Annotated in this window: 50 protein-coding genes (2 of these 50 running past the window's edge); 8 read left to right on the top strand and 42 right to left on the bottom strand. The window is 53.1% G+C overall.

The window, feature by feature from the left end; all coding sequences use genetic code 11:
• On the bottom strand, window positions 1-687 hold the beginning of the coding sequence (locus AAFN83_RS18035; protein WP_347771901.1) for an aminotransferase-like domain-containing protein. Its footprint begins 753 nt before the window's first position; only the first 687 of its 1440 coding nucleotides appear in the window; the start codon lies at window positions 685-687; the stop codon falls past the left edge of the window.
• Between the two features lie 216 nt (window positions 688-903).
• Here AAFN83_RS18035 and AAFN83_RS18030 point away from each other — a divergent pair, with 216 nt between their 5' ends.
• From AAFN83_RS18030 to AAFN83_RS18020, 3 genes are all read left to right on the top strand, one after another.
• On the top strand, window positions 904-1815 hold the full coding sequence (locus AAFN83_RS18030; protein ID WP_347771899.1) for a DMT family transporter: 912 nt from the start codon (window positions 904-906) through the stop codon (window positions 1813-1815).
• Window positions 1816-1915: 100 nt separating this feature from the next.
• Window positions 1916-2248 (top strand): hypothetical protein, encoded by a 333-nt coding sequence (locus AAFN83_RS18025; protein ID WP_347771897.1) that lies wholly within the window; start codon window positions 1916-1918, stop codon window positions 2246-2248.
• Window positions 2249-2512: 264 nt separating this feature from the next.
• Window positions 2513-4138: a nitrite/sulfite reductase gene (locus AAFN83_RS18020; protein WP_347771895.1), complete on the top strand. Its 1626-nt coding sequence runs from the start codon at window positions 2513-2515 to the stop codon at window positions 4136-4138.
• 293 nt (window positions 4139-4431) lie between these two features.
• Here AAFN83_RS18020 and uvrA read toward each other — a convergent pair whose 3' ends face one another.
• Window positions 4432-7389, bottom strand: coding sequence for an excinuclease ABC subunit UvrA (gene uvrA / locus AAFN83_RS18015; RefSeq protein WP_481810521.1), 2958 nt, complete (start codon window positions 7387-7389; stop codon window positions 4432-4434).
• 140 nt (window positions 7390-7529) lie between these two features.
• A complete protein-coding gene (gene uvrB, locus AAFN83_RS18010; protein WP_347771942.1) occupies window positions 7530-9530 on the bottom strand; it encodes an excinuclease ABC subunit UvrB in 2001 nt (666 codons plus the stop codon).
• A 196-nt stretch (window positions 9531-9726) separates the two neighbouring features.
• Here uvrB and AAFN83_RS18005 point away from each other — a divergent pair, with 196 nt between their 5' ends.
• Entirely contained in the window at window positions 9727-10524 is a 798-nt protein-coding gene (locus AAFN83_RS18005; RefSeq protein ID WP_347771893.1) for a flagellar motor protein, read from the top strand.
• A complete protein-coding gene (locus tag AAFN83_RS18000; RefSeq protein ID WP_347771891.1) occupies window positions 10508-11326 on the top strand; it encodes a flagellar motor protein MotB in 819 nt (272 codons plus the stop codon). The genes AAFN83_RS18005 and AAFN83_RS18000 overlap by 17 nt, the downstream gene beginning before the upstream one ends.
• A gap of 27 nt (window positions 11327-11353) precedes the next feature.
• Here the strand turns inward: AAFN83_RS18000 and AAFN83_RS17995 are convergent, their stop codons facing one another.
• Both AAFN83_RS17995 and AAFN83_RS17990 read right to left on the bottom strand, forming a co-directional pair.
• Entirely contained in the window at window positions 11354-11917 is a 564-nt protein-coding gene (locus AAFN83_RS17995; RefSeq protein ID WP_347771889.1) for a hypothetical protein, read from the bottom strand.
• Between the two features lie 265 nt (window positions 11918-12182).
• Window positions 12183-13466, bottom strand: a complete 1284-nt coding sequence (locus tag AAFN83_RS17990; RefSeq protein ID WP_347771887.1) for a PDZ domain-containing protein — start codon at window positions 13464-13466, stop codon at window positions 12183-12185.
• A gap of 232 nt (window positions 13467-13698) precedes the next feature.
• Here AAFN83_RS17990 and AAFN83_RS17985 point away from each other — a divergent pair, with 232 nt between their 5' ends.
• Together AAFN83_RS17985 and AAFN83_RS17980 are read left to right on the top strand one after the other, a co-directional pair.
• Window positions 13699-14055 (top strand): PadR family transcriptional regulator, encoded by a 357-nt coding sequence (locus AAFN83_RS17985; protein ID WP_347771885.1) that lies wholly within the window; start codon window positions 13699-13701, stop codon window positions 14053-14055.
• Entirely contained in the window at window positions 14039-15067 is a 1029-nt protein-coding gene (locus tag AAFN83_RS17980; protein ID WP_347771883.1) for an HAAS signaling domain-containing protein, read from the top strand. The genes AAFN83_RS17985 and AAFN83_RS17980 overlap by 17 nt, the downstream gene beginning before the upstream one ends.
• Before the next feature lie 78 nt (window positions 15068-15145).
• Here AAFN83_RS17980 and AAFN83_RS17975 read toward each other — a convergent pair whose 3' ends face one another.
• The 12 genes from AAFN83_RS17975 to AAFN83_RS17920 all read right to left on the bottom strand — a co-directional run bounded on the left by AAFN83_RS17975 (window position 15146) and on the right by AAFN83_RS17920 (window position 29438).
• On the bottom strand, window positions 15146-16645 hold the full coding sequence (locus AAFN83_RS17975; RefSeq protein ID WP_347771881.1) for a S41 family peptidase: 1500 nt from the start codon (window positions 16643-16645) through the stop codon (window positions 15146-15148).
• A 71-nt stretch (window positions 16646-16716) separates the two neighbouring features.
• Complete coding sequence (locus AAFN83_RS17970) at window positions 16717-17979, bottom strand: murein hydrolase activator EnvC family protein (protein WP_347771879.1); 1263 nt, start codon at window positions 17977-17979, stop codon at window positions 16717-16719.
• A gap of 9 nt (window positions 17980-17988) precedes the next feature.
• Window positions 17989-18894, bottom strand: coding sequence for a permease-like cell division protein FtsX (ftsX, locus tag AAFN83_RS17965; protein ID WP_347771877.1), 906 nt, complete (start codon window positions 18892-18894; stop codon window positions 17989-17991).
• Window positions 18884-19570 carry a cell division ATP-binding protein FtsE gene (gene ftsE / locus AAFN83_RS17960; RefSeq protein WP_347771875.1) on the bottom strand — a complete coding sequence of 229 codons (687 nt, stop codon included), beginning with the start codon at window positions 19568-19570 and terminating at the stop codon, window positions 18884-18886. Before ftsE ends, ftsX begins: the two co-directional genes overlap by 11 nt.
• Before the next feature lie 533 nt (window positions 19571-20103).
• Window positions 20104-21510 (bottom strand): argininosuccinate lyase, encoded by a 1407-nt coding sequence (gene argH, locus AAFN83_RS17955; RefSeq protein ID WP_347771873.1) that lies wholly within the window; start codon window positions 21508-21510, stop codon window positions 20104-20106.
• Window positions 21511-21578: 68 nt separating this feature from the next.
• A complete protein-coding gene (locus tag AAFN83_RS17950) occupies window positions 21579-22814 on the bottom strand; it encodes an argininosuccinate synthase (RefSeq protein WP_347771871.1) in 1236 nt (411 codons plus the stop codon).
• A gap of 41 nt (window positions 22815-22855) precedes the next feature.
• Entirely contained in the window at window positions 22856-23806 is a 951-nt protein-coding gene (gene argF / locus AAFN83_RS17945) for an ornithine carbamoyltransferase (RefSeq protein ID WP_347771869.1), read from the bottom strand.
• Window positions 23807-23906: 100 nt separating this feature from the next.
• The gene (locus AAFN83_RS17940; protein WP_347771867.1) at window positions 23907-25100 is read right to left on the bottom strand and encodes an acetylornithine transaminase; all 1194 of its coding nucleotides are present in this window, start codon (window positions 25098-25100) and stop codon (window positions 23907-23909) included.
• A gap of 53 nt (window positions 25101-25153) precedes the next feature.
• Window positions 25154-25963 carry an acetylglutamate kinase gene (argB, locus tag AAFN83_RS17935; protein WP_347771865.1) on the bottom strand — a complete coding sequence of 270 codons (810 nt, stop codon included), beginning with the start codon at window positions 25961-25963 and terminating at the stop codon, window positions 25154-25156.
• 44 nt (window positions 25964-26007) lie between these two features.
• Window positions 26008-27225 (bottom strand): bifunctional glutamate N-acetyltransferase/amino-acid acetyltransferase ArgJ, encoded by a 1218-nt coding sequence (gene argJ, locus AAFN83_RS17930; RefSeq protein WP_347771863.1) that lies wholly within the window; start codon window positions 27223-27225, stop codon window positions 26008-26010.
• 44 nt (window positions 27226-27269) lie between these two features.
• On the bottom strand, window positions 27270-28319 hold the full coding sequence (gene argC, locus AAFN83_RS17925) for an N-acetyl-gamma-glutamyl-phosphate reductase (protein WP_347771861.1): 1050 nt from the start codon (window positions 28317-28319) through the stop codon (window positions 27270-27272).
• Between the two features lie 264 nt (window positions 28320-28583).
• Window positions 28584-29438 carry a divergent polysaccharide deacetylase family protein gene (locus AAFN83_RS17920; protein ID WP_347771859.1) on the bottom strand — a complete coding sequence of 285 codons (855 nt, stop codon included), beginning with the start codon at window positions 29436-29438 and terminating at the stop codon, window positions 28584-28586.
• Window positions 29439-29615: 177 nt separating this feature from the next.
• Between AAFN83_RS17920 and AAFN83_RS17915 the strand changes: the two genes are divergently transcribed.
• Entirely contained in the window at window positions 29616-30395 is a 780-nt protein-coding gene (locus AAFN83_RS17915; RefSeq protein ID WP_347771857.1) for a polysaccharide deacetylase family protein, read from the top strand.
• 29 nt (window positions 30396-30424) lie between these two features.
• On the opposite strand, the gene AAFN83_RS17910 is transcribed toward AAFN83_RS17915, so the two are convergent.
• From AAFN83_RS17910 to AAFN83_RS17790, 25 genes are all read right to left on the bottom strand, one after another.
• On the bottom strand, window positions 30425-31126 hold the full coding sequence (locus AAFN83_RS17910; RefSeq protein ID WP_347771855.1) for a M48 family metalloprotease: 702 nt from the start codon (window positions 31124-31126) through the stop codon (window positions 30425-30427).
• 219 nt (window positions 31127-31345) lie between these two features.
• Window positions 31346-32474, bottom strand: a protein-coding gene (gene prfB, locus AAFN83_RS17905; RefSeq protein ID WP_347771853.1) for a peptide chain release factor 2 whose coding sequence is annotated in 2 segments (ribosomal slippage) — window positions 31346-32398 and window positions 32400-32474 — 1128 coding nt in all. Because the reading frame shifts where the segments join, the coding sequence is not laid out codon by codon here.
• A 197-nt stretch (window positions 32475-32671) separates the two neighbouring features.
• Window positions 32672-35182 (bottom strand): preprotein translocase subunit SecA, encoded by a 2511-nt coding sequence (secA, locus tag AAFN83_RS17900; protein WP_347771851.1) that lies wholly within the window; start codon window positions 35180-35182, stop codon window positions 32672-32674.
• Between the two features lie 321 nt (window positions 35183-35503).
• Entirely contained in the window at window positions 35504-36052 is a 549-nt protein-coding gene (gene hpf, locus AAFN83_RS17895; protein ID WP_347771849.1) for a ribosome hibernation-promoting factor, HPF/YfiA family, read from the bottom strand.
• Between the two features lie 270 nt (window positions 36053-36322).
• Window positions 36323-36520, bottom strand: a complete 198-nt coding sequence (locus AAFN83_RS17890; protein WP_058300377.1) for a cold shock domain-containing protein — start codon at window positions 36518-36520, stop codon at window positions 36323-36325.
• A 396-nt stretch (window positions 36521-36916) separates the two neighbouring features.
• Complete coding sequence (fliT, locus tag AAFN83_RS17885) at window positions 36917-37252, bottom strand: flagellar protein FliT (protein WP_347771847.1); 336 nt, start codon at window positions 37250-37252, stop codon at window positions 36917-36919.
• Window positions 37245-37637, bottom strand: a complete 393-nt coding sequence (gene fliS / locus AAFN83_RS17880; RefSeq protein ID WP_347771845.1) for a flagellar export chaperone FliS — start codon at window positions 37635-37637, stop codon at window positions 37245-37247. Before fliS (AAFN83_RS17880) ends, fliT begins: the two co-directional genes overlap by 8 nt.
• A gap of 34 nt (window positions 37638-37671) precedes the next feature.
• Complete coding sequence (gene fliD, locus AAFN83_RS17875) at window positions 37672-39252, bottom strand: flagellar filament capping protein FliD (protein WP_347771843.1); 1581 nt, start codon at window positions 39250-39252, stop codon at window positions 37672-37674.
• Between the two features lie 33 nt (window positions 39253-39285).
• Complete coding sequence (locus tag AAFN83_RS17870; protein ID WP_347771841.1) at window positions 39286-39687, bottom strand: flagellar protein FlaG; 402 nt, start codon at window positions 39685-39687, stop codon at window positions 39286-39288.
• Between the two features lie 129 nt (window positions 39688-39816).
• Window positions 39817-40320, bottom strand: coding sequence for a YaaR family protein (locus AAFN83_RS17865; protein WP_347771839.1), 504 nt, complete (start codon window positions 40318-40320; stop codon window positions 39817-39819).
• A 37-nt stretch (window positions 40321-40357) separates the two neighbouring features.
• Window positions 40358-42040, bottom strand: coding sequence for a flagellin N-terminal helical domain-containing protein (locus tag AAFN83_RS17860; RefSeq protein WP_347771837.1), 1683 nt, complete (start codon window positions 42038-42040; stop codon window positions 40358-40360).
• Window positions 42041-42055: 15 nt separating this feature from the next.
• Window positions 42056-42505 (bottom strand): flagellar export chaperone FliS, encoded by a 450-nt coding sequence (gene fliS / locus AAFN83_RS17855; protein WP_347771835.1) that lies wholly within the window; start codon window positions 42503-42505, stop codon window positions 42056-42058.
• Window positions 42506-42563: 58 nt separating this feature from the next.
• The gene (locus tag AAFN83_RS17850) at window positions 42564-42860 is read right to left on the bottom strand and encodes an EscU/YscU/HrcU family type III secretion system export apparatus switch protein (RefSeq protein WP_347771833.1); all 297 of its coding nucleotides are present in this window, start codon (window positions 42858-42860) and stop codon (window positions 42564-42566) included.
• On the bottom strand, window positions 42857-45256 hold the full coding sequence (locus tag AAFN83_RS17845; RefSeq protein WP_347771831.1) for a hypothetical protein: 2400 nt from the start codon (window positions 45254-45256) through the stop codon (window positions 42857-42859). Before AAFN83_RS17845 ends, AAFN83_RS17850 begins: the two co-directional genes overlap by 4 nt.
• Window positions 45257-45333: 77 nt before the next feature.
• Entirely contained in the window at window positions 45334-45849 is a 516-nt protein-coding gene (locus tag AAFN83_RS17840) for a KdsC family phosphatase (RefSeq protein WP_347771829.1), read from the bottom strand.
• A gap of 2 nt (window positions 45850-45851) precedes the next feature.
• Window positions 45852-47438 carry an aldolase catalytic domain-containing protein gene (locus tag AAFN83_RS17835; protein ID WP_347771827.1) on the bottom strand — a complete coding sequence of 529 codons (1587 nt, stop codon included), beginning with the start codon at window positions 47436-47438 and terminating at the stop codon, window positions 45852-45854.
• Window positions 47428-48189 carry a 3-deoxy-manno-octulosonate cytidylyltransferase gene (gene kdsB / locus AAFN83_RS17830; RefSeq protein WP_347771825.1) on the bottom strand — a complete coding sequence of 254 codons (762 nt, stop codon included), beginning with the start codon at window positions 48187-48189 and terminating at the stop codon, window positions 47428-47430. Before kdsB ends, AAFN83_RS17835 begins: the two co-directional genes overlap by 11 nt.
• Window positions 48190-48239: 50 nt before the next feature.
• Window positions 48240-49508 (bottom strand): glycosyltransferase family 8 protein, encoded by a 1269-nt coding sequence (locus tag AAFN83_RS17825; RefSeq protein ID WP_347771823.1) that lies wholly within the window; start codon window positions 49506-49508, stop codon window positions 48240-48242.
• A gap of 43 nt (window positions 49509-49551) precedes the next feature.
• Window positions 49552-51102 (bottom strand): glycosyltransferase family 2 protein, encoded by a 1551-nt coding sequence (locus AAFN83_RS17820; RefSeq protein ID WP_347771821.1) that lies wholly within the window; start codon window positions 51100-51102, stop codon window positions 49552-49554.
• A gap of 21 nt (window positions 51103-51123) precedes the next feature.
• Window positions 51124-52395, bottom strand: a complete 1272-nt coding sequence (locus tag AAFN83_RS17815; RefSeq protein ID WP_347771819.1) for a 6-hydroxymethylpterin diphosphokinase MptE-like protein — start codon at window positions 52393-52395, stop codon at window positions 51124-51126.
• Between the two features lie 54 nt (window positions 52396-52449).
• Entirely contained in the window at window positions 52450-53676 is a 1227-nt protein-coding gene (locus tag AAFN83_RS17810) for a glycosyltransferase family 8 protein (protein WP_347771817.1), read from the bottom strand.
• Window positions 53677-53720: 44 nt separating this feature from the next.
• The gene (locus AAFN83_RS17805) at window positions 53721-55064 is read right to left on the bottom strand and encodes a glycosyltransferase family 2 protein (protein ID WP_347771815.1); all 1344 of its coding nucleotides are present in this window, start codon (window positions 55062-55064) and stop codon (window positions 53721-53723) included.
• Window position 55065: 1 nt separating this feature from the next.
• Window positions 55066-56235, bottom strand: a complete 1170-nt coding sequence (glf, locus tag AAFN83_RS17800) for a UDP-galactopyranose mutase (RefSeq protein WP_347771813.1) — start codon at window positions 56233-56235, stop codon at window positions 55066-55068.
• Window positions 56232-57161 carry an NAD-dependent epimerase/dehydratase family protein gene (locus AAFN83_RS17795; RefSeq protein WP_347771811.1) on the bottom strand — a complete coding sequence of 310 codons (930 nt, stop codon included), beginning with the start codon at window positions 57159-57161 and terminating at the stop codon, window positions 56232-56234. The genes glf and AAFN83_RS17795 overlap by 4 nt, the downstream gene beginning before the upstream one ends.
• Before the next feature lie 12 nt (window positions 57162-57173).
• A protein-coding gene (locus AAFN83_RS17790; RefSeq protein WP_347771809.1) for a UDP-glucose dehydrogenase family protein crosses the window boundary here: on the bottom strand, window positions 57174-57671 show its 3' end. The gene runs 747 nt beyond the window's last position; the window shows 498 of its 1245 coding nt (coding positions 748-1245); the start codon falls outside the window, past its right edge; the stop codon is at window positions 57174-57176.

The following is a 57671-nucleotide window of genomic DNA, read 5'->3' as shown; positions in this document are numbered from 1 at the left end:
TGTGATTTCGATTGGGATGACCCGCACCCCCGCCCGACGAAAAAGGTCCAGTGCCACGCTATAGGTAGGGCGCTCCACCAGCACTGCATCCATGGGGCCGAGGAACGTTCCGATGATCAGGTTGATCGCTTGCTGGGAGCCGGAGGTGATGACAAGCTCCTCCGGGGCTAGCTGCAGCCGAAGCTTCTCCCGGAAGTGGCGGCTCAGCATCAGCCGCAGCTCCTCGTCTCCCTGGGCGGAAGAGTACGTGCCCATCACCTTCGGGTAGAGGTCGAACACCTTTTTCACATAATCAGACAAGTAGAGGTTTGGCAGCAGGTTGGGATCAATGAGTGCCTGCGAAAACTGATAGCGCGCCGGCAGCCGATGAATGTCCGACAGAGCATTCATATGCGAGTAGTCCGCAGCGATCTTTTTCTTACCGGAGTCAGCCTTCGCTTCTTGCGGATGATCGGGGGAAACATAGTAGCCGGATTTGTCTCGGACGTACACCTTGCCGCTGTCCGCCAGCTCGCGGCAGGCTTTGAATACGGTTAGGCGATGAACCTGCAGCTCGTCGGCTAGGGCGCGAATGGATGGCAGCTTGTCATGGGCCTTCCACTCCCCGCGCTCGATCCGATTCAACAGATACTCGCACACCTGGCGATACAAGGGAGCGCCCTCTTTCGCCTGACCTCGCTTGTTCATCTCCGTTCACCCCCATTGATCTTCCAGATTAGTCGCGCGCGGTTTCCTCTCTTCAGCATCACCGCTCGCTGGTCTGTTTCTTCTTTTGCCTTCTAGTGTACCGCAAGTTCGGTTTCTTCTGTTCTATTCTTTCGCATCTGTTCTGCGGGCATCCCGCTATGATGGACAAAAGCTTCTAGAGCTTACCGATCCATTATGCAAAGGGGTTGCTTGACCATGATCATGCTCGCGTATTCGCTCGTCTGCCTCATCTTCGGTACGACCTTCCTCGCCATCAAAGTCGGCGTAGACGCCGGTGCTCCGCCCTTCTTCTCGGCCGGCTTGCGGTTTTTTCTGGCGGGGCTGATTCTGTTTCTGTGGATGGTCGGCAAAGGGAAAGCCCGCTTTTCCCTGCTTCTCTGTAAGGAGATGCTCTTCACGGGGGCGATGCTGACCTTCGGCACCTTTTCCACCCTGTACTGGGCCGAGCAGCACATCTCCTCTGGGCTCGCTTCGGTGCTGTCCGCAACAGGACCCATCATGATTTTGCTCCTGCAGACCGCCCTGCTGCGGCTACGGGCTCCGCGCCGCGCCCTATGGGGCTGCCTGATCGGATTTGCCGGTGTGCTGCTGCTCGTCCTGCCCAGCCTCGCCTTTCGCCCCTCTCCGTTATGGTTCATCGGCTGTGCCGCCGTGCTGGTCGGAGAGTTCAGCTATGCAGCGGGCGCACTCTATTCCAAAAAGGTCATTACCGCTTTTTCCGAGACTTCGCCGATCGCCCTGAATGCCGTTCAAATGATGTACGGAGGCATTCTGCTATTCCTCTTATCTCTGGCTACCGAGTCCGTTCACCCGCAAGTCTTCTTGTCCTTCCAAACAGCGGGCTCGCTGCTATACCTGACGGTCGTCGGTTCCATGGTGGGGCATACCTTGTTCTACTGGCTGGTCGCCAAGACCAATCCCGTCTTCCCCTCCACTTGGCTCTACGTCTCGCCTCCCATCGCCGTTGGGGTTGGCTTTTTGCTCTACGGAGAGGTTGTGAGCGGGCTGACCTTGCTTGGCGTCTTCACAATTATCGCGGGGACGGTGCTCGTCAATGCAGATGCCCTGAAGCAGCTCCTTAGGAGGCCGCAATCCCGAAGAATTTAAATAACGTACACATGGCGTTAACGCGGGGCTGATCTTTCTTCGGTATGATGGGTATGCTGATCGTGTGACCCATGAGACTGCATCCCGAAGGGAGCCTGCCATGAAAAAGACCGCCAATCGCATCCTCCTCCTTGCCATGATCGGAGGAAGCCTGATTTTGTCGGCCTGGTCCGACCGTCAAGAAGCGGATCCCCGCGACAGCGCCGTCGTCTCTTTTTCTCCCGCGATTCACGTCGAGTCGGGGAAGGAGGCCGCTGATTCGCCGGAAGCTCTGCGTCAGCTGGCTTATACCCAAGCAGCGGCTGCGGCCGGCCGATCCCTGGACGGCTTGGAAGCACAGGAAGTTGATCCTAACTTCCCTATCGAAGCCCCAACCTTCCCGGCCCCTTCTGTCACCTCCCCACCCGAAGAAAGCCCTACTCCCACCCCGTAACAGAGTTGGGTTTGGTCTATCCGATTGATCGATTCTCCACTATCCCATCCTGCGTTCTCCGGCTTGCCGGGGGCGCTTTTTTTGATGGTTCTTTTTTATGCCTGGGGGATTATGCTCGACTTGCTTCACCCGTATAAGCGGCCGCTTTCCACCCCATCAGGAAGTGTTATGCCCGCCGCCGTTTACGCCATCCCCCCGCTGTGATACGATGCACTTAATCTTAGTCTGTCAGTCGGAATTTCACGATCAGAAGGGGAGTTGGACATGGCCTACGAGGCGATATGGGCGGCAGACCCGTCCAAGCTGAACAAGGTGGAGCTACTTAAGCTGGAAAAGGATGGGCTCGATGTCATCCGCACCATCATCGAAACCTACGCCAAGAGCGGCTATGACTCGATTCCCGAAGAGGATCGCAACCGGTTCAAGTGGGCCGGGGTCTACGAGCAAAAACCCAAGGACGGCCACTTCATGATGCGCGTGCGCATCAACGGGGGGCGCATGACGAGTCCTCAAGCGAAGGCGCTCGCTTCCATTGCGCAGGATTACGGGCGCGGGCTCGTTGATGTCACCACCCGGCAAGCGATTCAGTTCCATTGGCTGACCGTGGAACAGCTGCCCGACATCTTTAAACGGCTGGAGAGCGTCGGGCTGTATTCATTCGAAGCGTGCGGCGACTGCCCGCGCACCATTGTCGGGAACCCGCTGGCGGGCATCGACCAGGATGAGCTGCTCGACACCACCCCGCTGGTGGAGGAGGTCAATGACTTCTTCCTGCTGAATCGGGATTTCTCCAACCTGCCGCGCAAATACAAAATGTCCATCTCCGGCAGCATCTACAATACCGCGCATGCGGAGATCAACGACCTTGCCTTCACCCCCGCCGTGAAGGAGATCGACGGCCGGGAGGTCATCGGCTTCCACGTTCACGTGGGCGGCGGCTTGTCCGCCAAGCCTTATCTGGCGAAGAAGCTGGACCTGTTTGTGCGGCCCGAGGAGGTGCTGAAGATCGCGGTCGGCGTGGCTACGCTGTTCCGGGATCACGGCTATCGCGAAAAGCGCCACCATGCCCGCCTGAAGTTCCTCATTGCCGACTGGGGACCGGAGCGGTTTCAGGAGGAACTGCTCCACCTGACTGGCCCGCTCCCCGAGCAGGGAGTCGACAAGGTCGTCGGTTGGAACGGTGCCTACTTTGACGGCGTTCACCCGCAGAAGCAGACCGGCCTCCACTACGTCGGGTTAAACATTCCTGTCGGCCGTCTCGATGCCGATGAGCTTCATGAACTCGCTCGATTGGCAGAAGAGTACGGAGACGGCGAGCTGCGCACCACGATGTCGCAGAACATTCTGCTCACCGGCGTCCCTGCGGATCGGGTGGAAGCCCTGCTGGGAGAACGTGTTCTGGAGCGTCTCACTCCGTTCCCGAAGCGCTTTATGAGCCGCACCGTCTCCTGCACCGGCAACGAGTTCTGCAACCTCGCCATCGTCGAAACGAAGGAGCGCGCCCGCCGCGTCGCCTCTTATCTGGATGAAAAGGTGTCGCTGAATGAGGACATTCGCGTCCACTTCGTCGGCTGCCCGAATAACTGCGGGCAGAAGTATATTGCCGACATCGGCCTGCAGGGTTCACTCGTAAAAACCGCGGCCGGCATGGTAGACGCCTTCGACATCTCCATAGGCGGAATCCTCGGCCCGAATGCCCAGCTCGTGACACCCTTGAAGGGGCGCGTTAAGGGAGACGATGTCGGCCCCGTGCTGGAGCAGCTGATCGGCTTCTACCAAGCGGAGCGCGAGGCTGACGAGAGCTTCCACCGCTTCGTCCATCGGGTAGGGGCTCCCGCGTTCCAGGAGCGGTTGACCGCCGCCCTCTCTCCAGTCCCCGCTCGGGAGTAAGGAAGAGCAGCGTTTTCCGAGGGAAGGATAGCGCGAAAAGGCCGAGGTTAACAGGATAGTGACGAGGTCAATACGATAATGCTGAGGTTGGCACGAGCGTGCCGTTCCTTATGGGCGCTCGGCCGCCTGTCCTCGTCCGCGCACCCACCTGCCTTTTCCGGGCACTCGCTTACCTTCCTCCTCGTACCCAACTGCCTTCTTCCGCGCACCCACCTACCAGCAAAACAAAAGCGGTTCCCCCAGAGAGAGGGGAACCGCTTTTTCTATGCCCGCCGGGGGCGAGTCTTCACCTGTTAAGCAAGGGCGTCATTGCGTTCCTCTTCCAGCTCAGCGGTATCATCCGAGGCGGCTTTCTTCCCTTTGCCCGCCTTCTTTCCTTTGCCGGAGGCTTCCGGCTTCACGCCGTAGAGCTCCTCCGTACGCTTCCGGTCCCGCTCCAAAATCGGCTTCAAATACCGACCGGTATAAGAGTCCGGTACCGCGCAAATCTGCTCGGGAGTACCGGTGGCGACGATGGTGCCGCCCCGGTGTCCCCCCTCGGGGCCGAGATCGATGAGGTAATCAGCGGTCTTGATGACATCGAGGTTATGCTCGATGACCAGCACCGTCTCCCCGCTGTCGACAAGGCGCTGCAGTACCACGAGCAGCCGGTCGATGTCATCGACATGCAGGCCGGTCGTCGGCTCGTCCAGGATGTAGAAGGACTTGCCGGTATTGCGGCGGTACAGCTCAGCCGCGAGTTTCACCCGCTGAGCTTCGCCGCCCGACATCGTCGTCGCCGGTTGGCCCAGCTTCATGTAACCGAGGCCGACATCGAGAAGCGTCTTCACCTTGCGGTGAATGCGCGGGATGTTCTCGAAGAAGTGGGTCGCGTCCTCGATGGTCATGTCGAGGATCTCTGCGATGCTCTTGCCCTTGTAATGAATCTCCAGTGTCTCGCGGTTATAGCGCTTGCCCTTGCAGACTTCGCAAGGCACATAGACGTCCGGCAGGAAGTGCATCTCGATCTTGATGATGCCGTCCCCCTTACACGCTTCGCAGCGGCCGCCCTTGACGTTGAAGCTGAACCGGCCCTTCTTGTACCCGCGGATTTTGGCCTCCGTGGTGGTTGAGAACAGATCGCGAATGTCATCAAACACGCCCGTATACGTCGCCGGGTTGGAGCGCGGCGTGCGCCCGATCGGCGATTGGTCGATGTCGATGACCTTCTCGATGTGCTCCAGGCCGAGCATCTCCTTGTACTGGCCAGGGCGCACCTTCGCCCGATTGAGGTCACGAGCGAGCGTCTTGTACAGAATTTCGTTGACCAGCGTACTCTTGCCGGAGCCGGACACCCCGGTCACGCAGGCAAAGACGCCGAGCGGAATCTTCACGTTGAGGTTCTTCAGGTTGTTTTCCTTGGCCCCTCGGATCTCCAGCCATTCCTCTCGCGGCTTCCGCCTTGCGGTCGGAACGGGAATCAGCTTCTTCCCGCTCAAGTATTGGCCGGTGATTGAGTCCGGGTTCTCCATGATCTCCTGCGGCGTTCCTTGCGCGATCACATTCCCGCCATGAATCCCCGCTCCCGGGCCGATGTCGATGATGTAATCGGCGGCAAGCATCGTGTCCTCGTCATGCTCGACGACGATGAGCGTGTTGCCCAGGTCGCGCATGCGTTTGAGCGTGCCGATCAGGCGATCGTTATCCCGTTGATGCAGCCCGATGCTCGGTTCGTCCAGGATATAGAGCACGCCCATGAGGCTGGAGCCTACTTGAGTGGCAAGGCGAATACGCTGGGCTTCCCCGCCGGAGAGTGTACCTGCGGCGCGGCTCATCGTCAGGTAATCGAGCCCGACGTTCACAAGGAACCCGAGCCTTTCCTTGATTTCTTTCAGGATGAGATTGGCAATCGCCTTTTCCTTGTCGGTCAAGGTGAGGGCATCGAAGAACTGGTGAGCATCCCCTACTGCAAGATCCGTGACATGGGCGATGTTGTGCTCGCCTACGGTGACGGCGAGAATTTCCGGCTTCAGCCGCTTGCCCTTGCACTTCTCACAGGGCTTGCCGGACATGTAAGCTTCGATATACTCTCGAATCCCGTCAGAGCCGGTATCCCGATACCTCCGCTCCAGGTTGTTTACGATGCCTTCAAAAGAAACCCATGCTTCCCGAGACTGCCCAAAGTCATTCTCATAGCGGAAATGAATCTTCTCTTCCCCCGTGCCGTAGAGCAGCTTGTTCATCTGCTCCGGGCTGAACTCGGAGACCGGGAGATCCAGGGGAATCCCGAAGTGCTTGCACACGGCAGCCAGAAACTGCGGGTAGTAGGTCGAAACGCCGCCGGCCCAGGCTTCGAAGGCTCCTTGCTCGATGGACTTGCCGCTGTCGGGAATGAGCAGGTCCGGATCTACGATCATTTTACTGCCAAGTCCGTCGCAATCCGGGCAAGCCCCAAAGGGGCTGTTGAACGAAAACATCCGGGGAGAAAGCTCGTCCATGCTGAACCCGCAGATCGGGCAGGCCAGGTTTTGGCTGAACAGCAGCTCCTCGTGATCCATCACATCGACCAGCACCCGGCCCTCGGCCAGCTTGAGGGCGGTCTCCAGCGAGTCGGCCAGACGCGTGGCCACATCCTCTTTGACGACGATCCGGTCGACGACAACCTCGATGGTATGTTTTTTGTTCTTTTCCAGCTCAATCGTTTCGGACAGCTCACGCAGCTCGCCGTTGATCCGCACGCGCACGTACCCCTGCTTACGAATGTCCTCCAACAGCTTCACATGCTCGCCCTTGCGGCCGGAAACAAGCGGAGCCATGATCTGCAGCCGTGTCCGTTCCGGGTACTCCAAGATGCGGTCCACCATCTGCTCCACGGTCTGAGAGGTAATCTCGATGCCGTGAGTCGGGCAGTGGGGGTGGCCGATCCGCGCAAACAAAAGCCGCAGGTAGTCATAAATCTCGGTCACGGTCCCGACGGTGGAGCGGGGGTTGCGGCTCGTCGTCTTCTGGTCGATCGAGATCGCCGGGGAGAGCCCTTCGATGGAATCCACGTCCGGTTTGTCCATCTGCCCGAGGAATTGACGGGCATAGGCGGAGAGCGACTCCACGTAACGGCGCTGCCCTTCCGCATAGATCGTATCGAAAGCTAGCGACGATTTGCCGGAGCCGCTGAGTCCGGTCAGCACGACGAACTTGTCCCGGGGGATGGTGACGTCAATGTTCTTCAGGTTGTGGGCCCGGGCCCCTTTGATCACAATATTGTCGATGGCCACTCTCTCACGTCCTCTTTATCTGAATAAGCCCTGTTCGCGGCAGTGTTGCCCCTATCCGGCACACATCCGCGCTTGGCGTTAAGCACGATGCAAGGACAGGGATCGCTCCCTGCCCTCTTTCTTCTCCGTTCCATATGGCGCTAGTCCGCCGCCTTCAGCTCCAGAATCGCGTCACGCAGCTCGGCGGCGCGCTCGAACTGCAAGCTCTTGGCGGCTTCCTTCATTTCCTTCTCCAAACGGTCGATGACGGCAGCTCGGTCGCGCTTGGACAGCTTCCCGCCTTCCTTCACCCCGGCGAGGTAGTCGGCCTTTTGCTCGGCCACCTTGGTTGCCTCGATCACATCGCGCACGCGCTTCTTGATCGTCGTCGGGGTAACCCCGTTCGCCTCGTTATAGGCTATCTGAATCGTGCGGCGGCGCTGTGTCTCGGTCATCGCCTTATCCATGGAATCGGTGATCTTGTCGCCGTACATGATGACCTTGCCCTCCGAGTTCCGTGCGGCCCGCCCGATCGTCTGAATGAGCGACCGCTCGGCCCGGAGGAAGCCTTCCTTGTCGGCATCCAGAATCGCGACAAGCGAAACTTCGGGCAAGTCGAGCCCTTCCCGCAGGAGGTTAATCCCAACGAGCACATGGAAGGTGCCGAGCCGAAGATCCCGAAGAATCTGCATCCGCTCCAGCGTCTTGATGTCGGAGTGCAGGTAGCGCACCTTGATGCCGATTTCCTTCAAGTAATCCGTCAGGTCCTCCGCCATCTTCTTGGTGAGCGTCGTCACGAGCACGCGCTCGTCCTTGGCAATCCGGTCGTGAATCTCCCCGATCAGGTCGTCAATCTGTCCCTTCGTCGGCCGAACATCGATGACTGGGTCAAGGAGGCCGGTCGGTCGGATGATCTGCTCGACCATGACAGGACAATGCTCCAGCTCATAGGGTCCCGGCGTTGCCGAAACGCAGATCATCTGGTTGAACTTCTGCTCGAATTCCTCGAAGCGAAGGGGGCGGTTATCCAGAGCGGACGGCAAACGGAACCCATGCTCCACGAGCACTTCCTTACGCGCTCGGTCCCCGTTGTACATCCCGCGAATCTGCGGAAGGGTAACGTGCGATTCGTCTACGACTACGAGCAGATCCTCGGGGAAATAGTCGAACAGCGTATAGGGCGTTGCCCCCCGCTCGCGGAAGGTGAGCGGTCCGGAATAGTTCTCGATCCCGGAGCAGAAGCCCATCTCCAGCATCATTTCAATATCGTACCGCGTGCGCTGCTCCAGCCGCTGGGCTTCGAGCAGCTTGCCTTGCCCGCGAAGCTCCTCCAGCCGCTCCTCCAGCTCCCGCTCGATGTCGACGACAGCTCGCCTCATGGACTCCTCGGCCGTGACAAAGTGAGAGGCCGGGAAGATGGCGATATGATCGCGTTCGCCCAGAATCTCACCGGTTAACACGTCGATCTCGGTGATCCGCTCGATCTCATCGCCGAACAGCTCTACCCGCACAGCGTGCTCGCCGTGCGAGGCCGGGAAGATCTCCACGACATCGCCGCGCACCCGGAAGGTCCCGCGCACGAAATTCATGTCGTTGCGCTGGTACTGGATGTCGACGAGCTTATGCAGAATCTCGTTGCGGGGCTTCTCCATTCCGACTCGGAGCGAGAGCCTTAAATCTCGGTACTCCATCGGAGAACCGAGACCGTAAATGCAGGACACGCTCGCCACGATGATGACGTCGCGCCGCTCGAACAAGGCACTCGTCGCGGAGTGACGCAGCTTGTCGATCTCTTCATTGATGCTCGAGTCCTTCTCAATATAAGTGTCCGAAGATGCAATGTACGCTTCGGGCTGATAGTAATCGTAATAGCTCACGAAGTAATCAACCGAATTGTTCGGAAAAAACTCCTTGAACTCGCTGGCAAGCTGCGCGGCCAGCGTCTTGTTGTGAGCGATGACCAAGGTGGGACGGTTCAGTTGGGCGATGGTTTGCGCGATCGTGAACGTCTTCCCCGTTCCCGTTGCACCGAGCAGTGTCTGGTACCGCTTGCCTTCCTTAACTCCTTGCACCAGTTCGACGATTGCCTTCGGCTGGTCACCCTGCGGGGAAAATTCCGATTGCAGTTGGAACGGCTTGTTACTCATGAGGATCTCGCCCATGATTTGTTTCGTCACCTGCCCCTTTAAGGAAATGCTCTAACATTTAACGCTTCCCGTTCCGATATAGAAAGGGATGAGCTTAACCCGGAAAATAGGAATGCATGTTCGTTTATTATACCTTATTTTCCTCCTGTGTTGCAATCTTTGGAAGCATCTTACACAGGCTGCAATCTACCTCAGAACTGGAGTGGACGTTGTGGACATTACAACAATTATCGGTATGGTGCTTGGCTTAGTATCCCTGGTTGGGGGCTTTATGCTGGAAGGCGGTCACTTGGGGTCGCTATGGATTTATACAGCGGCGATCATCGTATTCGGGGGTACCTTCGGAGCAGTAATCGTCAGCTTTCCGATGTCAAGCCTCAAGGATTTGCCAAAGGCGTTCGGTATGGCTTTCAAGGAACCCAAGCGCGACCCCGGGCAAATTATCGATGAGATCGTTGACATGGCTACGATTGCCCGCCGGGAAGGCGTACTGGCGTTGGAGCAACGCGCGCAAGAGCACACCAATCCGTTTTTAAAAGAAGGCTTGCTCATGGTCGTCGATGGAACAGACCCGGAGCTCACCCGCCAGATCATGGAACTCGAGATGGAAGCCATCGAATCGAAACATGAAGGCTATGCCAAAATCTTCGAAGCCGCCGGCGGGTATGCACCGACCATCGGGATTATTGGTACGGTACTTGGATTGATTCACGTTCTGGGGAACCTGAGTGATCCGGATTCGCTCGGACCGAAGATCGCCGTTGCGTTCACAGCAACCCTGTACGGGGTTGCGAGCGCGAACGTTCTTTATTTGCCGGTTGGAACCAAGATCAAAATGCGCAGCAAAGCTCTTGTATCCGACATGGAGCTGATGCTCGAAGGCATCCTGGCCCTCCAAGCCGGTGAAAACCCGCAGCTCATCAAGAAGAAGCTGACCTCCTTCCTGCATGATAAGGATGGGAAGAATAAAGCCAGGGCAGGTGGGGAAGGAAATGTCGAGGAGAAGTAAAAAAAAGCATGCCGAGCACGAGAACAACGAGCGTTGGCTCGTTACCTATTCCGACTTGATCACGCTGCTGCTGGTATTCTTCGTCATCATGTACTCCATGAGTAAAGTCGATGTGGCGAAATACAACCAGTTGGCCCAATCGCTGCAATTTCAGTTCAACAAATCCGACTCCGTCATGCCTCAAGGCGGAGGAGGAAGCGGCCTCGTCGGCGAAACCGATCCGAAGAAGGATCAGAAGGCGGACAATGACTCGGACGATTCCAAAAAGAAAGCCGGGGAAGAAACCCGGGCGAACGATACGAAAGCTGAGACCCCTGCGGAGCAACAGAAGGCAGAGCAGCAAAGAGAAAACGAGCTTCAGGGCCTCCTGAAGATCATCACGAGCTATATTGATGACAACAAGCTGCAGGCGACGGTGTCTGCAGTCGATACCGATCGGGGCATCATCGTCACACTGAAGGATTACTTCCTGTTTGATCTGGGCAGTGCTACTCTGAAATCTGGAGCTTACCCGGTTCTGGATAAGATGGGCACACTGTTCCCGGACCTGCATGGCGCCCAGATCAGCGTCGAAGGGCACACCGACGACCTGCCGCTCTCCAGTGGAGCCAAGTTCCAGGACAACTGGCGTCTCTCCTCGGAACGGTCGCTCTCCGTTGTCCGGTATTTCACTGAGCAAAAAGGAATCTCGCGCGATACATTCCGTTCCGTCGCTTACGCGGACACAAAGCCGGTGGCGAAGAATGACTCCGAAGTCAACCGCCAAAAGAACCGCCGCGTCGAGATTGTCATTCTTCGCTAGTCGACCTCTTCAAAAGCCAAACACCGCTTACCTCGAGAGTTTCTGGGATAAGCGGTGTTTTTGTGTAAAAGAGTTTACGATAGGCGGGGATATTTCCCACTTTAATAGTCTGATTCCATACATTTTGAAAAGCTCGTCTGACCGAATCCTTCTTGTTTCCAGGAAGCCGCCAACTAATTCCGTTATGCTGGCATCTGGAAAGAAATCTTTAAACGAATAGCTCGAATCCCCCATATAGTATCTTGCAGGTCCTGGAGAATAAGATATTTCATTCGTTCCTGCCATTTTTAGCAGAATGATCTCTTCTCTACCACTTTCAAATCTCTGCTTCCACTTCCTTGACTTCCCGTTTCCTTCGTTTATGCTCACGCCATCATACTCACAAATTAATGTGTCCTCAATGACCTTTTTCTGCCCATGAATCTCATATTCTAGACGGAAGGGGAACTCTTCATAGGTGATAGCAGGTTTAGGGAGGCTCGGGTTAAAGAGAGAGACAACCTCGGTCAAAATCCATGGCATGACTTGGTAGAGACCAAACGCGATTAATAGAATGGAAATGGCGGCTGAGCCATATTTGCTCTTTTTCACTGGTATCCTTCACTTTCATACTTCCCGCATTGTGCTTGCCCAGATGATTCCATGTAGATTTCGATGCTATTAATTCTACATTTTTCAACATTTTCCTTCTTTCCCATACAGCAACTTTGGCTCTCCAAATGCGACATGCCCGCTCCCCTCTTCCCCTGTCGAATTCTCCCCATCTACGTCATGTTCCTCCACATACAAAAAAGACCACGGCCCTTGGCGCATGGTCTCCATTTCTGCGTTCAAATTAAGTTTGGGTTCCACTCGTCTACAAGCCTTGTTGCCGATCGTTCCGCAGTACCCCCATCCACTTGCGGCGAACATACGACGGGAAAGAGAAATCCTTTTCCTCGATAAAGTAAGGGGCATCATCGTCAGGAGCGATGACGATCCCGAGCTGGTGGTGCTCGTCCTCGTAGAGCGCGCGGCTCACAAACTTGCTCTCTCCGGCGTGGTTGAGCACCTCCAGCTTGCAGAAGGCGGAGTTCAGCCGGAGCGCTTCGTGAAGCTCCTCCCGCGTACGCACCGGCATGCCGTTGACCTTGTGCACGACCTCGCCCACGGCAAGCCCCGCCGCTTGGGAAGGACTTCCCGGCAGGATCGCGAGGATGGTCAGCCCCTTGGGGCCGTTCACGTAGATGGGGGGACGCCGGCGTTCCGTCCAATCGCCGTAGGCCATGACGGCCTCGTGCAGCACAATGGATGCAAGCGCCGCCACCCAACCGAACGGAGACCACCAGGCCGAGACAAGCGCTCCGGCGAGCAGGACGGTGCCGTAGACGAGAAGCAGCCCCGCCGTCTGGCGAAGCTTCGCCTCAGGCAAACGGCTCAAGGTGAGGCCCGTGAAGCCGATCACTGCGGGCAGGACGAGCACGTCCCATTGAGCGGCTCCCCAAGAGCCGGACAAGAGCGGTGTCCAGGGAAGGGCAACGCCTCCGTCCGTTACCGGGGCGAGGAGAAACAGCGGGACCGGCCAGAATCCCTGCAGCTGATAGCTGCCTACGATCTTGCCGCGCTTGCTCTCCACGAACAAGGGAGTGGCGAGACGGTTTCCCTGAAAGCGAATAAGCCCCGCCTCCAACAGGTGCAGGATGGCTACCAGCACGAACAGAGACGGCAAATCCATCTGATCCACGGTCTGATAAAACCAGCGGAAGGACGCATTCTCTCCCCAGCCCGGAATATGAGGGGCTACCATGTGCAACAGGCCGAGTAGGCCTGCCGAATAAGCCAAGCAGAGGTATCGAACACGCACAAAGAGCAAGCCCAGCGTCAAGCCCCACAGGAGCACAACCGCCCCGGCGTCCAGCTTGACCCCGGTCACGGCGAGCAGCAGGGAAGCAAGTGTTCCGGCCAAGAGCCCCCATGCGACCGTTCGCCACGTCTCCTGCCCGAGCGAGTGGAGCCGACTGGCAAAGAACTTTCGCTCCAATATGATATGGCGACGATACTGGATCACCACGAAGAGAATGCCAATGTAGTAAAAGGGATTCAGCGCCAGCCTGCCGATTGCGGCGAGAAGCCGGTAGAGAAGCTCTTCGGTTCCATTCATGGTTCGCTGTCTCCTTCTAAATTGAATTCATCCTCTTCCTCTTCGACGCAGGAGAACGGATTCCTTCACGATTCGTCTGATTTCCATTTTTTATCCATTGCATGGATCATCCACAAGCGTACTGAGACTCAAACTGTTTCTTCCTGAAGCCGACACATAGATGTGAATTGCGCAATAAAATTATATTGATATTATTGTGTGACACACAGTATAATGACAGGGAGGTGATACCATGCCAGATAACGATCCAATCCAGAGCTTTATTACGGAGCTCCGTCGAGGCAGCCTAACCCTGGCGGTTTTGGGGTGCCTGAGACAGTCCCATTATGGGTATGCCCTGCTTCAAACCATGCAGGAGAAGAACATCGAGATCGAAGCGAACACCTTATACCCTCTTTTACGCCGCCTGGAAAGTCAAGGACTGCTGGTCAGCGACTGGGATACGAGCGAAAGCCGGCCGAGAAAGTACTACACGCTGAACGAGAAAGGCCAAACGGTATACAAAGAGCTTCTGAACGAGTGGAGAAAGATGCAGGGAAACATCGAATCGATTTGCAGAGAGGACGGAGACCATGGAGAAGTGGATTGATCGTTATGTTTATGATGTAGTGCGCCAACTGCCTGAAAAGGACCGGGATGATGTGAGCAGGGAGTTGAAGTCGAACATCTATGACATGCTATCGGATCATCCTGACGAGGAGGAAGTGAAGGCGGTTTTGGTTGAGCTGGGCTCCCCTTCCTTGCTGGCGGAGAAATACCGGCAGAAGCCTCGATACCTGATCTCACCGGCCTACTATGAAAGCTACGTGCGCACGTTAAAGATGATCTTACCTCTGGTGGGCGGCATAGCCCTGGTCGCCGGCTTGATCTTGGGCGCTCTGGATACGATGAAGGAGGACCAAGTTCAGGTTATCTCCCTAACAGGCGACATGGTTTCCACGGGCATTTCCCTGGCATTCCAAGCCGCTTTTCAAGCGCTTCTGTGGACGACGATCGGCTTTGTGATCGCGGATCGAACGAAGGACAAGGCAGAGAGCGGCAAAACGGAGGAATGGAAAATTGAAGACCTGCCGGAGGTCCCGGCGCATGACAGAGGCAAAATTCCCTTGTCGGAGGGCATTGCCGAAATGGTCATGACGATCGTATTCACGTTCTTCGCTCTTCTGATTTGCAGCGGGAAGATCCCTTTCCTGATATCCCTAAACAATGGAGATACAAAAATCAGCAACTTGTTCAACCCTGCCTTCTTGCATTACTTTATCCCCCCCATTCTGGGAATGGCCCTTCTCGGCCTAATCGCCAGCGCATGCAAAATCAAATACCGCAGATGGACCCCTGTCGTTTGCGGCACAGTCGTTATCAGCAGCCTGATCAGCATGGTCATTATGATTTACTTGCTGAACAGCCCGGACATCCTCAGTTCGGAGTCCATCGCTTATTTCAACAGTGTGGATTGGGAGGAACTGAGTACCCTGCGCCTTTGGGGAATGAGCGGGGGGCGTTCAATCCTCGCCCTGATCTCCATCTTGGTTGCAATCGGTTATTTGGTCGAGTCCGGCAAGGCTATCTACAAAACGATGAAGGCCAAAAGGCAAGCATAATTTGGACAAAAATCAAAACCCTTTCCCCATGCGACTATCCACACGGGGAAAGGGTTTCGTGTCTTCTACGCCAGCGGCTTACTTGGCGAGCCGCTTCTCTGTTGCCTCGATGGCCGCCTTCAGCTGCGCATCGTTCTTGGAATCGCGGAGCATGAGCATAACCGCCTGCTCAATGGCTTCCATCGTCTTGGCGTCAGCCTCGCCGGTGACGGTCAGCTTCTTGGCTTTCTGGAACGCCTTCACCTGAGCCGTCGTCGATGGGCTGAAATAGCCATCCTGCCGGTCTGGCTTATAGCCGAGGGCCTCCAGCATGACCTGAAGCTTCTTGACCTCTTCTCCCACCATGTCCACTTTGAGCGTTTTCTCCTTGGAGAATACCGTCAGGTTGTACACAGCGGGTTGCTCCACCTTGATGTCGGGCTCGATGCCCTTTTTGTGAATCCAGTTGCCGTTTGGCGTCAGCCACTTCATCACGGTCATCTTGATGTTGCTGCCGTCGCCCATTTCCTTCTCATACGTCACCTGAACGGTTCCCTTGCCGAAGGATTTCTCGCCCACCAGTTGGCCGCCGATGGCTTCCTTCACGATGCCGGCCAGGATCTCCGATGCACTCGCGCTGCCGCCGTTGATCAACACCGTCACCGGGTAGGTGCGCACCGGATATTTCCCTTCGGCTGCCTGAGCACTGCGCTGTCCGTCCTTGTCTTCCACTTGGAGGACCGTCTTGCCCTTCGGTACAAAGTGCTCCGCGATGTTGAGCACGGAATCGAGCAGACCGCCGGGATCGTCGCGAACGTCGATGATGAGGCCCTTCATGCCCTTCTTCTCCAGATTCGCAAGCTCTTCCGAGAAGCGCTTCGCCGTGTCCGTTGAAAATTGACTGATTTCAATCTTGCCGATCTCATCCGTGACCATCTCGGCATAGACCGTTTCCAGCGGAATGTCATCGCGAACGATGATGATCTCCTGCGGTACCTTGGACCCCGCCTTCAAAATGGTCAGCTTCGCTTGCGTCCCCTTCGGCCCGCGGATCTTCATGACCGCCTGGTTGAGCGTGAGGCCGTCGAGCTTCTCTCCGTTTACCGACAGGATGGCGTCTCCAGAGCGGATGCCCGCCTTCTCGGCAGGTGAACCCTTGATCGGCGCCGTGACGGTCACAACCCCATTAACCAGGGAGCACTCGGCCCCGATCCCTTGAAACGAAGAGCTGATCATTTCATCGAATTGCTTGGCTTCCTCCTGGTCCATGTAGGTCGTGTATGGGTCATCCAGCGCGTCCAGCATGCCGTGGATCGCTCCGTTGATGACCTTGTCCTTGTCGACCTTGGTGAGGAAGTTGGACTCAATGAGTTCATAAGCCTTCTCGACCTTCTCCAGCTCCTGCGTGGACAGCTTGTCATCCCCGGATGATCCGGAGGATGAGGTTGTCGCAGCCGGAGTGTTGGCCGGTGAACCTGATGACGCAGACGACGGCTTTCTTTCCCAAACGGGAGAGTCCGTTACTGCCATCGTGAAAAGGCTGCCGGCCAAAATAGCCAGCAGCACCATCGCTATCACCGTACGACCTTTAAATACCATAGAACCTCCACCACCTTATGCGGGCCTGTCTCTCTGTTCAGTATATGTCAGGCCTGTACGGTTTAGTATCTCTATTGAATATAGGGCAGGGGATTAACCGGGCTTTCGTTGATTCGCACCTCAAAATGGAGATGGTTGCCGGTGGAATCGCCCGTGCTCCCAACGCCGGCGATGACCTGCCCGCGCTTCACGGTATCACCTTCGCCTACGTAGATGCCGCCTTCCATGATGTGACCGTACCACGTCCACATCCCGCCGCCATGGTCAATGACGATGGTGTTGCCGTATCCGTTTGTCCAGGAAGCAATCAGCACCGTACCGGATTCCGCGGCAACAATCTGCGTTCCTCGCGGAGCAGCGATATCGACACCCTTGTGCAGCTTGCGATAGCCCGCAATGGGGTCAACACGGTAGCCGAACGTGGAACTGATCGTGTTGCTCGACGGAACCGGCCACAGCAATTGCCCATTATGCGAGCTGGATGCCGTTTGGTTGCTGCCTTGTGCCTGAGCGGCCTTCTTCCGGCGTTCCTCTTCGGCCTTTTTCCGTTTTTCTTCCGCTTCTTTGGCCAGAACCGCCCGCTGTTCGGCGTAGAGCTCCTGCTTCTTCTTGGCGAGGTTGATCAAGTCCGCCTCCGCCTCTTCGCTTAGCTCTTCCTGCTCCGACTCTTGCTGGGACAAGCTGGCGATCACCGCCTTGACGCGCTTCTCCTTGTCCATCAGAGACGCCTTCAAGGTTTCGGCATCCGCATACATCGTCTTCACTTCGGCGAGCTTCGCTTCCACGTCCTTCTTCATGTCGGCGATCTCGTTGCGATCCTTCTTGTTCTCGGAGAGAATCTTCTTGTCCTGACCTACCAGCGCCTTGATGGAATCAAAGCGGTTGATAAAATCCGAGAAGCTCGTTGCACTGAGCATCACGTCCAGGTAAGAGACGGAGCCCTTCGTATACATCATGCGCACCCGCGATTTGAGCAGCGTATCCCGCTTCTCTACCCGCTCCTCCGCTTCTTCCAGCTGATGCCCCGTTTCCTGAAGCTTCAGGCTCGTATCGGCAATCTTGGTCTCCAGCTTGGAGAGCTTGTCCCCTTGTGTTTTGATGTCGGTTTGAAGGTCCTTCAGGGAGACGACCTGCTTCTGCTTTTGATCCTTGAGGTTCGAAGCTTTTTGATCAGCCGCCTTTTGCTGCTGAGCGGTCTGCTGTTCCTGCTTGCGCAGCTCGGAAAGCTGCTTCGCAATGTCTTCCTTCGCTCCTGCCGTCACCGTCAAGGGCTGAAGCAGCAAAGCAGCCGTCAAGATGGAGACCATCCATGTCGTTCGGGTCCGTTTCAACATCCCATCCCCCTACACCTTCAAGAATTTGCGAACCGACAGCGTGCTTCCCCAGATGCCGATGGCGAGACCGATGAGCATCAGCACACCCGCAACCGGGTACACCGTCGACTCAAAAGGCGCCATTTTCAGCATAACCGTGACCAATCCCGGCTGGAGAAACTCCAGCATCAAGTGATACCCGTAGGTGAGCAGAGCGGCGGGAATGAGTGCTCCCTGAAACCCGATCAGTGCCCCCTCGATAAAGAACGGCCAGCGAATGAAGCCGTTCGTGGCGCCGACCAGCTTCATGATCTTGATCTCGCGGTTGCGGGCAAGAATCGTCAGCTTGATCGTGTTTGAGATGAGGAACATGGAGGTAAAAACTAAGGCGATGACAAAAGCAAGGCCGATGGTTCGGACGATCGACGTTACCTTGAACAGCGCGTCGATGGTGTCCTTGCCGTATTTCACCTGCTCGAGGGGCTTCGGTTCTCTACCCTCGTTCAAGCTGAGAATTTGATCGGTTACGCTCTGCACGTTGCGCGGGTCCTTCACTTCGATATCGAAGCCGTCGGGAAGCGGGTTGTTTTCCCCGTCGAGTCCTTCCAGCGGATCCCCCATTGTCTCACGCATTTCCTCCAAAGCTTCTTCCTTGGAGATGAACACTACTTTGCGGACTTCCGGCATCGCTTCAATCTTCTTCTGGATTTCCTGACGAACGTCTTGCGGAGTCTCCAGCTGCAGGAAGGCCTGGATGGTTACCTGATCTTCAATCTGTTTGGACATGTGATTGACATTGATTCCGAGAATGAGGAACAGCCCTAGAATGAACAGCGAGATGCTGATCGAGCTGATTGAGGCGAACGTCATCCAGCCATTTCGATAGAGGCTTCGGCTTCCCTCCCGCAGATGCCTTCTGAGGGTGCTAATCTTCATAGCCGTATTCCCCTCTCTGCTGGTCGCGGGCGATCTGCCCCTTCTCGATGGCGATGACGCGTCTGCGTCGGGTGTTGACGATCTCCTTGTTGTGGGTCGCCATAATAATCGTGGAGCCCCGGTAGTTGATTTCGTCCAGGAGCTTCATGATTTCCCACGACGTATCGGGGTCAAGGTTCCCCGTAGGCTCGTCCGCGATGATGACGGCCGGGTTGTTTACGATGGCGCGAGCGATTGCCACGCGCTGCTGCTCTCCGCCTGACAGCTGGTTCGGGAACGAGTCGGCCTTGTCCCGCAGCTTGACGAGCTCAAGCACTTCCGAGGTACGCCGCTTGATCAACCGCTTGGGCGCCTCAATGACTTCCAGCGCAAAGGCGACGTTCTCCGCCACCGTCAGCTTGGGAAGTAGACGGAAATCCTGGAAAATGACCCCGATGTTCCGACGAACAAAGGGAATCTTGCGCGCCTTCAGCTTGCCGAGGTTGAAGCCGTTGACGAAGATCGTTCCCTTCGTCGGCTTCTCTTCCCGATATATCATTTTCATAAACGTAGACTTGCCCGCACCAGAGGGACCTACGACATAGACAAATTCATTAGCATCCACTTTCAGGTTCATTCCACGGATGGCCTCCGTGCCGTCCGGATAGGTCTTCCAGACGTCATGCATTTCAATCACATCATCACTTCCTGTCACTAGTAAAGCCCTGAGCATGTTAGCAAACACGCTCTAAAGCTTGCATCAACCGATTGGTTGACAACGTGCCTTTATCACTTCGACAATTGCGGTCAAATTCCTCCGGGCTGACGAGGAACTCTCACCATTTTTCAAAAAATTCAGAGTGCTTGCGCGGCTGACGGGCATCCTGGTGCGAATCTAGCAAGACAGCAGGGGCGAAGCGCATAGCAAAGCTAGCGATCGGCCCCCCGTTCACGTGACATGACTCTTATTGTACATGACCCCCCAAGGACCGACAAGGCAAAATGCCCCCTTTTTCGTTCGAATTCTCCGAAAAGTCCAAAGAATTATGGCGAGCGGACGGACTCAAACGAGACTCTTCTTCCGAGCGTTGCCTCCCAATCTACAGGAACTTCTCTATCAAAAGAAAACCCCTCCCATGACGAGCAGGCCGGAGTCCGACCATAACGCTCTTCGCGAGAGGGGTTCATTCGATGGATCGATATTCGAATTGTGCTCACATGCGGGCAGGGTCAGCCTTCATGCGCCGCTATCCATTCCGCTGTAACCGATGCGGTCTTCTTGGCGCGCGTGAGCGCGGCTTCGACTTGGACGCGTGCAGTCCCGCCGTAGACGTTGCGCGCATTCACAACATGCTCCGGCTCCAACACCGTGTAGATATCCTTGTCGAACAGCTCGGAGAACGAGCGGAATTCCTCCAGGGTCAGATCGAGCAGGAACTTGTCGTGCTGGATTCCATAGAGCACCAGCCGGCCGATGACTTCATGCGCCTGTCGGAAAGGAAGGCCCTTCGTCACGAGATAATCGGCGATGTCCGTGGCGTTGGAGAAATCCTGATTTACCGCTTGGCGCATCCGCTCCTTGCGCACCTTCATGGTGTCGATCATCGGAGCAAACAGCTGAAGGGCGCCCTCCAGCGTGCGAACCGTGTCAAACATCCCTTCCTTGTCCTCTTGCATGTCTTTGTTGTAGGCGAGAGGCAGGGACTTCAGCACGGTGAGAAGGCCGACCAGGTTGCCGTAGACCCGTCCCGTCTTGCCGCGGACGAGCTCGGGGACATCCGGGTTTTTCTTCTGCGGCATGATGCTGCTGCCGGTGCAGAAGGCATCATCCAGCTCGATAAAGCCGAACTCGGTGCTCGACCAGAGGACGAGTTCCTCGCTGAGGCGGGATAGATGCGCCATGACGAGCGAGGCGTTCGCGAGAAATTCGACAATGAAATCGCGGTCGCTCACCGCATCGAGGCTGTTCTCGTAGACGCCGTCGAAGCCAAGCTCGCTTGCGACAAAATGTCGGTCGATCGGGAAGGTCGTCCCGGCGAGCGCCCCTGCCCCGAGCGGCAGCACGTTCACGCGCTTGTAGCTATCCTTGAAGCGGCTGATGTCCCGCTCCAGCATGGAGACATACGCGAGCAGGTGGTGCGCAAGCAGGATCGGCTGCGCCCGCTGCAGATGCGTATAGCCCGGCAGTATCGTGTCGAGGTTCGCCTCCGCCTGGCCGAGCAAAGCCTCCTGCAGCTTAAGGAGCAGCCCGGTAAGTTCAACCGTGCGCTTGCGCAGGTACAGGTGCATGTCGGTCGCCACCTGGTCGTTGCGGCTGCGGCCGGTATGCAGCTTGCCGCCCACCGGACCGACCTCGGCGATGAGCGCCTTCTCGATGTTCATGTGGATGTCTTCGTCCCCCACATGAAACGCGAGTTCACCAGCGCGGATACGCGTCAGCACGCTGCGGAGCCCGTTGGCGATGGTCGCCGCATCCTCCTCCGGGATAATCCCGCATTTGCCGAGCATGGCCACGTGGGCCAGGCTCCCTTGAACGTCCTCCTCCGCCAGCTCCTTGTCGAACAGGATCGAGGCGGTATATTCCTCCACCAACTGATTGGTCGGCTTCGTAAAGCGTCCTCCCCACAGCTTGGACACGTCTATCCCTCATTTCCTCAAGCAGGCCCCGCACCTGACGGGCGCGGAGCCTTCTCGAAATGGATTCACTACTTGTTGTTTTGTTCGACGCCGGAAGCCACCTTCAGGCGAAGGGCGTTCAGCCGGATGAAGCCGGCCGCGTCACCCTGGTTGTAGGCCTGCGTCGGGTCCGCTTCCATCGTGGCGATGTTCGGGTTGTAGAGGCTCACGTCGCTCTTCACGCCTGCGCCAATGACGTTGCCCTTATAGAGCTTCAGGCGCACCACGCCGGACACGTTCTTCTGGCTCTCGGTGACGAGCGCCTGAATGGCGTGCCGCTCGGGAGCGAACCAGAAGCCGTTGTAGACGAGGGTCGCGTACTTGGCGATGAGCGAGTCGCGCAGGTGCATAACCTCGCGGTCCATCGTCAGCGACTCCATCTTGCGATGGGCGGTGAACAGGATGGTACCGCCCGGGGTTTCGTACACGCCGCGGCTCTTCATGCCGACGAAGCGATTCTCCACCATGTCCACGCGGCCGATGCCGTGCTTGCCGCCGAGCTGGTTCAGCTTCTGCATGACAGCCAGCGGAGACAGCTGCTCGCCGTTGATTGCTACGCAGTTGCCTTGCGCGAACTCCAGCTCGATGTACTCCGGCTCATCCGGTGCATCCTCCGGGGCCACGCTCAGCACGAACATGTCCTTGTTCTCGACCGAGCTCGGGTCAAACCACGGGTCTTCGAGAATGCCGCTCTCGAAGCTGATGTGGAGCAGGTTGCGGTCAGTCGAATACGGCTTGGCTGCCGTTGCCTGTACCGCAATGCCGTGCTTCTCGGCGTAGGCGATCATCTCCGCGCGTCCCGGGAACTGCTCGCGGAAGGCTTCCAGCCGCCAAGGGGCGATCACATCGAGCTCGGGGGCGAGGGCGGCCGCAGTCAGCTCAAAGCGGACCTGGTCGTTCCCCTTGCCCGTTGCGCCGTGGGCGATGGCCGTCGCCCCTTCGGCACGGGCGATCTCTACCATCCGCTTCGCGATGAGCGGGCGGGCGATGCTGGTTCCAAGCAGGTATTGCCCCTCGTAGAGAGCACCTGCCTGGAACATCGGGTAGATGAAGTCTTGCGAAAACTCTGCCTTCAGGTCGTCGATGTAGGCTTTGGTTGCGCCGGTCTTGAGCGCCTTTTCCTCCAGGCCGTCCAACTCGTCCTCTTGGCCGATGTCGGCGGTGAAGGTGATGATCTCCGCATCATAGGTTTCCTTCAGCCAGGTCAGAATGACCGAAGTATCCAGGCCGCCGGAGTAGGCCAATACGATTTTTTGCTTCGCCATGCGTGAATTCGCTCCTTATCCAGGTGAGGTCCTGTTCTCGTTTACAGGAGAGCGGCCAGAATCGCCTTCTGGGCGTGCAGCCGGTTCTCCGCTTCGTCAAAAATAATGGAATGCTTGCTGTCGATGACGCCTGCCGTTACCTCTTCGCCCCGATGGGCCGGGAGGCAGTGGAGGAACACGTAGTCCGGCTTCGCGTAGCGAGCCAGCTCCTCGTTCACTTGGTAGGCGGCAAAGGCTTTCTCGCGAATCTTCTGCTCTTCCTCGAAGCCCATGCTCGCCCATACGTCGGTATAGACGATGTCGGCGCCCTCGATTGCTTCCCGGGCATCCCCGGTCACGAGTAGCGAGCCACCGGTTTGCGCCGCGATGGCGCGTGTGTCGGCTTGAACACCTTCCGCCGGCGTATAGCCCTCAGGAGAAGCAACCGCTACATGAAGCCCAAGCTTCGCCCCGCCGATCATGAGCGAGTGAGCCATGTTGTTGCCGTCGCCGATGTAGGCGATCTTCAATCCTTCGAGCTTGCCCTTGTGCTCCAGCACCGTCATGTAATCGGCGAGAGCCTGGCACGGATGGGAATGATCGGTCAGGGCGTTGATCACCGGAATGGAGGCATGCTCCGCTAGTTCGAGCAAAATGTCATGGCCAAACGTGCGGATCATAATCCCATCCAAGTAGCGAGACAGGACTCCTGCCGTATCCGAGATGATTTCACCGCGGCCGATCTGCAGATCATTGCGCGACAGGAACAGCGCGTGCCCGCCGAGCTGGTACATTCCAACCTCAAAGGAAACACGGGTACGTGTGGACGATTTCTCAAAGATCATGCCGAGCGTCTTGCCGGCGAGAGGGTGAAATACCTCGTTCGCCTTATTCTTTCTCTTTAATTCGATGCCGAGGTCGATAAGCTTGCGCAGCTCATCCGGCGTGTAGTCGGCCAGACCGAGAAAATCCCGGCCCTTCAAGCCGAGGGCTTCCAAGTGTTCCGCTCCCATGAGACCGAACCGCTCCTCTCATTCCTTCTATAAAAAAAGTAACTTCATCCTCTCATCCATCCAAAAGCCGCTGGCGGAGGCCGTCAGCCGCACGCACCAATCAGCCGCGGCTGACAACTGCCTTATGCTCCGCGAGGACTCCGGCGATAATCGTGATCGCCTGATCGATATCCTCTTTCGTGATCACGAGCGACGGCAGCAGGCGAATGACGTTCGGTCCGGCCGAGACGACGAGAAGCCCTTTTTGGTGGATAGCCGTGACGTCAGCGGAAACAGGCCCCGTACATTCAATACCCAGGATCAGGCCCTTGCCGCGAATGGCCTTTACGTAGGGATTCCCGGCCAGCTTGGCCGTAAGCTCCGCGATCAAGTAGTCGCCCAGCTCCGCGGCTCGGGCGGGGATATCTTGCTCCAGCATCGTCTCCACCGTAGCGACAGCCGCAGCCGAAGCGATCGGAGTCCCGCCGAAGGTGCTGGCGTGAGTGCCGGGCTGGAACGCGGCCTTCAGCTTCTCCTTGCCGAGCATGGCCCCCATCGGGAAGCCGCTGGCAAGCGCTTTGGCCAAGGTGAAGATGTCCGGCTCAATTCCGTAATGCTGGTGGGCAAACAGCTTGCCGGTACGGCCCATGCCGGTTTGCACCTCGTCGACGATGAGGAGCAGGCTGTGCTTCTCGCAGAGACGTGCAATCTCCTGCACGAAGGCCGGATCAGCTTCAATGACGCCGCCCTCCGCCTGCACCATCTCTAACATGATGGCACAAGTCTTATCGTTAATATACCCTTCTAACGCTTTGCTGTCATTGAACGGGGCGTGCACAAATCCGGTCGGAAGCGGATCGTAGCCGTCCTTGACCTTGTCCTGGCCGGTGGCGGTCAGCGTCGCAAGCGTCCGTCCATGGAACGACTGGTGGAAGGTGATAATCTCGTAGCGTCCAGATTCCAACACCTTCGAGTGATAGCGGCGAGCCAGCTTGATGGCCGCCTCGTTCGCCTCCGCTCCGCTGTTACAGAAGAAAACTGCGTCTGCACCGCTGTTCTCGGTAAGCAGCTTCGCCAGCTTCTCCTGATTCGGATTGTGGAACAGGTTGCTGCAGTGCCACAGCTCATCGAGCTGAGCCACAAGCCGCTCCTTGACGACCTGCGGGGCATGCCCGAGGCTCGTCACCGCAAGCCCCGACATGAAATCGAGATATTCCTTGCCGGTATCGTCGTACAGCCTCGTTCCGTCGCCTTTCACCAGGGTAATGGGAAAACGGGCGTAGGTGTTGAAAAGCGCACTTGCGGGTTCAGCCATCCTTCTCACTCCATTTCATAGGGTTGTTTTTTCTTTATTCTTCGCGATATGTGTTATCCTTCGCGCAATAAGCGGGTTCCCGTATCCCCGACGAGCAAGGTTCGTCGCAGTACGCCCGGCTGGGCACCGTCCACGATCACCACTTCCTTCACTTGTCCGTGGAGACAGGCGAGCGCGGCTTTTACCTTGGGGATCATGCCGCCGTAGATTTCGCCGTTTTGAATCATGTCTTCAATGTCGCTCTCGGTTACCGCCGAAAGAACCTGCTTGCCTTCCGCGGTGGTCTTCAAGATGCCCGGCACATCGGTGACCACGATCAGCTTGGAAGCGCCGATCGCGGAAGCCACTGCACCGGCGGCGGTATCCGCATTGATGTTATAGCGGCCGTTCCCGGTTCCGGCTGCATCGGTGCCGATGGGGGAGATGACCGGGATGTAGCCCAGTCCCGCAATTCCCGCCAGCAAGGTGCTATTGACCCTGACCACATCCCCCACGAGCCCAACCTGATCGGCATTCTCTACCGGCACGGCCTCAATCAGTCCGCCGTCCACGCCGGACAGCCCGACGGCAGGAGCTCCCGCCGCCTGAAGCTTGCGGACGATCTCCTTGTTGATTTTACCGGACAACACCATCTCGACCACATCCAGCACCTCGGGGCTGGTCACCCGAAGCCCGCCCTCAAAGCGGCTTTCGATGCCCAGCTTGTCGAGCGTCTCGTTGATAGCCGGGCCGCCGCCGTGGACGATGACCGGTAACCATCCTTCCTCCAGAAGAAGCCGAAGGTCATCAAAAAAGGTATTCGGAAGCGCGGCAAGTGTACTGCCGCCGCATTTGATCACGAACGTGCGTGTGTTGTCCTTCATTGCATCTCTCTCCTTCGGCCATTAGGCTCAGCTGCCGGCCCGCATCAAGTGCGATAAGCCGCATTGATACGCACGTATTCGTAGGTCAGGTCGCAGCCCCAAGCCGTAGCGAAGGCATTCCCCATGTGCAGATCGACGACGATGCGAACCTCGGTACCCTTGAGGTACTCGGTTGCGGCCGGATCATCGAAAGAAACCGGACGAGAGTTCTCCAATACGAGAAAATCGCCGAGGTGCACATCCACGGTATTCGGATTGACCGGCTGGCCGGCGCGGCCGACCGCTGCGACGATCCGGCCCCAGTTGGCGTCCGCCCCATAACAGGCGGACTTCACGAGGCTGGAGCCGACGACCGTCTTGGCGATGGCGCGGGCAGCGGCTTCGCTCTGGGCGCCGACGACGCTCACCTCCACGAGCTTCGTCGCGCCTTCCCCGTCGCGGGCAATCGCTTTGGCGAGCGTCTCTGCCACAAAGCCAAAGGCTTCGGCGTACGCGGCCCAATCCGGGTGCCCCGGTTGGAGGGTGCCGCCGGCAAGCCCGCTCGCCAGGGCCACGACCATGTCGTTGGTGGACGTGTCTCCGTCCACCGTGATCATATTGAAGGAAGCGTCCGTCGCTTCCGACAGCAAGCCTTGCAGATCGGCGCTGGCGAGCGGCGCGTCCGTCGTGATGAACCCGAGCATGGTGGCCATGTTCGGGTGGATCATGCCGGACCCTTTGGCTGCCCCGGCGATGTGAACGGGACCGTCCGCGGTTTCGACGCGAACACAGACGGTTTTCTGCACGAGATCGGTCGTCATGATCGCCTCGCAGAAATCATCTCCGCTGTTCGCCGCCAGAGCCGCAGGCAGTCCGGCAATGCCGCGCTGCACCTTCTCCATCGGCAGCGGCTCCCCGATCACGCCGGTGGATGCTACCGCGACCTGCGCTTCCTCAATGCGCAACGCATCTGCCGTCAGATGGCGCATCGCGAAGGCATCGGCCAGCCCTTGCTCGCCGGTGCACGCGTTGGCGTTGCCGCTGTTCACGACGAGTGCCTGCAGCTTCCCACCTGCCGCGATGCTCTCCCGCGTCACTTGCAGCGGCGCGGCCTGGAAGGCATTCAACGTGTAGACAGCTGCAGCCGCAGCGGGCACCTCGCAATAGAGAAGCCCCAGGTCATTCCGCCCGGTCTTTTTCAGCCCGCTGTGCAAGCCCCCGGCTTGAAAGCCCTTCGGTGTGGTGATATTCCCCTCGGGGATCAGGACAAAGGATGAGTTCATCGGTTTCAACACCATTCCTATCTTTCAATATATCGCTTTTCCCATCACGGATACAGCGGAGCAAAGTCAAGGCCGGCCTCTTCGTTCCAGCCCATGAGAAGGTTCAGGTTTTGGACAGCCTGCCCGGCAGCACCCTTGACCAGGTTGTCGATGGCCGAGACAATGGTTACGCGGCCGGTACGTTCGTCAATCGAAAACCCGATGTCGCAGTAATTGGACCCGGCCACTTCCTTGGTCGCGGGCCAGGTTCCCGGACGGCGAATCCGAACGAACGGGCGTCCTTCATAATAGCTTCGGTAAGCTTCGGCTAATTCTTCCTCCGATCGCCGCTCCGTCAGCTTCGCATAGATGGTGCTCAGGATTCCCCGCGTCATGGGGACCAAATGCGGCGTGAAGGTAACCGTCACTTCCCGCCCTGCAATACCGCTCAGAACTTGCTCGATTTCCGGCGTATGCTGATGCTTCCCGAGCTTGTAGGCCTTCACGCTGTCATGAACCTCTGAATAGTGCGAGCCGAGGGATAGCCCGCGGCCCGCTCCCGAGACGCCGGATTTCGCATCAATGATGATGGAATCCGGATCGATCCACCCCGCCTGCACGGCAGGCACCAGGCCGAGCAGGGTTGCCGTCGGGTAGCAGCCCGGGTTGGACACGAGGCGCTTGCCGCGAACCTCCTGTCCATTCACTTCCGCAAGGCCATACACCGCTTCCTGCAAATAAGCGGCTTCCGCCGGATCTTTGCCATACCAGCTCCGGTACACCTCACCGTCCTTCAGCCGAAGATCCCCGGACAGGTCGATCACCGTTAGCCCTGCGGCCAGCAGTTGCGGAACAAGTGCGGCGCTTACTCCATGGGGAGTAGCGGTAAACACCACGTCCGCCTTCGAGCGAATCTCCGCAGGGTCAATGGCGCCCAGCTCAAGCTGCGTGATCCCGTTCAAGTGCGGGAAGCTGTCAGCGAGCGGAACCCCCACCGAAGAGGAGGATACGACGGCCGCCAGTTCTACATAAGGGTGGCGAAGCAAAATGCGCACAAGCTCGACTCCGCCATATCCGGTCGCCCCTACCACGGCCGCCTTGAGTTTATCTGCCATGCTTCTCTCCCCTTTATCCTTCCGTTCGTCCAAACATATGAATTATTATACGTTTCAATGCATGATAATTCAATGCCATTTTCATTTTTTGTTCACGAAAAATCCAGCACTCTTCTTGATCATGCTTACCTTTTTGCCGCTTTTCGCCCCATGCCTCTCTTTGCATAATGCGGTCCCATTTCATGCATAGAACGAATAAAGCTCTGCGTTCCTTGGAACGCAGAGCTTTATGGTTACTCCGTCGCGGCCGGGTACTCTGAGCCGCTATGGCGTTTGTGCCGATTGGCCGTTCCCCCCGATTCCACGCAGCCGCAGCATCTCCGACATCCGCAGAAAACGTACACCCGGTAATAGTTCTGGCGCCTGTCGAACGGCCTCCGCCGTCTTTTTCCCGCCTGTCCCGACATGCCCGATGGCGATGCCCGTCCCCCGCACTTCGACCAGCTTGGCTAACTGTAGCAATTGTTTGCGCACAAGGGCCGCATCCTTCACATCATCGAGGAAAAGCTGGTTGTCCGTGCTGGGAACCCCCATTTTGGCTGCTGTTTTGCCCGCAATGCTCCGGTAGTTGGTGTGGCTGTCGAGGAAGTACAATCCCCGCTCTCGGCAAACATGGAGAATGTTCTCCATTACCCGCTCGTCAGACGTAGCCTTGGAACCCATGTGATTGCTGATTCCGACCGCATGCGGCACGCTGTCTACCGCCTTTCGCACCCGCTCGCGGATCTCTTCATCCTTCAGATCGCAGGTGATTGCGCCAGGCCCAAGCCAGCTTTTGCGCCCGGTAAAAGGCTCCATCGGCATATGCACGATGACTTCATGGCCCTTATAGAATGCCTCCTCGGCGTCCTTCTCGGAAGTTGGCAAAAAGGGCATGACGGCAACGGTAATGGGGAACGGTAACTCCATCATCTGCTCGGTGCCGTCCATGCCATTACCGAAGTCATCGATGACGATGGCAGTTGCCTTTCCGGGTAATGGCGCCGGAGATTTTGAAGCAACGGGTGCTGGAGCTCCTGTCGGGGTTGGCAGCGGAGAAGGAGATGGTCCTGACGCCGCCACCCGTCCGCCCGCTCCAAAGGCAACTGCCATTGCCAAAATCAAGCCAAGTTTGTTCAAGATCCGCTCCTCCTCAGATGGTAAGCTTGATCAATCCATGGGATTAGCTTTTGTCAGAGAAAAGGTTTGGACTCTGGAACATTTGTCCACTCATAGAACGCCTTTCATGGGTAACGCTATTTCATTCGTACGATCCCTCGCTGGGGTCAGCCTCGAACCAAAGGAGCGTGCAAAACGATGTTGAAGCTCATTCGCCGTGCGGGTCTCATTGGCCTCACTCTTCTCCTTAGCCTCAGTTCTGCTGCCTTGCTGACGGTTCCACAGCCCGCTGCTGTATACGCCGATGCTCCCGCTCGAGGAAGAGAGTATTACGAGGCGCGCGGAGAAATTGTTTGGGAAGTGCCCATGACGGAAAAGCTGATTGCCCTCACCTTCGACGACGGGCCCGATCCTGAGGAAACGCCGCTAATTCTGGACCTCCTCCAGCAGTACCAGGCGAAGGCCACGTTCTTCGTCCTCGGCAAAAAAGTGGTGCAATACCCGGAGCTTGCCGCTCGCGAAGTGCTCGAAGGGCATGAGATCGCCAATCATACCTTTACCCATCGCTACTTCAATCGGCCGATCACAGCCGAGCTTCTTCGTTCGGAGATTCTCCGCACAGACGAGGCCATTCTGCGCGCCACCGGCCAAAAGCCGGTCCTGTTCCGTCCGCCCGGCGGCTATTACGGGCAATCGGTCGTGGAAAGCGCCAAGCGTGAAGGATATCGGACCATTCTCTGGTCCTGGCATCAGGATACCGAAGATTGGAACCGTCCCGGTACGGACCGGATTATCCGCAAGGTGCTGACGAATGCACGCAATGGCGACATCATCCTGTTCCACGACCATGTGGAGGGCAAAAGTCAGACCATCGCTGCGCTGAAAGAAATTCTTCCCGAGCTGTCCCGTCGAGGCTATCGGTTCGTCACCGTTTCCGAGCTGCTCCGGCACAAGGAATCGACACCTGCGGGGCGCTAAGCTTACCGAGAACACACCTCCTGCAATTTCTAAAGGGAGATAGAACCCGCTTTGCGGATGTGCTGGATCCGGACGGCATAAGACCGAGGCAACGGAGCCGGCTTGTCTTCTGAGGGGGAAAGGGCTTTTGAGGAAGCCCTCATGCGGGATGCCTTTCCAAGCTCAGCAAGGGCCTCCGCATACTCTTCTGCGGGGAATCCATGTGCGAGTACAAAGCGGTCGGCCTGTCGATCTAAGCTGCCTCGCACTCCCTTTAGTTGAAGAAACAGATACACCAGCAGGAACAAGCCGGTTGTAAATGCCTTCCCTCCCACGCTTCCCTCGGGAATGAGCCCCAAAGCCGTAATCGGCAAGACGACACCCAGCAGCCCAATCGGCAAAAGACTTCTCAAGCGCAAATGCCCGAGCTTCCAATGGGCCAGCTCGTGAGCCGCCAGCGAAGCGATGGCATCCGGGGATAGCTGCTCGACTAACCCATCCGAGAGAACCAATCGCCGGGAGCGGCCGCCTGTCAGAAAAATTGTCGTTCGCTTGTCCGCTTCCTCCGTATGCCAAAGCACCGTTTCGATCGGACGCATGTGCAGGTCCCGGAACAGTAGTTCAAGACGAGCCCCCACGGGTCCTTCTAACGGCTGGCCTGAAATCTTGCTCATCGCAGCAGCTGATAATATCGGAATGAGACCGACCAGCACCAGTGGCAAGAACACCATGAGGACAACCCATCCATTCATCTTCATCCCTCCGCGTTTCCCTCTTCTCCTCCCTTTTGTATCACGGCTCGGCATAGAAAGCTGTCGAACGAAGGGGATGCCTCCCCCTGTTTTCCCAGGCCATCCTTTCATCGGAATGACTCGCCACCATCTTCTCACTGTATGGCTTGAGCAAAAAATCCCCCTGCGGGCGCTCCTTCGAGCCCAGCAAGGGGATTCGTTCACGTTATGCAGTTTTCCTTACACTTGGTCACTGTCCGGGTTTTTGTTCATTTCCCCGCGCAGGGCGGCGTCGATCAGGAAATCGATCTCGCCGTCCATGACGGCTCCGACGTTCCCGGTATCGGCCCCGGTCCGATGGTCCTTGACCATGCTGTACGGGTGGAAGACATACGAACGGATCTGGCTGCCCCAGGCGATATCGGATTGCACGCCGCGGATTTCGGCCAGTTCCTTCTTCTGCTCTTCAATGCGGCGCTCATACAGCTTGGAGCGCAGCATGGTCATCGCGCGTTCGCGGTTCTTGATCTGCGAACGCTCGGTTTGACAGGACACCACGATGCCCGTGGGCATATGGGTGATCCGTACGGCGGAGTCCGTGGTGTTGATGTGCTGTCCACCCGCGCCGCTCGACCGATAGGTGTCGACCTTCAGGTCCTCCGTGCGAATGTCAATCTCGATCGTGTCGTCGATTTCGGGCACGACGTCGCAGGAGACGAAAGACGTATGACGGCGTCCCGACGCATCGAACGGAGAAATGCGGACAAGACGGTGAACGCCTTTCTCTACCTTCAGGTAACCGTAAGCGTTGTAGCCCTTGATCAGCAGGGTCACGCTCTTGACGCCGGCTTCATCACCGGGGAGGTAATCGAGCGTCTCCACCTTGAAGCCGCGCTTCTCGGCCCATCGACGATACATGCGGAGGAGCTGCTCCGCCCAGTCCTGGGACTCGGTTCCGCCCGCGCCGGGGTGAAGCTCCAGGATCGCGTTCAAGCGGTCATACGGCTGGTTCAGGAGGAGTTGGAGCTCATAGGCTTCCAGCTTGGCCACGAGGGATTTGGTCCCTTCCCGAATGTCGGTGACCATGCTCTCGTCCTGCTCCTCCTCCACCAGCTCCAGCATGGTGGCGAGGTCCTCGTATTCGTTGTTCAGCGCCTCAAAGTCTGCCGTTACGGATTTAACGGCATTCATCTCGGCAATGAGCTTTTGGGCCTTCTCGTTGTCGTCCCAGAAGTCGGGAGCGGTCATCTTCTGCTCAAAATCGGCAATCTGCTCGTTCTTGAGGTCGAAGTCAAAGAGACCCCCTAAGGTTCTGTAGTCGGCCTGCCACTTCGCGCAGGTCTTGCTTGATATCCACGATGTCAAACATGGGTTTCTCTCCTCATTTTGGGGATTAGGCGACAGAAGAAGGAAAGCCGCAGCCTTCCTTCCCTGACGATGACGGGACTCATGCCCGACGAATTTGGACGATGGAAATTCACGAGATTTCGATTGGAGCCGAATCCTTCTCAACATGCCGGACGGATCCGGTCACACGGGATCGATCGGATGCGGCACGAAGGTTTCTTACATCTGCCCATGGCAGTGCTTGTATTTCTTCCCGCTTCCGCAAGGGCACGGATCGTTGCGGCCGACTTTCTCGTCGCGTTTGACCGGACGCTTCTCCGCCGGCTCTCCGCTCGGATCGACAGCTTGCCCTTCCGCAACCGCCTGACGCTCCAGGTTGTTGACTTCCACCTGAGCCTTCATGATGTAGAGCGCGACTTCCTCTTGAACACTCGCGATCATTTCATTGAACATTTCATAGCCTTCAAATTGATATTCACGAAGCGGGTCGGTACCGCCGTATGCACGAAGGTGAATGCCTTGGCGGAGCTGATCCATGGCGTCGATGTGATCCATCCATTTGGCGTCTACTGCACGGAGGACGACAACCTTTTCGAATTCGCGCATGTGCTCGGTGCCGATGAGCGCTTCGCGCTCGTCGTAGAGGGCCTTGACCTTCTCCTTGAGCATCTCTTCCATCTCTTCGGGTTCCTTGCCCCACAGGTCATCGCGGGTTACGGAATCCTCAGGCAGGAAGGTCGCATGGAGAACCTTAAGCAAGCCTTCGTAGTCCCACTCTTCCGGGATTTGGTCCTTCGGGCAGTGGGATTCGACCATGCGTCCCAGAACTGGATAAAGCATGCCATCGACAATATCGCGGGTATTCTCCGATTCAATTACGTCGCGGCGCTGCTTGTAGATGACATTCCGTTGTTGGTTCATGACGTCGTCGTACTGCAGGACGACCTTCCGTACGTCGAAGTTGTTGCCTTCGACGCGCTTCTGAGCCGATTCGATCGCACGGGAGACGAGCTTGCTCTCGATCGGTTGATCTTCCTCAAAGCCGAAGCGCTCCATCATGCCCATGATGTTCTCGGCGCCGAATCGGCGCATGAGCTCATCCTCCAGCGAGATGTAGAATTGGGAAGAACCCGGGTCGCCTTGACGACCGGCACGACCCCGCAGTTGGTTGTCGATCCGGCGGCTTTCATGGCGCTCCGTCCCTATAATATGCAAGCCTCCGAGGTCGGCGACTCCTTCACCCAGCAGAATGTCGGTACCACGGCCCGCCATGTTGGTGGCGATGGTGACCGCACCCGGTTGCCCTGCCAGAGAAACGATCTCGGCTTCCTCGCGATGGAACTTCGCATTCAGCACCTGGTGCTTGATGCCTTTCTTTCTCAGCATATCCGAGAGCAGCTCGGAGTTCTCGATGGACACGGTACCGACCAGCACCGGCTGGTTGTTCTTGTGCCGCTCCACGATCTCGCTTACAACCGCGCGGAACTTGCTCGCCACCGATTTGTAGACGACATCGGGATGATCCTTCCGAATCATCGGGCGGTTCGTCGGTACGATGATAACATCCAAGCCGTAGATCTTCTTGAATTCTTCTTCTTCCGTCTTCGCCGTACCGGTCATACCGGCCAGCTTGCGGTACATCCGGAAGTAGTTCTGGAAGGTGATGGTGGCGAGCGTCATGCTCTCGTTCTGCACCTTCAGCTCTTCCTTCGCTTCGATCGCCTGGTGCAGGCCTTCGCTGTAGCGGCGTCCGGTCATGAGGCGCCCCGTGAATTCGTCGACGATGATGACTTCCTCATCTTGAACGACGTAGTCTTGGTCGCGGTGCATGATGACATGCGCCTTGAGCGCTTGGGTAATGTGGTGGTTCAAGGTGACGTGCGCATGATCGTAGAGGTTGTCCACGCCGAACATCTTCTCGGCCTTGGCCACCCCTTCTTCCGTCAGCATGACGCTCTTCAGCTTGATGTCCACGGTGTAGTCGGTCTCAGCATTCAAGCGGCGGACGAACCGATCCGCTGCCACGTACATCTCGGTGGACTTGGCGGCTTGTCCGGAGATGATGAGCGGCGTCCGGGCTTCGTCAATCAGGATGGAGTCGACTTCATCGACGATGGCGAAGGAGAGCGGACGCTGAACCATCTGCTCGCTGTACAGCACCATGTTGTCCCGCAGATAGTCGAACCCGAATTCGTTGTTCGTTCCGTACGTGATGTCGCAAGCGTATGCCGCCTGCTTGTCCGCATGGTCCATATTATGAAGGTTCAGGCCAACCGTCAGCCCGAGGAAGGTATAAATCTTACCCATCTGCTCGGCACCTACGGTAGCCAGATAATCGTTGACGGTAATCAGGTGTACGCCCTTACTGGCCAAAGCATTCAGGTACAGAGGGAGTGTCGCAACGAGCGTTTTCCCTTCCCCGGTCTTCATTTCAGCGATTTTGCCGTCGTGGAGGACCATGCCCCCGATCAGTTGAACGTCAAAATGCCGCATCCCGAGCGTACGCTTGGAAGCTTCCCGAACCGTAGCAAAGGCCTCCGGCAGAAGATCGTCAAGCGATTCTCCATCGGCGTGCCTCTTCTTGTATTCTTCCGTTTTGGCTCGAAGCTCCTCATCCGAAAGTGCCTGCATCTTGGACTCAAGCGCGTTGATCTTCTCCACGGTTTTCATCATTCGCTTGATGTCTCGTTCGTTCATATCGCCGAACAGTTTCTTAACCATTCCCAACATGGGACGTACCCCTTTCACAAATGCAAAAATGGCTGTGCACCGCATCCCACACGGGCAAACAGCCTCCCTGCCTGACAGCAGACGGGTTTCCCGAAGCGAGTAACCGAGAAACCGCGCGGGTTTCCCTAAAAAACGCGAGTACACAGAAATTGTAACAGGTTCGCTACCCGCTAGCAACAAAATGCCGCACGGGACGCGGGGGAAACGGCTTGTCCACCGTTCCCGCACTTTCATAAAAAATGCCGTTCCTCTACTATACGCAAAAAACCCGCTCGCGTTTCAGAAAAATTTCTGAAGGCGAGACGGGCTCTGAATGTTCACTTAACGGGCCGGTTCAATCAAGCCGTAGGTTCCGTCATTCCGGCGGTAAACCACGTTGACTTCCTCGGAGGCGTCGGCATTGGAGAAGACGAAAAAGCTGTGGCCGACAAGGTTCATTTGCAAAATCGCTTCATCCACGTTCATGGGCTTCAAGGTAAAGCGCTTGGTCCGGACGAGTTCGAACTCTTCGTCCTCTTCGTGCATCTGCGGGATATTCGCCTCTTCCTTGAAGGTGCGCATTCCGCTTACCTGACGGATCTTGCGATTGGCTTTGGTTTTGTGCTTGCGAATCTGACGCTCGAGCTTTTCGGTCACCAGATCGATGGAAGCGTACATGTCGTTGCCCTTAACCTCTGCACGAAGCAGCACGCCCGGCAACGGAATGGTGACTTCAACATTCTGCAGATCCCGCACAACACTTAAGGTTACGCTGACATCAGATGTGGGGGGAGCTTCAAAGTAGCGTTCCAAACGGTTCAGTTTCTTTTGAACGTAGTCTTTCAAGGCTTCGGTCAATTCCAAATTTGCACCGCGGATTGTGTATTTCATGAGTTACTCCTCCTCTCGGTTCCATTATAAACTATTCGACGGGCGTCTTCAAAATCCTTTTACAATTCGTCTATGATCTTGCTCCAGAACTTCCATTCCATGGCAACCTACAGCATGTCCCAATGCAAAAGCTTTCAAACCATAGAGGCGCTGCTTGCTTGGAGTTGGATTTGACCATGGCGCACAAAAAGCGCTCCGGAACATCCGGAGCGCTTTTTGGAGCCAACATTCCATTCTATGTAGGAACGGCTCACTCTTTCAGCCGTTAAATTACAGCTTCACAACGTTAGCGGCTTGCGGTCCGCGTGCGCCTTCTACGATATCGAATTCAACTTGTTGGCCTTCGTCCAGGGACTTAAAGCCATCCGTTTGAATTGCGGAGAAGTGTACGAATACGTCGCCGCCTTCTTGCGTTTCGATGAAACCGTAACCTTTTTCTGCGTTAAACCATTTTACACGACCTTGCATGCACGAACATTCCCTTCATCTTCAAGTAAAGCGCTGCCGCTTCCCTCTGAATATAACACTGTGGCCACAGAATTGTCAAACGTGCCCAATGGGGCATGTCCCCGCGCCCAGCAAGGATTTAAATCGCTTACAAAATACGCGAATTTTCATCTTTCGCCTCTTCAAGTTATCGGAAAATTCGACAATTAACAAGTTCTACACATTGCGTCCGCGCATGAAACCTTGTTTTCATTGCCTTTCGACGAGTTGCTCACAATATCCACATCCTGTGGATAACTCTGTGGAGAAGTGGGGAAATGCGGCTCGTCTCCTGTCCCTGAATAGCTGTAAGAGCAAAAAAGCCCCAAGCAGGACGGTGACGCCGTCCAAACTTGGGACTTGACAAAATGGTTATACCTATTTCTTCTTATCGAAATAGAAGCTTTCCGGGGTATACGCCACATCATACGCACTGCGTTGAGTTCGAGCGGTTCCCACCTTGTTTAGGTGTTGAGATGCCTCATTCCGAAGTTCTTCCATCCGAGAAATGAGCTTGGCGGATAAACGCAATTCCAGTTGTGCCGTCCTACGCCGTTCCTCGCTATGAAAGCTCTCCGGCGGCTGCAGCAAGATCTCGCTGACTAAGCCTTCTCTCGCGTCCACCCACTCTTCAAGCTCTTCGACCGTCAGTTCACCCATTCGGGACAATGTCCCTTCCGTCAGCCGAACCAGTTGATCCAGCAGCTCATCCATGCGTCTTCTCAGATGATGCAGCCTTAGACGCTTGCATCCACGTCTCCTTCAGCTCCTGAAGGTAGCCAATTACCTCTTCAGCTGGTGCAGGGTTCTTGGATACATTTGCCTCGATCAGTTTACGATTGAAATAATCATAGAGCTGCAGGAGATTAAGGCTAATGGGAGCGCTGCGATCCAGGGTGATAATGAACTCGCTGATAATATTTTGCGCTTTTTGGAACTGCCGATTGGCTTCCTGCGGCTGGTGGTTCTTCATCGCTTCGAGAGCGAGACGAGTAAACCGGATCGCACCATCGCAAAGCATGATCAGAAGCTGGGCGGGGGTGGCGGTCGCAACGGAAGTCTCCAGATAACGATTTTGCTGCTGCTGGTATTGGATCATGGATGTACCCACCTTTGTCTCAAATACAATTGGCTTAACTAAACGCCCGGCTCAAGGCAGCACTTTGGCTGTTGGCTTTGTTAACGGCCGATTCCATTGCAGAGAATTGCTTGTAGTATCGGGTCTCGAGATCGCTCAAGCGATCCTCTCCAGCCAAGATTTGCTTGGTCAAGTTGTATATTTGCTTACCAATAATGCTCTGGTCTTTTGCGTTGTTATCTTCTGTGCTCGTATACCCGATTTTCTTCATGATATCTTTTTGAGCCGTATTGAAGCTTTTGTACATTTGCTCCGCTATACCGACATTTTGCAGAACCACATTCCCGCTACTGTCTTTAACTTCATTCCCATTGGTGTCCAACTTGGGAGTTCCCTTCGATGAGAGGAGGTTTTTAACGGCATCAGGATCGGCTTCAATCGCTTTTCGAAGCTTGGCTTCATCCAGATAAAGCTTTCCGTTCTCTGTGTATTTCCCTGTTGTGATGCCGATGGTGGAAAGCGTGGTATACTTGCTGCCTGTTCCAAGATCAACCTTGGACATAACCGCATAGCGCATACTCCTAACGGCCCCGCCAAGAATCGTGTCATTATAAAGCAGACCACTCTTCGCCTTTTTCTCCCATTGCTCGATCTGGGTTTCTTTCATATCCTTCTTTTGCTCTTCTGTTAAGGGAGCATAATCCCTATACCGCTTCTCATCCAATATCCCATTGAGTGTAGCCAACATCTCATTGTAGTCGCTGACAAACGACTTCACAAGATCTACCAGCTTGTCCGTGTCCTTGCTCATCGTGATGGTCGTTGGGGCCCCATTGCTTTTGTTTAACAGCGTGATTTCAACGCCATCAACCGTGAAGGTATTGGAATCCCTTATCGTCTCCAGACCATTAATGCTCACTTCCGCCACTTTTGCTTTCGTCGCTTTGTTCACGGAATCCTTATTGGGATCACCTGAATCAGCACCCAAGAACCCCTTGAGCTTCAATGTATTCGCCAAAAAATCACCAGCAAAGGTGATAACATCCGTATTTTTTTCCAGTATCGTTTTTCCGTCGGCGCCTAGGACATCTATTCTTCCCGTATTTTTGGCAACAAGGGAAACCTGTTGAGTCGCTTTGTCGTAAAAGGCAGATACATTCGTTGATTTCGAGATTTTGGACACGATGGTTTCCATCGTATCTCCAACCTCTGCTTTTACGGAATAACCGTTAATGGAGAATTGAGCCTCCTCGGTTAGCTTTCCGTTCGCATCAAACTTGGATAGATCCATTGCTTCTGTGCTGACATTAGTGGCCGCAGTGGCAAGGGACTTGACCTCAATGGTCATATTAGTTCCGGTAACGACTCCGTTTGTCTTTGCTGAAATTGCCTCCGTATTGCCCCCTACTGTAGCCTTGGACATATTATAAGTCGTTGCCATCCGGTAGTTGGACATTTTGTTATTGCGAAAGTCCAAAAACTTTGTGTTCATGTCCCGATAGGTTTCTCGTTGCCACTGAAGAATTTGCCGCTGTTGGACCATCTTATCGATCGGGGCGCGTTTGGCTTGAACCATCTTGCTGACAATGCTGTCAATGTCCATGCCACTCGCCAATCCGGTTATCCGTTGTACCATCTGATCGTTACCTCCTCCATGCCCATTAAAATCCTATCTTCTTTCATCTACGAGAATCCCGGCCATCTCCCACATTTTCGCAACAAAATCCAGTGTTTTCTCTGGTGGGATTTCGCGGATGATCTTGCCGGATTCCTTGTCCAACACCTTGACCATAATCTGTTTTGTTTTCCCGTGGATGGAGAAGTCAAGTTGAGTGCTTGCACCTTCCATAGCTTTGATTGCGCGTTCAATTGAACGAATCAATTGCTCGTCGCTGATCGAGATATTCTCCCCGCTTAACTCCGCCTGCTTCAGTTCCTTGACGGTGCCAATGGATTTCCCTGTGTTGTTCCCGGCTTCCGAAACATTCACTTTCACTGGCTTGATGGGCATGGTCCGATCCACTGACGTTGCAGCCCCTGTTCCCGTTATGGAAAGATCGTTTGCACTCATCCTCTATCCTCCATCCGATTAGTCCTATACGGTTATTATCGGCGGTCTTCCCTCATTTCTGAATACACAGATGGAAAATGTCAGTAAAAAAGAGACTCTGCTCATCGAGTCTCTGCGGCTTTTGAGAGGTTATGCGTATATGTTCAACAAAAGTCCCTTGATTTCTCCAACGAGGTCAAGGACCTTCAAACCCTTTTCTTGCTTCTTAAGCACGGCATCTGTCAATTCAAGCAGCTTCTTATCGACCTCGGTAACAATCTTATAGACCTTCGTTCTTCCCCTTCGATTAAAGCCCCGCGTTTCCTCGAGCTTCAAGCCATGCTTAACCGCATCCTGCATGAAATCCTTCACCATTTGTTTGTAGGTTCGCAGATCTTCCACGTTTAGCGATTGGGAAAGGGCCTTCCCTTGATCCTCAATATCACGGATCATTCGATCCAGCTTATCCGTGTCGAGCTGGGTGCGCCTATCGGCCATCAGGTTGGAAAACGTCAAGCTCTCCCCGAGCCCCTCTTGCCGGGGCTTGACTTTATCCAGCGAAGCTCGTCCCACCTTGGATACTTCCACGTCCATCTCCTGCCTTTCCCTATCATCATACCACATGGAAGAGGAGGGAAGAGGACGAATTGGCATCCTCTTCCCTCCACCTTTGTTTAAAGGAGCACGCTCTTTATTTCAGCAACTGCAAAATCCCTTGCGGAAGTTGGTTCGCTTGAGCCAGCATTGCAGTAGCCGCTTGGTTGATGATGTTCGTCTTCGTGAAATCGGACATTTCCATCGCCATATCTGCGTCCCGGATACGGGACTCTGCGGAAGTCATATTCTCGCTGGCAATGCCAAGATTGCTGACGGTGTGTTCCATCCGGTTTTGGTAAGCCCCGAGCTTCGAGCGCTCCTCAGAAACCATCTTGACTGCTTTGTCGATCACATCGATCGCTGCCGCTGCTGCTTCCTGCGAGGAAATGAAATCAAGACCCGCTACCGCATCGACGCCTGCATCCCCGATGACCGTCTTATGGTCTGCCTGACGAGCAAGTCCCAATCGGGCGGCATCCATTACGTTAATCGATACTTCCATATTCTCACCGGCGTTAGCGCCGATCTGCATGTTTACCTTAAGCTCCTTGCCGGAGTTGGTGGTAAAGTCCTTATCGGAAATTTCGATCTTCAATCCGCTTCCTGCCCCGCCATCTGTTGCGGAGGTGGTTAAGAGGAGGGTATTGCCAGACACTTCATAACTACTAAGGTTCGTCGTGGCAGCCAAGCTGCCCGCGACCGCGGTTAGAACTTGACCGACAGTCTTGCCATTGGGATCGATTGCGATTGAAGGGGGCGTTGCAGCTCCCGCTGTAAACACAAAGGTTTTATCATCAATGACCAATTGGTCTCCCTCTTGGGGAACCGAATTAAAGGTCAAGCCGAACGTTTTCGACAAGGTGGAGGTAGGGGGAGCTGTTAAAGAAGTGCCCGAGAGGGTTGCACCCGGTACGGGAGCAACCGGCGGGCCTGGAATCTCAGCGCCTAGAGCGATTTTATTCGCCGTTGCCGGAGTGGCCAGCTTGGCCGTTTGAATGGTGAGGGTTCCACTCGATCCGGCTGACGAGTCCGTAGCGGAAACCTTGAGGGAAGGATCGTTCTCTTCGATTGCCTTCTTGAGCGCGTTCAAGGCCTTGTTCACCTTGTCATCATCGGTTCCTGTAAAGTCAACAGGAACGGCAATGTTCGTTGTAGCGGCGGGGGTAGATTGGAGTTCATAGACCTTATCTCCGACGGTAAACGTTGCAGGCAACGTGGCTCCTGCGAAGGTAGCCGCATCCAAATCCAACGTACCTGCTGCGGCAGCACTCGGATCGGCTGTTACGGTCCCCCCCCAGGTTCCGTTATTGGCGTAGGTCAAAGGCAGGCCGCTGCTGGATACAAATGCCTTGCTGTCGGCAGATCCTCGAAGCAACGATTTGGCATTGAACTGGGTCGTACGCGCGATCCGGTCGATCTCTTGCGTCAGTTGGTCGATTTCGGATTGAACCGCTTCACGATCATTTTCTTCCAGTGTTCCGCTGGAAGCCTGAACCGCAAGCTCTCTCATCCGCTGAAGGATCTCATGAGTGGTACCCAGAGCGCCTTCCGCCGTTTGAATGAGGGAAATCCCGTCCATGGTATTGCGTTCTGCCATTTCCAGCCCCCGGATTTGGGAGCGCATTTTCTCCGAAATGGCCAAGCCTGCTGCATCATCGGCTGCCCGATTGATACGCAGACCAGAGGAAAGGCGTTCCAGGTGGGTGGACATGGTGGAAGAGTTTCTTGATAAATTTCGATAGGCGTTTAAGGCTTGAATGTTATGGTTAATCCGCATGGTAGGTACCTCCGTCTACTCTCTCAGATTTACGTTGCCTGTCGGGTATATAAACTCTTGGTCATAGGCTTTCGCGCGTTGTTTAACGATGGAGGACTGAGCGTCCTTCCCTTTTTGAGAGGCGGTTAGCCATGCCTCATTAATGATCGAAAGCAACCTTCGAACCTCGAGTACAGCACTTTTGTCTTTGGTTATATTGGCCCGGACAAGCCGGTCCGCCATGTAGTTGTAGAGGGCGTCCAACTGATCCGCGATGAGGCCTGCTTCGTAATTAAGCCCACCGCCCAGCCTCTGCAAAATGTCGTTGCACCTCTGGAGATGCTGGTTGGCAAGAAAGAACTCTTTGCGATCCAGCTCTTCCACCGCTCGGTCCAGACGGTCTAGGCAAGCCTCATATAACAGGGTGGTTAACTGCTGAGGCGGTAGTTGATGCACTCCTTCTTCCGTCAACACGTCAGTCGTCACGGCACAACCTCCTGATGATCTTGTTCTCTCCTTATATCGGATCGATTGGCAGGTTTCTTTAAGCCTTTTTCTCCATCTCTTCGACCATGAGGAGAATTTCCGCGATAACGGAGTACATCTGGGGCGGAACATTTTCACCCAAATCCATGTCGATGAGATTCTCGACAAGCAGCGGATCCTCTTGCATCGGGATATCGTGAGACTTGGCCATCTCAATAATTTGCCTTGCTACGTGTCCCTTCCCTTGCGCTACGACCACAGGCGCCTTATCCTTCCCCTTCTCGTAGCGGAGTACCGCTGCGGTCTGACCGCTTGCATTGCGCTTGGCCTTCGGATTGAAATGCTTGTACATCATACCTTGAAATCAAATCCTTTCGCCGAGGAGGTCAGGGGAGAACGAGCCTTTTCGGGAGAGACAGGCAACTCCCCCTCGACAGGCTCATCAGCCGTTGCAGGCGTAAGTGAAGCGAATTGAACCTGAGAAACCCGGTAGCCGATCTCCTGCAGCTTATCCCGGCAGGATTGAACAAGGGGCTCCATTCGCTGTCGAAGGTCCGTTCGGTCATTCTTGACCGTAATGGAGAGCGTTCGCTCGCTTGCCGTGATTTGGATGCCAAGACTCCCCAACTTTTTAGTTTCGAGTGCAAAATAGAGACTACAGTTCTCCCAGTCCATCTTCTCTCCTTCTTTGCGGGCTTGGACGAAGACGTTAAGCGGCGCGATTTGATTCGCTAAAGGAACGGGAAGCTGCAGCATCATCGACTGCACCGGACTGCCGGGTTCCGCCTTGCTCAGCAGTTGCTGGCCCGTCAAGCTTTGCAGCGCTTCCCCGGCCTGCTTGGCAACCGGAGAATCCTCTTGCGCCAAGCGAAGCAGGATCGATTTGATGTTGGCATCGAGAGAGCTCCGACTTTGCGGCTGCCCCTGACTTTGTCCGGAGGAATTGCCGTTCGATGAAGCCAGCCATTGGGCGGTCTCGCTGTCCCGATTGAGGCCGAGCGAACGAATTGCTTCATAGGTTCCGCGCGCCGAGCCTTCGTTACGGCCCAGAGCGGAGGTAACCTTTTCCCATTCCGCTGAAAGCCGATGAACGTCCGGTCGGGAATCCGTCTCGCCCATAAGCAGATGACGCACCTTCACATCTGCAGGCTTCCAGTTAAGCGTCTCCAGGTTGGATTTCACTTGTTGGAACAAGTCTCTTGCACCTGCGAAGTCGCCTGCTACCAGCTGCTTTCGGGCCGCCGCCAGTTGACTGCTTGCTGTAAGCAGCCGCTTTTCGGTTCCCATGTCGGTGAGCAGGGTAAGATCGCTCTTCAGGATGGCTTTATCCAAGAGATCGATCGAAGACTCCAGGATTGCCTTCGCTTGGGGAAGAACCGCCCGCGATCCCGCTTGGGTCAGGCTGAGGATGTTGTCGAGGTTTCGACTAACTTCTCGCTTGAGCGAGCGAAACTCGTTCGCCGCCTGACTGAGCCGGGCGGTAACCTGTGTGACCACAAGCGTCTTCGTGGAGAGCCCAAGCGAAGCGAGCTCGCTGTTCCAATCGTAGGCTCCAGTCTCCGACATCGCTTGCGTCATACTCGATGCAAGCCGGTCAAGGGCGTCGGCTTCCCTAGTCGAGTCGCTGCTTGCAGGCAGTGCTTGAGCAGTTGCGGTAGATGCGGAGGAGGCCGCGGCGGGCATGGATACGCGCTGCTCCGCCCGCAGAGCTTGCTTAAGCAGGCTGCGCGCCTCTTCGGATCGGCCGGCCAATTGCTCCCGTCTGACCGCAGAGAAGGTATCGTCCCAGCGCTTGCGCTCTCCATCCGTGACCGCGTTTCCCGCGAGCAGCCGGTCCTTGATCTCATAGAGAAGGCGGCTTACATTCGGCTCCTTCTCTGCGATCTCCAGCAATTGATCAATCGGTGTAGAGCCGGTTGAGCCACTAGCAGCCCCTTTCGCTCCACCTTCTTGCAGTAAGCCGCGAAGAAGTTCCCCTGCCTGCTCGCTTTGCCCACCTCTCAACAAGCGAATCGCCGCGCTCAAGGTGTCCGCTGTGGTTCGCGAACCATTCCCCCCGCTCGAATTCTGCAGTTTCTGGGTAAGCTGATTCAGAAGCTGCTGCCATTCCGGGCTGCCGCTCGTCAGCTTCCGCAATTCCCCAACCAGCCGCTGAAGCTCTACGTCCGGTGTTTCGTTCCCTCCTGCAGCCGCCAGCACCCGATCCAGCTTGGTGGCCAATGGATCTCCATGCAACGCTTGATGAACCGCCTGAAGCTGTTCCTCTGTCACTTCGATTCCTTTTCCCAGGAGCGCCCGCAGGCTGTCCAGTTTCTCTTCTACCGTGCCTGGCGCACTTTCCATGAAGCGTTGAATTTCTCCAACCGTCTCCCGCGTAAGAGGAATCCCCTTATCTGCGAGAAGCTTGGTCACCTGGCCGTTGTCTGCTGTATATAAATCCGTTGAAGCCGTCGAAGAAGAAGGGGCCGCAGCTCCCGTGGACGAGGCATTTCCACGCCCGGCGGAGGCTACGCTCACCTTCACCGCTCCTGCTTCCTGCCCTTGAATAGTAAGCGAGACCGACTCTCCAGACGCAGGAAAGAGGCCGTCTGTTTTCACAGCGACCTCTTTCCCGCGAATTTGAACGATGGCTTCGGTTGATGATTTCCGTTCCTTGACGATCGCCGGGTACGTCTCTCCCTTGCGCAGCTCGAGCGGCATCTCCTGTCCCGCTCCCTGCACGCCTCCGGGCTGGCTGTTGGTGATTTTCATCGCGATCCCCTCCGATACGTTCTATGGAGTATATCGGAAGGAAGGAGAGAGGTTGTGAGGGGTTCATCACAAACATTTCAGGAAATTCCAAACTGGATTTCCATTGCCTTTTCCCACTCGTTGCGTCCCTTCAGAAGAAGCTCGACCAGCTCACGGACAGCTCCCTGTCCTCCCATGGTGTTAAGTATGAGCTCGCAACACGCCTTAACCTCGAATGCTGCATCCGCCGGGCAAGCACGCAATCCGGCCAACCTCATGGCTTTAAGGTCATTAAGATCATCGCCACAGTAAGCCACTTCCTCGGATTGAAGTTCTTGCTCTAGCATAAACTTTTCTAGAAATCCGGCTTTCTCCATGATCCCCTGCTGAACAAATCGGATGTTCAGTTCCTCTGCTCGTTGGTGAACACACTCGCTTTTCCGGCCAGTCAGAAATAGAAATTGAATACCTATTGACTGTGCAAGCAGGATTCCGGCCCCATCCTTTATGTGAAATCGCTTGGATTCCAATCTTCCATTATCGATATAGACACCACCATCTGTCATCGTTCCATCTACATCAAGGACAATCAGCTTAATTTTTTCATAAGACATATTTACCGACTCCCTCCCAAATAGACAGAAGGAGTAAGGAACCGAAGCGTCATTTCTTGCATCAAACCGCGGACGAACGGCACAATCTCAAAGTTTCTAACTTCAGCATCTTCGTTATGCAACGATAAGTGAGCTTCAACATAATTGTCAGATTCATTGATGTAACCATCAAACCCCGCCAGACTAACATCGCAAAAATTCAGATTACGAAGTAGACGAAGCAACATGATCACGTTATTATCCGATACTCCGTGATGGTCGAAGGTCAGATCATGATAGTTAACCATCAAAGCTCCCTGATCGAAAATACCACTCAGATTGGAAGTCACCAAGACCTTTGTATCGCGAACTTCACTAATTGCCATTTCAAATCTTTTGGCGTTACTAAAGAATGTAATATCTGTCGGATATTGCGTGGGAACAAAGTTAGCAGACAGTATAATCGGCCTCATCTGCTCAATATAGTCATTTATTTGAGCAGAGTGAGTATTTAAAGTGGCGCCCGGTACAAGAATCAATAATGAGGCGCCCGATAATAGCCGTGCAATTTCTCTCCTCGTTTCTGTATCGTCAATTCTTCTGTCTTGGAACTCATAATATAAGGCATCGATATAGCCAGCATCAAAGGCGGTCTTTTTGTGATCCTCCACCTTTGACAGAATTTGATTAATTTCTTTAGCGCGAAGCTTCCCTTTTCCTAATAGGAATTCTGCATAATTGCGATGGAGATTATACTTTGCGGACAAAGCATAAGGAGTGGAGTAGCCCCAAGGCTCCGCCGCCTTAATTGGCATAATGTAATCATCAATAGCATCCAGTAGCGGATTAATATTATAGCGATTGCCGTTCAAGGTATTGACGTGGTCCATAATTAATTCCATACAAAGATTACCTGGAACACGTCCCATCCCAAGCAAGGAAGCATCAATTACACAATCCCGATTCCGATTAACCATCGCAGTAAAATCTTGGGCTAGCGAGTACGAGAGCGATAGATTTTCGTGCAGATGTAAGCCGATTGTAATCTCCTTGTCCAGATTACGTTCGAGCAAGGAGTAAATCCGGATCAGGTCCTGCTTGGTCATGGAACCAAAGGTATCCACAATGGAAAACGCATGAGGCTTAATCCCATTGACTTGACGAATGATATCAAGGATCTTTTCATCTGAGTAACCCATAATATTAATAGGATTACAAAAACATTTGTACCCTTTCGTAATTACCTGGCGGCAAAATTCAAGTCCCTCGGCTAAGTCGTAATCGTGAAAAGTTACCCTCACTGCTTCAATTGTCTGGCCATCATTATCACTCAATTTGTTGATATCATAAGTGTTGTGAAGTGCCATTGCAACGAATCGAGTCGAACCACGGTTCTCAGGGAGGATACGTGCCAACTCTTCGAGACTGTTATAGAGAGGACGGTCTTCTGAATAATCACAGTTCCGGAGAAAACCGACTTCAACGTAATCTACATAGGAAGCTACCAATTTCTTTAGTATGTCTTTAATTACAGGGAAGCCAAAATTCCATTCATTTATATAACCTCCATCACGCAAGGTACAGTCGAGAAGCCGAACGTTAGTCGTCATTATGAGCTCCTCCCAAACGAATGTTTTCCGCTATTATGGTTCGTACTATTTCCAGATCCTTCGGAGTATCCACTGATAGCGAGTGGTAACCCGCTATTTTCTTGCATACTAGCTGTTTTCCATAATCGAGGAATCTCAAAGTATCAATTCCCTCGATTTGCTCAAGTTTTCCGGGCACAGAGCTCTCATAGAAATCTAACATTTTTTTGTTATACCCAATCACTCCAACATGCTTAAAGTAAGCATACTCTAATGTTTTAAACGGAAACGGAATAGGCGACCGAGACATGTACAGTGCATTTCCTTGATGATCCATAACCATCTTAATATTAGAAGGATCTATAACCTCTGAAGGTTGTGTAATTGGAGTATATAGGTTTGTTCCAAATTCCCGATCCGAAATAATATGTTCAGGTAACGCAGCTTCAATGGTCCAGCAATTGATGAGAGGTTCGTCTCCATTGACCTGGATATAAAAATCCGCGGGTATCTTCTCCGATACCTCCCATAAGCGATTAGCTGCCGTTTGATGGTGGCTGCCAGTCATGATATAGGGTATTGAGTAGCCTGAACATATCTCAGCAATGCGATCATCATCCGTAGCCACATAAAACTGATCAACTCCCTGAACGTGCTTGACTCTTTCGTAAACCCACCAAATCATTGGCTTACCGCAGATATCTGCAAGGGGTTTACCCGGCAATCGTGTTGACAAATAACGAGCCGGAATTACTCCAATTAGATGAGCCATGGTCTTCACCCATTTTCGAAAGTGTTCAATGCGGATCCCTAATTCCCTATTCAAATAATCCCATAATTTTGCTCTTCCCAATAGTGTGAATTAATCTCACGGAAAATCTCATCTAGTGAAATGACCGGAACGGAATCGTCCAACCCTGATCGAATGGCACGAAAATGTGCGCAGGCTGTTACAATAATTACGTCTATATCCTCAAAGTGAGAGCCTTTCTTTACTTCATAGCCCTTGCTGTCTCCCTCCGTTTGAATTCCTTGACTATAGCTGTCAATTAGATAAGCAATGTGAACGGGACCTGTGCGTAATTCGCGACACATTAATTCCAAAAAAATATTTAGCCCGTATAAAGCGATGGTTCGATACCCACGGGAAAGAAAGTACTCTTCTAGTCTCCTCCCCATATCACCGATTCTCATCCAATTATTTAGCATGGTATAATACATTTGGAGTGCCTGGTACTCTCGCACGGTTCTTCCCATTACCTGTTGATCGAACTCTTCTTTTAGTTGTTCGTAGAAAGGAGTCTTTTTGGAAAAGTCCCACCATATTGCCCCCACGTCCGAGCCGATATCTCCAAGGTAAGAATTCCATGGCTTACAATCTGTCATATAGTGAATTATTGAAGCAAATTTTTCTTTTTTAGAGCTTTCACTTCGATAACGGTGATCATATAAAAGTGGAGAACAATTGTACTGGGCAGCATCTAAGATTGTCACTCGGTCAGCAAAAACCAAATTGAGCAAGTCTTGATCCATACTCTTTAACCTGTTCGTCATTCCCCTTGCCGCATCCAAGAATGTGTGAAGTCCTATGCCATCTGTTCTCATTGCTTTTAGATTTATAACCATTACTCCAGCATTGAAATAAGTGCGTTCCATTGGAATGCCCAGATGTTGTTTATAACGATTGGTGTTGACATAAAAATCAGGACAGGCAGCAGCGTAATCATCATTTAGTTCTGTGTTATATAAGTCAAGTAACGGTTTTCGAACTATAACATCAACATCAATGGACAAAATTCTATCAACAAACTTCGGAAGAATATCAGCTGCTGACAAACGCAGATATAAAACGTGAGGCCAGCGTTCTTGAGTAGGAAGCCAACTTAAATTTTCGGTACTAACCGGAACAGAAACAATAGTATGACCATAGAGTTTTGCTTGTTGGGAGAGAATGGATATATGAGTGGCATCAAGTTCATAGTGCATTACATAAACCGAAATCGTACAGTCTGGATTTTGTACATAAAGCGATTCCAGCATAACCGTCAGATAAGGAAAAAACTTTTTACTACTCGAAACTAGAATATTCATGCCCCTACCATCCTCTGTATTATAGGTGTGCTTTCTATAGTCATCATCCAAAAATAACGTCTGCGCAGATAGGTTGAATCAGCGGATTATTTGGCCAAATAACTCTGGCCGAATGGGCCAAATGATTCGCCCATACATTTTCCCCAAGCATAAACGTCAAATATATACGAATCTCAAACACGTCTACACTAGTTGGATAGCTGGTGCTCATCACTTCCAGCAAATCACATGCTCGCTCGTATTTATGATTCTCTACATTAGTGCGAAGTTCGCTAAGCAAGAGATCGTAATGTTCATCTTTATCCTCCATTAAGAACTTATACACCCAAATGGCACAGGAGTCATATACCTGTTCCTTCTCCCGATCACCGAATTGAAAAAATGTCAGCATCCCCTTCGTCATCTTAGATCTGACTACTGGTGAACTCCAGTGATGAGCCAGGCTACTTCCATATCTCAGATGATTTTTGGGATCCGATAAACAGGATAACCAAAGCATGAAGGTCAATCCATTACTTTTTCCTTCGCCCAACATTTTTCTTACTGCATATAGACGAATTACGAAGGAAGACCATACTAGCCGGTTATCCTTATCTTGATCCAAAATGTACTCAATATAAGGTTCGACTCCTCGCCAGATAGTCTCTTGATTTTTATCAGCGTAAAGTTTAACCGTTTGGCTATTTAGCACAGCCTCGATTTGTCCGAGCTTTTCCAAAGGAGACTGCCAATCATTTTGCTTTATTCCCGGTAGTGCCTCTTGCAAGTAAGCCCAATTCAAGCTGTACAAAAATTCTAAGTTCCGATTGGAATTTATTTTGCATGCATCTAAGAGATGGGTTCCAGCCCGAAACAGCTCATCTGCCTCATAGATTCGTTGTCTGTCCATTATGCGATTTTGATAGGTTCCATTCCGGCTCATCCGAAAATAGTAATGAGGATAAGAAACAGTTGTTAGAACCTGGCAATTCCTCAAGTAATTCAACATCACGACTGTATCAAGTGGGGCATAAAGTGGAGGGGACATCGTCCATGAAGATGCATAATGTTTGATAAAGAATTCTCGTTTAAAGAGTTTTCCCCACCATGTTCGTATAGAGTTGTACAATTCTATAAAATGAGGTCCTATATCCTGAATATCTCTCGTAATTAAATTTGGAGGGACTCTGCTGCCAACAATGGAATCCCCATCATGGTTTACAAAGCTGCTACCCGCCACAAGAATATCCGCTTTAACTTGTTCAGCTACCGGGTATAAAGACTCAGCAAATTGGGGGGATAGCCAGTCGTCCGCATCAATTATTGACACGTAGTCTCCCGTATTTTCCAACGACAAGTTCCACCACGATAGCTGTTCGACACCGCCTCCCTCAGTGAGCTTCCAATTTTCTGCGTTTTCCATCACGGTTATTCGATCATCTCTTACCGCCCATTCCCGACATATAGAACCCGTACCATCCGTAGAACCATTGTTTCGGATAATCAAGCGAATGTTTTTTTCCGTCTGATTTACTACACTACAAATTGCCTTTTCAACAAACTTCTCCGCATTATATGCCGTCATCACAAAAGTAATTTTGGGCCGGTCCAGCATCACAGCCGCCTCACTTCACTTTTAGTTAGTCGATTTGGAACCAAGCACTTCATTTAAACTAACTCTTGGGAACACTTCCAGACTCCCACCTCGAGTTGCATTAAATAGTTTAACTCCACTCTTATCCATAAGCTTCTTTATGCTTTCATACCCTCGAATCATTCTCTGGTAAGCCAGTAACTCTGACGCCCCCGCATTAGCTGCATTTCCCTTGTCGAGACTGCCATCTTCTCCCGCGTGCTGCTGCGGCCCCGAATAATCACAATCTGCTCCTACCAGATAAATCTCCCTAAAGCCCATGTGACTGGCATAACGGATCGCAGTAATAACAACCGTAAACAAGACGTCTACACCAAAAAGAAGATTATGCCCGGAAACCTTAAGCCGTCTTCGCTTAGGATTAACATTAACATAACAGGTTGGGGTGAACCTTACATTTTTGCGATGGGTAGCATGTTTAAGGAAGGGTTTACACATGTTGTTAACAAATGCTTCTCTCTTACACATATCTTCAAACCGAAAATGATAACGAGGGCTCATATAGTCATTACATAACCAGTAATCTTCAAGGACATAATAATCCGGACGCCATGATGTCTGTTTGAAAAGTTTGAAAATCCCATTGACACTGAAGGTTATCTCTGTTTTGAGAAGTTCAAGATCTTCCAAGCGCAAGCTAGGTCCCGTCGCCACAATAAAGCAACGTTCTCCGGTATGACGGCTTTTGCTTTCAGTGATGTGCGCATAAGGGCGATATGATGGAGGAAACCTCAAAATACGCAAAATTCCTCCTATTCGAAACAAGATGCTGGACCATGTAGAACGATAGTAATCAAAAGGTCTATAAAGCCATCTCGCCAAGGGAGGGATAGAGAAGAGAGGAACCAGAAATGGCTTTATTATTCTAAAATAAGCTCTCTTGGACTCCATGCTGTAATAGGAAAAAATCTGGTAGAAACCGCGATTGCGAAGCTCTTTTTCAATTTCGCTTTGATGGCTAAGTGTCGTGATCAAAACGATTACTTTCTCTCGATGCAGCTGTTCCATTTCAGAAGAATGCTTTATGGTCATGTAACTGCCTGCGAACTGGTAGCCAACCTTATCCGGGTCTTTGTCATAAATTGCATTTGCACCATATTGGGACTGGTAGCGTATCACATAATCCTTAGTCAGAGTTTGAGAATACCCGTATAAAACTAAGTATTTCCCTTCTACAGCTCGTTCGAACTCACTCCATGTTTGCTCCCGTAACCTACCCTCAATTTTAAATCTTCGTGGCGGCAGTACTCGCATGTCCGTCTTCCCCCTCACTTCCTACCATTCCTGCCTATTTGGGAACTAATTAAATTACCATCTATAAATTTCTTCAATAATCTCCTCCAATGAAAGGACGTCGCAAGAAGCCTCTATCCCCTCGCAAATTTCACTATAATGAGGGAACGCTACCACGATAATAGCGTCAATATCTGTATATTGAGTACCGCGCTTAATCTCAAGACCATACGCGTAGCCCGTAGCATACGAGTCGATTAGATACGCCAGTTGAATTTTACTTTTTTGCAGATCACTTACGAAAATACTTTGAAGGAGGTTGATCCCATACCCGGCAACTCTTTGTACATTTCTCTGAAGAAAATATTGCTCAAGTTTATAAACACGATCCTCAATGGAAAGCCACTTAATTGCCACACCATAATATTTTTTTAGAACAATATTTTGATTTGCAAGGATTTTGAGATACTTTTTGTCAAAATCCTCTTTTATTTTCGGATAGAAGGAGGTTTGTCTTGCATAATTCCACCATATCTCCTGTAACTCCGAACCTGGCTCTCCAATAAAAGTATCCCAGGGTTTTTGATCGTGCCCCAAATAATGTATGATGGACGCATAATTCGGATGTTGAGCAGCGATACTTCCTGATTTGTTGTCATATAAAGCCGGTGAACAATTATAATATTCCGCTCTCTCTAACCTAACCTTTTCTCGAAAGACCACGTTTAGCAAATCTTGATCCAAGAAAGTTAGATGCCCTGTAAGTTGTTCAGCTTCATCTAAAAATCTTTTTAATCTGATATTGTCCTCTCGAAGCTTGGAGACATGAAAGAGCATTACACCAGCATTAAAGTAAGAGCAATCATTCGGAAGTCCAATCCCCTGCTTATACCTTCTCGTATTAAAGTTCAAATCCTCACAGGCGGCAACGTATACACCCTCGAGGTTAGATTCATATAAGCTATTCAAAGGTTTCCTTACCACAAGATCCACATCCAAGGAAAGAATGCGGTCAACTGATTCAGGAAGAACCTCGACTAGAGATAGTCGGTAATAAAGCACAAGCGGCCACTGCATCCTAGTTGGAAGAGAGTATAGTTCCTTTTCGTCAATTTGAATTGGGATAACCCGATTTCCCGAAGAAGTGGCTTGGCTCTGAAGAATATTCAAATCAGTTGTATCCAATTCCTTGTGTAAAAGATACACGCATAATTCACCGTAATTATGACTCTCATACAGAGAAGCCAACATCACCGATAGATAAGGGAAAAACAGCTTACTACTAGACACTAGAATGTTCAAGATAGCGGCCTTCTTTCACTTTCATCTTGCTTGGCTAGTTCGCTTCAGCAGATGAGAATGCTCTCATTGGGAACCCCTAGATCCAAGCACTGCTTGTATAGTAATTTATCCAATTCATCATGAATACTGGCAATAAGAAAAAAGGGGGGGGGTTGAAAAGATTCCCCTGTTCGATTTATAGTGCCCATCCCGAAACATTCGCTTCCATTCACATATTTTCCACTCATATCGGGATTATTATCTAGAAATGATATGCGCCGTTGTCTCCCATCTTGAAGCAACCATCTCTGGATGCTTTGGGCATAGCGTCCACATGGACATATAAAAACATCTCCAGCATTCTTTTTGGAGATATTACTCACGATTAATTCACGTTCAGATGAAAAATATGAAGCTACTGATGGAACGTTTACTTCTACACTCATTAGCCAATCTTGAAACCGTTGAAGCATAACACTGGTCTCAGATTCAATCTGTATCTCTAGGTGCTTTTTCACCTTTTCAAGTAGAGTACAAATAAACCGAAGCTCTTCATCTTTCCAAAGATCACTTTGACCAATGGAAAGCTTTAAATCTTGGTTCAGTTTGTCCACGATGAATTTCTGCTTTTCCCCTGTGATCTCTTTAGATTGTAGCAACATTCTGAACTCAAAAAACGATTGGACACTCCACAGTCTTTGCTTGGGATTCGGAGCGCTCATAGAATTTTCTCTATGCCGATAATAATAAAGAGGCATCTCTATCAGGGAGAACGTATTCGCCGCCAGTAGGATTCGAAAAGTGACCAGAGCATCCAACAATGGAAACTCTGCGTTTTCTTTGAAGTGACTGTAAAATAGTCTATCCTTATCCATCATAGCGCCTTTAAAGATATACCGCCAAAATGCAAGGTGATAGCTCGGTAAAGTTCGAATATACCCAATCACTTCTTGATCAGGATGATATTCTATCTGCTTACGATCCAAAATGGCGTCTCGACTAGGAAGCGCTTCTCCCTCTGTAAAGGAAGTATATCTTCCTATTATTACGTCAGGCTCCTGTTCTCTGATGATGGCTGCCGCTTCTTGCAAATAACCGTCTCGGACATAGTCGTCACCATCAATGATATGTAGATAAGTTCCTTGAGCTGCACGAATTCCTTCTCGATGTCCTCGATGCATCACAGAAGGACGATCCAAACTTATATAATTTATGAGCATGGGGTATTTACGAACATAAGACAGGCAAATCTCACAACTAGAATCTGTTGAACCATTATCAACAATCACAATCTCGAAATCCGAAAAATCTTGACGCACAAGACTCTCCAGACATTGAGCTATGTAGTTTTCCAAGTTATACACCGTTACAATGACGCTAATTAGCGGCATGTTGTCACCGTCTTTCATTCTACTGCCAATTCCCTCTTACCCACGTCTTCACCACATCTAGCGTCCGCCGAACGACATCTTCCATGTTGTAGTACTTATAATCTGCAAGACGACCACATAGAACGAGGTTATCAAAATGTGATGCTAACTTCTGATATCGGCTGCGCAATTCCGCTGTTTCGAGGTTACTAATTGGGTAGTAGGGTTCATTCCCTCGATCCGCTGACTTATCATACGGAAGTGGGTACTCCAATGCAATTACTGTCTTTCCACGGGTTTCTTGAACCGGGAGCTTACTAAACTCCGTGATTCGAGTATATTCTTTGTCTTTTGGCCATGCGACTATGGCCGTCTCTTGATAGCTGTCCACATTCTTAGTTTTCCACTCAAAATGCAACGATCTGTAAGGAAGTTTGCCGAAGCAGCAATCAAAAAGCTCATCAATAGGTCCTGTGTAAAAAACCGGGATATTCTCATCTCCTTTCCATACTGCCCTCCCCTTCTCTTCATCTAGTCGCAAGTGCTCTAGAGCGTCAATATTTAATTCCACAGTAATCGCCGCATGATCCAACATTCTTTCAAACAATTTTGTATACCCGCCTACGGGATGAACCTCATATTGATCATCGAAGTAGCTGTCTCGACGGTTCAGGAGAATTGGAACCCTGCGAATAACACTTGGATCCACTTCCTCTGGTTTTCGCCCCCATTGTTTAGCTGTGTATGGCCGAAAATCCTCCTCAAACAACATCTTAGCATAACTATGAATCTTCTCATCCTTCGATTCGAGCAATTCAAAGATAGCCACCTGCTGCTGTCCAGGAAATGCTTGCTGTAGACGATTAATTAAATCAGCAGCTTCATCAGCCGGATACAACATTTCTATCGATGTAAAGTTGAAAGGGCAAGGCACTTCAATACCATTAACGACAGCTCTGTATGTGAGACGATTCGGACGAAATTCTGCGTATTTACAAATGTAGTCATAAACCTCTTTATCATTTGTATGGAAGGAGTGTGGACCATAACGTTGAATCAGTATGCCGGTTTCATCTAGTTCGTCGTACATATTCCCTGCAATGTGATCACGCTTATCAACAACAAGAACCCGCAAGCCCGCTTCAGATAGTTCACGAGCCAGGATACTGCCGGCAAAGCCACTACCAATGATGACTGCCTGATGGATCACCGGCCTCCCTCCTTCTGACGATAATACTCAATCACCGGAATTATCCCCTCCCTAAAGGGGATTTTCGGAGTGAACCCAGTATCCGATTGGATAGTTGTTGGATCAGTACAAGATGAGGGAAGCTTTCCCTCTACATATGGAATTTCTCCTATTCCGAGGGGAAGTGAAGGATCTATTATGTCACGGACAAGTAGCAAATAATCCGAAAGAGGAAGGTTGTCTCCGTTGCCGATGGTGTAAAAACCATCTGCTTTTCCCATTTCACCCACTAATCGCAAGGCTTCTGTTAGATCGTCAATATGAATATAATCCCACCGCTGCTCCAGCTTCGTTACGGAAGGCCGTTCCAGATTTAACAACTTTTGAATAGTATAGGTAATCACGTTGCTGTCTTCTCGTCCCGGGCCATATACGCTTGTGATAGCTGTATAAATGAACTCCACACCGAGTTTGAGGCACTCCTGCCTGCATAAATAATGGGCAGCAATTTTTGCAGCACCGTAATGATTGGAGGTAGAAGGAACAGTCGATGCATTAATGGGCTCACCTGCAAAAAGATACTCCATCGTAGAGCCGGTAAAAATAAACTTATGGGCAGCAATTTGAGCCGCGGCTTTAACACATGCCACTGAGTATCCTACGTTAGTGAGCTGCACATCTACTTCATTTCGCAATGTAGGTTCAACCCCATGCCATCCAAGATGGTAAAATGCATCAAATCCCAATCCGGCAAGGCTTTCGGTTGATTTTTCCATGTTCTCTAACGTACCACTAACCACTCTTAGACCAACGGCATCTGACCATTCCATTGGGAGCCGGGTTTCTGGGCGCACCAAAGCATAGACCTCGACTCCCCGCTTAAGCAAATAGTCTGTTAGTGTCTTGCCAATAAATCCAGTACTTCCCGTAATAAAAACACGCTTCATCGTTCTCCTCCTTTATAGAATGTACCGGCAATCGAGAATGGGTTTTTCGGTTCTCTCCCGTAATCCTTTGAACTCGCTCCAAGCAGTTACAATCGCCAGCACATCCGATCGTTCAACTAGCTCCTCTTGACTAGTGCAGTAGACGATCTTCAAATTTGCATAGTGAAGTTGGAACTCTGTAGTTGCTACAGGGTCATACGCCATTATTTTTTTGTACCCCTTATCAATCAGTTTGCCAATGATCTTTGCGGCAGGAGTATCGCGAACATCATCAGACCCTGGTTTAAACGAAAGGCCGAGGATTCCAATACTGTCCTCTGGACCTAGCACATTTTCAATTCGACGAATAATGGCTGCTGGCATGCCATCGTTAGTAGCAATAACGTTCTTAAGAATTGGTGCGTCGAATCCCGCATCACGGGTTAGGGCGTAAAGTGCATTCGTATCCTTAGGCAGACAGTATCCTCCGTACCCGCAACCGGGGTATGCATAGGAAGACATGGTACCTTC

The sequence above is a fragment of the Gorillibacterium sp. CAU 1737 genome, assembly GCF_039888655.1.
Taxonomy (GTDB): Bacteria; Bacillota; Bacilli; order Paenibacillales; family NBRC-103111; genus Gorillibacterium.
This window is presented reverse-complemented; position numbering and strand designations above follow the sequence as displayed.

Bases quoted from the DNA above. Each gene is read 5' to 3' on its own strand.
- AAFN83_RS17795 (WP_347771811.1), bottom strand. From the start codon at position 57,161: ATGAAGCGTGTTTTTATTACGGGAAGTACTGGATTTATTGGCAAGACA.
- uvrB (WP_347771942.1), bottom strand. From the start codon at position 9,530: ATGGGCGAGATCCTCATGAGTAACAAGCCGTTCCAACTGCAATCGGAA.
- AAFN83_RS17850 (WP_347771833.1), bottom strand. From the start codon at position 42,860: ATGATGTACAAGCATTTCAATCCGAAGGCCAAGCGCAATGCAAGCGGT.
- AAFN83_RS18020 (WP_347771895.1), top strand. From the start codon at position 2,513: ATGGCCTACGAGGCGATATGGGCGGCAGACCCGTCCAAGCTGAACAAG.
- argB (WP_347771865.1), bottom strand. From the start codon at position 25,963: ATGAAGGACAACACACGCACGTTCGTGATCAAATGCGGCGGCAGTACA.
- AAFN83_RS17890 (WP_058300377.1), bottom strand. From the start codon at position 36,520: ATGCAAGGTCGTGTAAAATGGTTTAACGCAGAAAAAGGTTACGGTTTC.
- hpf (WP_347771849.1), bottom strand. From the start codon at position 36,052: ATGAAATACACAATCCGCGGTGCAAATTTGGAATTGACCGAAGCCTTG.
- AAFN83_RS17865 (WP_347771839.1), bottom strand. From the start codon at position 40,320: ATGCCAATTCGTCCTCTTCCCTCCTCTTCCATGTGGTATGATGATAGG.
- ftsX (WP_347771877.1), bottom strand. From the start codon at position 18,894: ATGAAGATTAGCACCCTCAGAAGGCATCTGCGGGAGGGAAGCCGAAGC.
- AAFN83_RS17915 (WP_347771857.1), top strand. From the start codon at position 29,616: ATGTTGAAGCTCATTCGCCGTGCGGGTCTCATTGGCCTCACTCTTCTC.
- argJ (WP_347771863.1), bottom strand. From the start codon at position 27,225: ATGAACTCATCCTTTGTCCTGATCCCCGAGGGGAATATCACCACACCG.
- AAFN83_RS17940 (WP_347771867.1), bottom strand. From the start codon at position 25,100: ATGGCTGAACCCGCAAGTGCGCTTTTCAACACCTACGCCCGTTTTCCC.
- AAFN83_RS17975 (WP_347771881.1), bottom strand. From the start codon at position 16,645: ATGGTATTTAAAGGTCGTACGGTGATAGCGATGGTGCTGCTGGCTATT.
- AAFN83_RS18030 (WP_347771899.1), top strand. From the start codon at position 904: ATGATCATGCTCGCGTATTCGCTCGTCTGCCTCATCTTCGGTACGACC.
- kdsB (WP_347771825.1), bottom strand. From the start codon at position 48,189: ATGGCTCATCTAATTGGAGTAATTCCGGCTCGTTATTTGTCAACACGA.
- AAFN83_RS17990 (WP_347771887.1), bottom strand. From the start codon at position 13,466: ATGAATGGAACCGAAGAGCTTCTCTACCGGCTTCTCGCCGCAATCGGC.
- AAFN83_RS17840 (WP_347771829.1), bottom strand. From the start codon at position 45,849: ATGTCTTATGAAAAAATTAAGCTGATTGTCCTTGATGTAGATGGAACG.
- AAFN83_RS17805 (WP_347771815.1), bottom strand. From the start codon at position 55,064: ATGAAAGACGGTGACAACATGCCGCTAATTAGCGTCATTGTAACGGTG.
- secA (WP_347771851.1), bottom strand. From the start codon at position 35,182: ATGTTGGGAATGGTTAAGAAACTGTTCGGCGATATGAACGAACGAGAC.
- AAFN83_RS17980 (WP_347771883.1), top strand. From the start codon at position 14,039: ATGGAGAAGTGGATTGATCGTTATGTTTATGATGTAGTGCGCCAACTG.
- AAFN83_RS17970 (WP_347771879.1), bottom strand. From the start codon at position 17,979: ATGTTGAAACGGACCCGAACGACATGGATGGTCTCCATCTTGACGGCT.
- AAFN83_RS17910 (WP_347771855.1), bottom strand. From the start codon at position 31,126: ATGAATGGATGGGTTGTCCTCATGGTGTTCTTGCCACTGGTGCTGGTC.
- AAFN83_RS17985 (WP_347771885.1), top strand. From the start codon at position 13,699: ATGCCAGATAACGATCCAATCCAGAGCTTTATTACGGAGCTCCGTCGA.
- fliD (WP_347771843.1), bottom strand. From the start codon at position 39,252: ATGGTACAACGGATAACCGGATTGGCGAGTGGCATGGACATTGACAGC.
- AAFN83_RS17815 (WP_347771819.1), bottom strand. From the start codon at position 52,395: ATGCGAGTACTGCCGCCACGAAGATTTAAAATTGAGGGTAGGTTACGG.
- argF (WP_347771869.1), bottom strand. From the start codon at position 23,806: ATGGGAGCGGAACACTTGGAAGCCCTCGGCTTGAAGGGCCGGGATTTT.
- argC (WP_347771861.1), bottom strand. From the start codon at position 28,319: ATGGCAGATAAACTCAAGGCGGCCGTGGTAGGGGCGACCGGATATGGC.
- AAFN83_RS17870 (WP_347771841.1), bottom strand. From the start codon at position 39,687: ATGAGTGCAAACGATCTTTCCATAACGGGAACAGGGGCTGCAACGTCA.
- AAFN83_RS17820 (WP_347771821.1), bottom strand. From the start codon at position 51,102: ATGCTGGACCGGCCCAAAATTACTTTTGTGATGACGGCATATAATGCG.
- AAFN83_RS18000 (WP_347771891.1), top strand. From the start codon at position 10,508: ATGTCGAGGAGAAGTAAAAAAAAGCATGCCGAGCACGAGAACAACGAG.
- fliS (WP_347771845.1), bottom strand. From the start codon at position 37,637: ATGATCCAATACCAGCAGCAGCAAAATCGTTATCTGGAGACTTCCGTT.
- AAFN83_RS17860 (WP_347771837.1), bottom strand. From the start codon at position 42,040: ATGCGGATTAACCATAACATTCAAGCCTTAAACGCCTATCGAAATTTA.
- AAFN83_RS17845 (WP_347771831.1), bottom strand. From the start codon at position 45,256: ATGAAAATCACCAACAGCCAGCCCGGAGGCGTGCAGGGAGCGGGACAG.
- AAFN83_RS17825 (WP_347771823.1), bottom strand. From the start codon at position 49,508: ATGAATATTCTAGTTTCGAGTAGTAAAAAGTTTTTTCCTTATCTGACG.
- AAFN83_RS17950 (WP_347771871.1), bottom strand. From the start codon at position 22,814: ATGGCGAAGCAAAAAATCGTATTGGCCTACTCCGGCGGCCTGGATACT.
- fliT (WP_347771847.1), bottom strand. From the start codon at position 37,252: ATGGATGAGCTGCTGGATCAACTGGTTCGGCTGACGGAAGGGACATTG.
- AAFN83_RS17835 (WP_347771827.1), bottom strand. From the start codon at position 47,438: ATGACGACTAACGTTCGGCTTCTCGACTGTACCTTGCGTGATGGAGGT.
- AAFN83_RS18025 (WP_347771897.1), top strand. From the start codon at position 1,916: ATGAAAAAGACCGCCAATCGCATCCTCCTCCTTGCCATGATCGGAGGA.